Annotated in this window: 58 protein-coding genes (2 of these 58 cut by a window edge); 12 read left to right on the top strand and 46 right to left on the bottom strand. The window is 45.1% G+C overall.

The window, feature by feature from the left end; all coding sequences use genetic code 11:
- From terL to V5T82_RS14060, 39 genes are all read right to left on the bottom strand, one after another.
- Positions 1-1,095: the 5' portion of a phage terminase large subunit gene (gene terL / locus V5T82_RS14250; protein ID WP_332896328.1), read on the bottom strand. Its footprint begins 507 nt before the window's first position; the window shows 1,095 of its 1,602 coding nt (coding positions 1-1,095); its start codon is at positions 1,093-1,095; the stop codon falls past the left edge of the window.
- Positions 1,076-1,567 (bottom strand): hypothetical protein, encoded by a 492-nt coding sequence (locus V5T82_RS14245; protein ID WP_332896327.1) that lies wholly within the window; start codon positions 1,565-1,567, stop codon positions 1,076-1,078. Before V5T82_RS14245 ends, terL begins: the two co-directional genes overlap by 20 nt.
- Positions 1,568-1,591: 24 nt before the next feature.
- Complete coding sequence (locus tag V5T82_RS14240) at positions 1,592-1,909, bottom strand: hypothetical protein (RefSeq protein ID WP_332896326.1); 318 nt, start codon at positions 1,907-1,909, stop codon at positions 1,592-1,594.
- 240 nt (positions 1,910-2,149) lie between these two features.
- On the bottom strand, positions 2,150-6,151 hold the full coding sequence (locus tag V5T82_RS14235) for a DUF7483 domain-containing protein (protein ID WP_332896325.1): 4,002 nt from the start codon (positions 6,149-6,151) through the stop codon (positions 2,150-2,152).
- 4 nt (positions 6,152-6,155) lie between these two features.
- Entirely contained in the window at positions 6,156-8,339 is a 2,184-nt protein-coding gene (locus V5T82_RS14230) for a hypothetical protein (protein WP_332896324.1), read from the bottom strand.
- 35 nt (positions 8,340-8,374) lie between these two features.
- Positions 8,375-10,903, bottom strand: a complete 2,529-nt coding sequence (locus tag V5T82_RS14225; protein WP_332896323.1) for a hypothetical protein — start codon at positions 10,901-10,903, stop codon at positions 8,375-8,377.
- Positions 10,900-12,960: a hypothetical protein gene (locus V5T82_RS14220; RefSeq protein ID WP_332896322.1), complete on the bottom strand. Its 2,061-nt coding sequence runs from the start codon at positions 12,958-12,960 to the stop codon at positions 10,900-10,902. Before V5T82_RS14220 ends, V5T82_RS14225 begins: the two co-directional genes overlap by 4 nt.
- A complete protein-coding gene (locus V5T82_RS14215; protein ID WP_332896321.1) occupies positions 12,960-15,185 on the bottom strand; it encodes a hypothetical protein in 2,226 nt (741 codons plus the stop codon). The genes V5T82_RS14220 and V5T82_RS14215 overlap by 1 nt, the downstream gene beginning before the upstream one ends.
- Positions 15,186-15,194: 9 nt before the next feature.
- The gene (locus tag V5T82_RS14210; protein ID WP_332896320.1) at positions 15,195-15,839 is read right to left on the bottom strand and encodes a hypothetical protein; all 645 of its coding nucleotides are present in this window, start codon (positions 15,837-15,839) and stop codon (positions 15,195-15,197) included.
- Between the two features lie 13 nt (positions 15,840-15,852).
- Complete coding sequence (locus V5T82_RS14205) at positions 15,853-16,299, bottom strand: hypothetical protein (RefSeq protein WP_332896319.1); 447 nt, start codon at positions 16,297-16,299, stop codon at positions 15,853-15,855.
- Positions 16,296-18,245 (bottom strand): phage tail protein, encoded by a 1,950-nt coding sequence (locus V5T82_RS14200; RefSeq protein ID WP_332896318.1) that lies wholly within the window; start codon positions 18,243-18,245, stop codon positions 16,296-16,298. Before V5T82_RS14200 ends, V5T82_RS14205 begins: the two co-directional genes overlap by 4 nt.
- 2 nt (positions 18,246-18,247) lie before the next feature.
- Positions 18,248-18,847, bottom strand: a complete 600-nt coding sequence (locus tag V5T82_RS14195) for a phage connector family protein (protein ID WP_332896317.1) — start codon at positions 18,845-18,847, stop codon at positions 18,248-18,250.
- Positions 18,848-18,933: 86 nt separating this feature from the next.
- On the bottom strand, positions 18,934-19,311 hold the full coding sequence (locus V5T82_RS14190; protein ID WP_332896316.1) for a hypothetical protein: 378 nt from the start codon (positions 19,309-19,311) through the stop codon (positions 18,934-18,936).
- Between the two features lie 15 nt (positions 19,312-19,326).
- A complete protein-coding gene (locus V5T82_RS14185; RefSeq protein WP_332896315.1) occupies positions 19,327-20,142 on the bottom strand; it encodes a phage capsid protein in 816 nt (271 codons plus the stop codon).
- A 263-nt stretch (positions 20,143-20,405) separates the two neighbouring features.
- Positions 20,406-21,122 (bottom strand): hypothetical protein, encoded by a 717-nt coding sequence (locus V5T82_RS14180; protein ID WP_332896314.1) that lies wholly within the window; start codon positions 21,120-21,122, stop codon positions 20,406-20,408.
- The gene (locus V5T82_RS14175; RefSeq protein ID WP_332896313.1) at positions 21,122-21,376 is read right to left on the bottom strand and encodes a hypothetical protein; all 255 of its coding nucleotides are present in this window, start codon (positions 21,374-21,376) and stop codon (positions 21,122-21,124) included. Before V5T82_RS14175 ends, V5T82_RS14180 begins: the two co-directional genes overlap by 1 nt.
- Entirely contained in the window at positions 21,373-21,591 is a 219-nt protein-coding gene (locus V5T82_RS14170; protein ID WP_332896312.1) for a hypothetical protein, read from the bottom strand. Before V5T82_RS14170 ends, V5T82_RS14175 begins: the two co-directional genes overlap by 4 nt.
- Complete coding sequence (locus V5T82_RS14165) at positions 21,591-23,177, bottom strand: portal protein (RefSeq protein ID WP_332896311.1); 1,587 nt, start codon at positions 23,175-23,177, stop codon at positions 21,591-21,593. The genes V5T82_RS14170 and V5T82_RS14165 overlap by 1 nt, the downstream gene beginning before the upstream one ends.
- Positions 23,177-23,383, bottom strand: coding sequence for a hypothetical protein (locus V5T82_RS14160; RefSeq protein ID WP_332896310.1), 207 nt, complete (start codon positions 23,381-23,383; stop codon positions 23,177-23,179). The genes V5T82_RS14165 and V5T82_RS14160 overlap by 1 nt, the downstream gene beginning before the upstream one ends.
- Before the next feature lie 414 nt (positions 23,384-23,797).
- Positions 23,798-24,136, bottom strand: a complete 339-nt coding sequence (locus V5T82_RS14155) for a hypothetical protein (RefSeq protein ID WP_332896309.1) — start codon at positions 24,134-24,136, stop codon at positions 23,798-23,800.
- Positions 24,133-24,588, bottom strand: coding sequence for a hypothetical protein (locus V5T82_RS14150; RefSeq protein ID WP_332896308.1), 456 nt, complete (start codon positions 24,586-24,588; stop codon positions 24,133-24,135). Before V5T82_RS14150 ends, V5T82_RS14155 begins: the two co-directional genes overlap by 4 nt.
- On the bottom strand, positions 24,585-24,935 hold the full coding sequence (locus tag V5T82_RS14145) for a hypothetical protein (RefSeq protein ID WP_332896307.1): 351 nt from the start codon (positions 24,933-24,935) through the stop codon (positions 24,585-24,587). Before V5T82_RS14145 ends, V5T82_RS14150 begins: the two co-directional genes overlap by 4 nt.
- Before the next feature lie 1,129 nt (positions 24,936-26,064).
- The gene (locus tag V5T82_RS14140; RefSeq protein ID WP_332896331.1) at positions 26,065-27,522 is read right to left on the bottom strand and encodes a DUF5906 domain-containing protein; all 1,458 of its coding nucleotides are present in this window, start codon (positions 27,520-27,522) and stop codon (positions 26,065-26,067) included.
- Positions 27,522-28,844, bottom strand: a complete 1,323-nt coding sequence (locus V5T82_RS14135) for a hypothetical protein (protein WP_332896306.1) — start codon at positions 28,842-28,844, stop codon at positions 27,522-27,524. Before V5T82_RS14135 ends, V5T82_RS14140 begins: the two co-directional genes overlap by 1 nt.
- Positions 28,828-29,133, bottom strand: a complete 306-nt coding sequence (locus V5T82_RS14130) for a hypothetical protein (RefSeq protein WP_332896305.1) — start codon at positions 29,131-29,133, stop codon at positions 28,828-28,830. The genes V5T82_RS14135 and V5T82_RS14130 overlap by 17 nt, the downstream gene beginning before the upstream one ends.
- A 464-nt stretch (positions 29,134-29,597) precedes the next feature.
- Complete coding sequence (locus V5T82_RS14125; protein ID WP_332896304.1) at positions 29,598-29,984, bottom strand: hypothetical protein; 387 nt, start codon at positions 29,982-29,984, stop codon at positions 29,598-29,600.
- 48 nt (positions 29,985-30,032) lie between these two features.
- Positions 30,033-30,191 (bottom strand): hypothetical protein, encoded by a 159-nt coding sequence (locus tag V5T82_RS14120; RefSeq protein ID WP_332896303.1) that lies wholly within the window; start codon positions 30,189-30,191, stop codon positions 30,033-30,035.
- A gap of 80 nt (positions 30,192-30,271) precedes the next feature.
- Positions 30,272-30,631 (bottom strand): hypothetical protein, encoded by a 360-nt coding sequence (locus tag V5T82_RS14115; RefSeq protein ID WP_332896302.1) that lies wholly within the window; start codon positions 30,629-30,631, stop codon positions 30,272-30,274.
- Positions 30,628-31,044: a hypothetical protein gene (locus tag V5T82_RS14110; RefSeq protein ID WP_332896301.1), complete on the bottom strand. Its 417-nt coding sequence runs from the start codon at positions 31,042-31,044 to the stop codon at positions 30,628-30,630. Before V5T82_RS14110 ends, V5T82_RS14115 begins: the two co-directional genes overlap by 4 nt.
- A complete protein-coding gene (locus V5T82_RS14105; protein WP_332896300.1) occupies positions 31,032-31,382 on the bottom strand; it encodes a hypothetical protein in 351 nt (116 codons plus the stop codon). The genes V5T82_RS14110 and V5T82_RS14105 overlap by 13 nt, the downstream gene beginning before the upstream one ends.
- 4 nt (positions 31,383-31,386) lie before the next feature.
- A complete protein-coding gene (locus V5T82_RS14100) occupies positions 31,387-31,764 on the bottom strand; it encodes a 3TM-type holin (protein ID WP_332896299.1) in 378 nt (125 codons plus the stop codon).
- Positions 31,765-31,932 carry a hypothetical protein gene (locus V5T82_RS14095; RefSeq protein WP_332896298.1) on the bottom strand — a complete coding sequence of 56 codons (168 nt, stop codon included), beginning with the start codon at positions 31,930-31,932 and terminating at the stop codon, positions 31,765-31,767.
- Positions 31,933-32,379: a hypothetical protein gene (locus V5T82_RS14090; RefSeq protein WP_332896297.1), complete on the bottom strand. Its 447-nt coding sequence runs from the start codon at positions 32,377-32,379 to the stop codon at positions 31,933-31,935. It abuts the gene before it with no gap.
- A 1-nt stretch (position 32,380) separates the two neighbouring features.
- The gene (locus V5T82_RS14085; RefSeq protein WP_332896296.1) at positions 32,381-32,566 is read right to left on the bottom strand and encodes a hypothetical protein; all 186 of its coding nucleotides are present in this window, start codon (positions 32,564-32,566) and stop codon (positions 32,381-32,383) included.
- A complete protein-coding gene (locus V5T82_RS14080) occupies positions 32,554-32,964 on the bottom strand; it encodes a D-Ala-D-Ala carboxypeptidase family metallohydrolase (RefSeq protein ID WP_442917751.1) in 411 nt (136 codons plus the stop codon). Before V5T82_RS14080 ends, V5T82_RS14085 begins: the two co-directional genes overlap by 13 nt.
- Positions 32,964-33,371 carry a hypothetical protein gene (locus V5T82_RS14075; RefSeq protein ID WP_332896294.1) on the bottom strand — a complete coding sequence of 136 codons (408 nt, stop codon included), beginning with the start codon at positions 33,369-33,371 and terminating at the stop codon, positions 32,964-32,966. The genes V5T82_RS14080 and V5T82_RS14075 overlap by 1 nt, the downstream gene beginning before the upstream one ends.
- A gap of 189 nt (positions 33,372-33,560) precedes the next feature.
- Positions 33,561-33,719: a hypothetical protein gene (locus V5T82_RS14070; protein ID WP_332896293.1), complete on the bottom strand. Its 159-nt coding sequence runs from the start codon at positions 33,717-33,719 to the stop codon at positions 33,561-33,563.
- A gap of 76 nt (positions 33,720-33,795) precedes the next feature.
- Positions 33,796-34,107 (bottom strand): hypothetical protein, encoded by a 312-nt coding sequence (locus V5T82_RS14065; RefSeq protein ID WP_332896292.1) that lies wholly within the window; start codon positions 34,105-34,107, stop codon positions 33,796-33,798.
- Complete coding sequence (locus V5T82_RS14060; protein WP_332896291.1) at positions 34,104-35,522, bottom strand: tyrosine-type recombinase/integrase; 1,419 nt, start codon at positions 35,520-35,522, stop codon at positions 34,104-34,106. The genes V5T82_RS14065 and V5T82_RS14060 overlap by 4 nt, the downstream gene beginning before the upstream one ends.
- A 624-nt stretch (positions 35,523-36,146) precedes the next feature.
- Between V5T82_RS14060 and V5T82_RS14055 the strand changes: the two genes are divergently transcribed.
- From V5T82_RS14055 to V5T82_RS14035, 5 genes are all read left to right on the top strand, one after another.
- A complete protein-coding gene (locus tag V5T82_RS14055; RefSeq protein ID WP_332896290.1) occupies positions 36,147-36,410 on the top strand; it encodes a DUF4212 domain-containing protein in 264 nt (87 codons plus the stop codon).
- Between the two features lie 28 nt (positions 36,411-36,438).
- Positions 36,439-38,220, top strand: a complete 1,782-nt coding sequence (locus tag V5T82_RS14050; protein WP_332896289.1) for a sodium:solute symporter family protein — start codon at positions 36,439-36,441, stop codon at positions 38,218-38,220.
- 137 nt (positions 38,221-38,357) lie between these two features.
- Entirely contained in the window at positions 38,358-40,220 is a 1,863-nt protein-coding gene (locus V5T82_RS14045) for a putative nucleotidyltransferase substrate binding domain-containing protein (RefSeq protein WP_332896288.1), read from the top strand.
- An 11-nt stretch (positions 40,221-40,231) separates the two neighbouring features.
- The gene (locus tag V5T82_RS14040; RefSeq protein ID WP_332896287.1) at positions 40,232-40,921 is read left to right on the top strand and encodes an exonuclease domain-containing protein; all 690 of its coding nucleotides are present in this window, start codon (positions 40,232-40,234) and stop codon (positions 40,919-40,921) included.
- 29 nt (positions 40,922-40,950) lie between these two features.
- A complete protein-coding gene (locus V5T82_RS14035; RefSeq protein WP_332896286.1) occupies positions 40,951-41,472 on the top strand; it encodes a hypothetical protein in 522 nt (173 codons plus the stop codon).
- A 3-nt stretch (positions 41,473-41,475) separates the two neighbouring features.
- On the opposite strand, the gene V5T82_RS14030 is transcribed toward V5T82_RS14035, so the two are convergent.
- Entirely contained in the window at positions 41,476-41,697 is a 222-nt protein-coding gene (locus V5T82_RS14030; RefSeq protein WP_332896285.1) for a hypothetical protein, read from the bottom strand.
- Positions 41,698-41,822: 125 nt separating this feature from the next.
- Between V5T82_RS14030 and recQ the strand changes: the two genes are divergently transcribed.
- A complete protein-coding gene (gene recQ, locus V5T82_RS14025) occupies positions 41,823-43,619 on the top strand; it encodes a DNA helicase RecQ (protein ID WP_332896284.1) in 1,797 nt (598 codons plus the stop codon).
- Between the two features lie 9 nt (positions 43,620-43,628).
- Here the strand turns inward: recQ and V5T82_RS14020 are convergent, their stop codons facing one another.
- Complete coding sequence (locus V5T82_RS14020; protein WP_332896283.1) at positions 43,629-44,234, bottom strand: cytochrome c oxidase assembly factor Coa1 family protein; 606 nt, start codon at positions 44,232-44,234, stop codon at positions 43,629-43,631.
- Positions 44,235-44,237: 3 nt separating this feature from the next.
- The gene (locus tag V5T82_RS14015; RefSeq protein WP_332896282.1) at positions 44,238-45,191 is read right to left on the bottom strand and encodes a DUF805 domain-containing protein; all 954 of its coding nucleotides are present in this window, start codon (positions 45,189-45,191) and stop codon (positions 44,238-44,240) included.
- Positions 45,192-45,286: 95 nt separating this feature from the next.
- Here V5T82_RS14015 and V5T82_RS14010 point away from each other — a divergent pair, with 95 nt between their 5' ends.
- Both V5T82_RS14010 and V5T82_RS14005 read left to right on the top strand, forming a co-directional pair.
- Positions 45,287-45,937 (top strand): DUF6134 family protein, encoded by a 651-nt coding sequence (locus tag V5T82_RS14010; RefSeq protein ID WP_332896281.1) that lies wholly within the window; start codon positions 45,287-45,289, stop codon positions 45,935-45,937.
- Between the two features lie 100 nt (positions 45,938-46,037).
- Positions 46,038-48,014, top strand: a complete 1,977-nt coding sequence (locus V5T82_RS14005; RefSeq protein ID WP_332896280.1) for a PhoX family protein — start codon at positions 46,038-46,040, stop codon at positions 48,012-48,014.
- A gap of 104 nt (positions 48,015-48,118) precedes the next feature.
- Here the strand turns inward: V5T82_RS14005 and V5T82_RS14000 are convergent, their stop codons facing one another.
- Together V5T82_RS14000 and V5T82_RS13995 are read right to left on the bottom strand one after the other, a co-directional pair.
- Positions 48,119-49,984 (bottom strand): diguanylate cyclase, encoded by a 1,866-nt coding sequence (locus V5T82_RS14000; RefSeq protein WP_332896279.1) that lies wholly within the window; start codon positions 49,982-49,984, stop codon positions 48,119-48,121.
- Between the two features lie 114 nt (positions 49,985-50,098).
- A complete protein-coding gene (locus tag V5T82_RS13995) occupies positions 50,099-50,314 on the bottom strand; it encodes a rubredoxin (RefSeq protein ID WP_332896278.1) in 216 nt (71 codons plus the stop codon).
- A gap of 242 nt (positions 50,315-50,556) precedes the next feature.
- On the opposite strand from V5T82_RS13995, the gene V5T82_RS13990 reads away from it, so the two are divergent.
- The 4 genes from V5T82_RS13990 (at position 50,557) to V5T82_RS13975 (ending at position 55,880) form a co-directional block, all read left to right on the top strand.
- On the top strand, positions 50,557-50,871 hold the full coding sequence (locus tag V5T82_RS13990) for a hypothetical protein (RefSeq protein WP_332896277.1): 315 nt from the start codon (positions 50,557-50,559) through the stop codon (positions 50,869-50,871).
- Between the two features lie 367 nt (positions 50,872-51,238).
- Positions 51,239-54,175, top strand: a complete 2,937-nt coding sequence (locus V5T82_RS13985; RefSeq protein WP_332896276.1) for a molybdopterin oxidoreductase family protein — start codon at positions 51,239-51,241, stop codon at positions 54,173-54,175.
- A gap of 2 nt (positions 54,176-54,177) precedes the next feature.
- A complete protein-coding gene (locus V5T82_RS13980; RefSeq protein WP_332896275.1) occupies positions 54,178-54,915 on the top strand; it encodes a 4Fe-4S dicluster domain-containing protein in 738 nt (245 codons plus the stop codon).
- Positions 54,916-54,932: 17 nt separating this feature from the next.
- Positions 54,933-55,880, top strand: coding sequence for a dimethyl sulfoxide reductase anchor subunit family protein (locus V5T82_RS13975; RefSeq protein WP_332896274.1), 948 nt, complete (start codon positions 54,933-54,935; stop codon positions 55,878-55,880).
- 34 nt (positions 55,881-55,914) lie between these two features.
- Here V5T82_RS13975 and V5T82_RS13970 read toward each other — a convergent pair whose 3' ends face one another.
- The gene (locus V5T82_RS13970) at positions 55,915-56,904 is read right to left on the bottom strand and encodes a TAXI family TRAP transporter solute-binding subunit (RefSeq protein ID WP_332896273.1); all 990 of its coding nucleotides are present in this window, start codon (positions 56,902-56,904) and stop codon (positions 55,915-55,917) included.
- An 88-nt stretch (positions 56,905-56,992) separates the two neighbouring features.
- Positions 56,993-57,671: the 3' portion of a MurR/RpiR family transcriptional regulator gene (locus V5T82_RS13965; RefSeq protein ID WP_332896272.1), read on the bottom strand. 221 nt of this gene lie beyond the right edge of the window; 679 of the gene's 900 nt are visible here — the last part of the coding sequence; its start codon lies off the right edge, out of view — the gene reads right to left on this strand; its stop codon occupies positions 56,993-56,995.

Here is a 57,671-nt window from a genome sequence, read left to right as displayed (position 1 = left end):
ATCATATGTATTAGCTAGAACAGCAAGCACACTTTCATCGCCCCCTTCTTTACCATAAGCAGGGTCCCATGCAATAACCATTTGTTTGATACGTTCTTCCTTAATGTAATAATGAATTACGTCTCCGTTTTCAAAATCAATAATGTCGTCTTCAACTACTATGTCTTCTGTAAACGTTTTGTTCGCTACTAAGTCGTCAACATCTATAAGTGTTTTACTAAACTTAACATTCTTTAGTTGATACTGTGACTCAAACTCACCAAACGTATAGCACTCAAACAACTGCATACGTGCCCATTCTAAGTCATGATCCATTTCAGGTGCGTTTGTTTCACCACTTATAATTTTACCATCTTCAATTACATAACCCGCCTTTAATAATGGGAACTTTTTAATTTCATAGTGCTTTGTTATATCCAAATAATCATAAATGCTGTCTTCATGATGTGGAGTACCAATCATTAAATGGCATTGTGATATTTTAGACATTTCTGCTACACGCTTTTTAATGTCTTCTCTTGACTTAAGCGTTACAACATTTTCAGGTAACTCAATGTCGTCTGCTATGATCATGTCAGCGTGGTTGCCTGTAATTCGTCCTTCCGTACTTTTCATAATACATGATGGATTAGACTTTGGACTTGAACGCTTAACAGTAAACTTTCTTAACTGCCATCCTTCATCACCATCTAACAAATGCTGTGTTAATGGGTTTACTTCAATAATTGCTCTAATTGTTTCAACGTTACGTTCTGCAACGCCTGATGCTGCTGATATAACCATAACAGTCCAATTAGGGTCCATCATTAAACGCCATATAATGTATAGCTGTGTGAAGTATGATTTACCTAAGTGCCTATAACCCATAAGCACACGCTTAGAACGCTTTATGTTTTTATCGTATTCAATCCAGTTTGCTATTTCAGTATGTGCTTTAGGAGTTGATCTGCTACGCCCAATCTTTCCAGTTAAATATGCTGCTACTTTTTCTTTATCGTATTCAAATGTTGCATTGTAAAAATCAACAAATTCCCTAAAGGGCATATAGTTTGGTAGGTCTTCAAATGGACTTTTTTTATATTGCTGTTCTTCCATGTCTCTTTATGTCTGTATCCCTTTTGCTCATTTTACGTTGTTCTTCTTCTGCTTTCTTTGTGTTCTTTTCTTTAAGTGCTTTTGAAATACGTCTGCCACGTTCTTCTTTTTCAGCAACGTTGTTTGCTTTAATCTCTTCATCAATGTTAATGCCATCTTGATTTAAACGTTGTTTGACTAATTCCAAGACGTTTGCTGTGTCTGCTTTCTTTGAGTCACTTCTATTACCTGTTTCCTCAACGTCTGCTGTAATGCCTCTTGCACATTCTTTAACAACATTCATTTGTGTACGCATTGCATTGCCTCTAAATGTTACGTCTTTAAAGAAATCTTTTTCATCTGGCTTAGGTAATGGTTGGCTTGCAATCATGTGTATTACATCTACTTCTTGATTGAAGTAATTTAGATACAATTCACGTAACTGCTTTACTATTTTTGGGTCTACTAATGATCTACTTCCAACTGTTGACATTGTGTTTTTTCCTTTTTCTGTTTGTTAGTTTGTAAGTTTAGCAAGTGCAATTTTGATAGTGGTTATATCGTCGCGTAATGCAGCCTCTATTGTTTCCTCATGCTTCATATGCTCTTTCAATTCCTTGCTTAAGTCTTCAAGCAAAGCATGCCCATTAGCACGTTGCTCTTTTGCTAGAATTAATTCTTTTTCTATTGTGTCCATGCGCTTTTCCATTTCTACGTATTTGTTTTCAAGTGTAAGTATGCGTTCCCTGTAGGACGTATATAGACGCGCTACTAACCCAGAAACCAAAACGGATAGCCCGCCTGCTACATACTTCAATGTCTCTACATCCATCATTCCTTTCGCTCCTCAAGTTTTGCATAATTGCTTTCAAGTGTTTCTATGCGTCTACATATACGCCCTACAAAGCCAGCAACTAGAAAGACAAGCACAACAACAACCCATTTGATTGTCTCTACATCCATCATTCCTTTCGCTCCGTTAGTTTGATCTTTTGTATTGGGCACCAATTCAACATTCTGCACATTCCGCACGACTGCTCGTTACACACTTTGAACAAATATTTTATGTACTTTATCAACGTGCGTTTACCTCGTTTGCTGTGTTTGGTTGAACGAACGCTAGGTAGATATATTTGTGTGAACCTGTGCCGTAGTTCATTGCTCCGTTAGCACTTGATTGCTGGAACGAAATACCGTTAGCCGTAAAGTCATGAGACAACGTTGTTGATGTTGTTTCTGCTGCACTACTATGTGCTTCCAACTTTGTGTTAACTGGATTGTATGTATTGCGTTGTTCATCAAACACAAGCCACTCTTGCCCTGCATTAGTGTGCGACTTGCTCAACCACCATACTGGACGACCACCTAAATTAATGAAGCCTGTTTTGTCGTCACTGTTACCAGCGTATGTTCCAATCTTACAAAAGTCTGTTTCCCAAAAAGCGTGTATTACGTATGTACGAGCAGAACCGTTTGTGTCTGCCGCAGAGCCAACAGTAACAACAGAACTTGTTGGTGCTGTGCTGTTCCATATAGTTGAAGCAGAACTTTCAGCAGCCGTGGAATCTAGTTCTAATCTGTATGTCGCACTAGTTAAGTCTTTATGGTAAACCTGCCAGCCACCAGTGTTTGAACGACATTTACAAAGCAACATAGAAGGCGCTTTACCGTTTATTGTTGGCAAGCCTAATGTTGCACCCGCTGTTCCATTACCTGTGTAAACACCTGTAGCCATACCTAACGTGCTGTTGTATTTCCACGTTGTAGATATTGTTCCAGATGTGTTTACTTCATCGCTTGGAAGGCTTGCACACCAGTCTACATAAGTCACGCCAGTAGCATTTGTGTTTGTTGAATTGCCTGTTGTGTAACTGTCTGTTCCAAATGCCGTTACACTATTAGTATCTGTTGCTTCTGCGTTTGTGCTATTTGAACTTAAATATTTTGTTGTTCCACGCACACTATCAAAAATAAAATGATTGCCAGCACCAGCCGTGCGGTTTTTCGTCCATATAAAATCAGTTGACGTTAATCCTGTAGCAACAGTTCCTGCCGTTTGATTACCTGAACGCAACACAGTCTTGAAATGGTTATCAATGTTGTCGTTAACGGCTGTGATGTTATCTGTTGTTAATGCATTAAAGCCTGTTGGTGGTGTGTATGAAAAATCACTTTCATCAAAACGTGCGGTAATAGAGCCGCCAAGTGTATCAACAAAGTAAAAGCCTGGAACAACACCTTCGCTTGGCATTGTGAAACTTATAACGCCTTGTGAAACGTTGTTCTTATAGAATGTGATTTGATCGCTGTCATAATCAACCGCTACACCAATTACATCGCCTGTTGTAAAGGATGATCCGTAAGTTGTGTTTGATCCATTAACGCGGTAATCGCCATTTGATGCAATGTAGCGAATAGAAGTAGTGTCGCCGCCTAACTGAAATGCTGTTGTGTGTGTGTTTGGTTGAGGTTTAGTTATACCAAATCCAACTGTTGATGATGTGCCTACTGCATCTACATAGCCCTCCCAATAATACTTACCTGACTTGATAAGAAGAGAACCTTGTGCAGTGCTGTTACTGCCTGCAAATTGAGAGGCGTCTGTGTATGTTCTATTCCCATTTGTTAATGTCTGCGGACAATTCAAAGCGTTAATTGTAGCAGCCGGATTTGATGGATTTGAACTAACCTGTTCAACACCACCATTTGTTTGATAGTTCGCACCCTTCAAGGCTGCACGTTTGGTAGGTTCACCAATGTTGATATAGACGTGTGTGTGACCAGAACCATTGCTTGTTTCATGTGAAGCAACAATTTTTGTTCCATAAGGTGTGTAATCACGTCCCCATATTGAAACACCATTTTGTTCTGCTGTTGATGTATCCGCTTCAAGCACATCATCACTTGAATTATATGGACTTCTGATAGTGTCTATTATGTTCCATGAACGTGCTGCGTTTGTATTTTTAACCATGGACCAAACAGGGTCTACACTGTTCACAAACGGTCCATCTGTTGAACCGTTACCAGTGTAAGAACCAATGTCTATGAAATCACTTTTCCAAAAAACAATTACAACATATGTCTCACTTGATCCGTTTACATCTGCATCATTACCTAATGTAATTACTGATGATGTTGGAGCCGTATCATTCCACATAGATGTTTGAGCAGCGGAGGCATCTGGGTAATTCAAGAAAACACGATGAGTGCCGCCAAGAGTTTTGTGGTACGTAGGCCAGCCTGCTACACCGCTTGTCTTCTTAACGGTAAACATCCCTGGTGCAGTGCCGTTAATTGTTGGCAAGCCTAGCGTATCACCAGCCGTACCAGAGCCCGTATACGTTCCAACAGCCATTCCTAATGTGGCGTTGTATTTCCACGTTACGGAAATATCACCAGAGGTATTTGTTTCATCACTTGGTAATGATGCACACCATGCGACATACGTGTCAGAGGCTGTGTTTACTGCTGTATCATTACCAACGGTAAAACCATCTGTGTCAAAACTTGCTAAACCTTCAGCTTGATATTGGTCTGCGCTTGTAAGGTCAGTGTTCAGACGATAACCAACACCGCGCAAACTATCGTAAACTTTGTGGTTTTGAACTCCGCTACGTTCTTTAATCCAAACAAAATCAGGTTGGAAACCAACACCCGTTACAGCGTTACCGCCACTACCAATAACTGTTCCATTGCCTTCATACAGAACAGTCTTAAAGTGTTCATCTACTGTTGTTGTATCAACGGCTGGTAAGTTGTTTGTTGATAATGTGCTAAAGCCTGTTGGTATAGGTCTAACAAGATCATTATCATTTATATTAACTGTAATATCTTGGCTGTTTTGACTAGCAACACCCCAACTAATGCCACTTAAATCTGTTCCTGATATTGTTGGGTTAGTGCCTAAGCCCGGTTCATCTGTAGAACGTGCTGTGCCGCTACTATCGTACCAGTTTTGTGTAGATGTGCTGTCGTCATACCATCCAAACCAAATCTCATCATTGTCCATGTCTATAGCCATTTGAACGGTATCACCCGTTGCAAAACTCATAGTTTGAACAAATGTAGAAAAGTCATAAACATTCAACGCGGTTGTTCTATGCCAACCCGCTACATCTGTATTACTTGGAAACCCGCTAGTAGGTCCGTTTGAAACAAGGAAGGACCAACCGTTCGCTGCATTTGCGGTTGCTTCCAAATACCACTTACCTGTTCGTGGCATGAGTGATGAATAAACATGTAATTGGGCTGATGCTGATGAGGCGTTGTAAGTGCGATTACCATTTGTAAATGTATTGGCACTTGCACCCGCTGTTGATGGATTAAGCGTTGCATAAACATTTGTTGCACGGTCTTGTGAAGCACCTAAATCATTTGCATCTGCATGTTTTTGAACAAAGCCGTTTAAGCCTAAATCAATGCTGCTATCTAATTGCTTTGCTTGCCATTGTCCTGTCTTTGTATTTGTTTCACCAAAGTTATCAGGTGTTAGTGCTTGTCCATCAATAAGTGTTGTGTCTGCAAAATAACCATTCATGTAAGCACTTACTGAACCATACTTACCGATATAATGATCTACAGTGTTGTTGATTGCTAAATCTTGATTAAGGCTTAGTGTTGAAGAACCAGCAGACCCAACAGTTGTTTTAGTTATTAGTCTGTTGTTGACATAAAGTTTTGCCCTATCTGCTTCAACTGCTTCTGTTGTGTCCAGCACAAGAACAATGTGATACCAGCCGCTAAAGTCTCTAAACTTTTCGTTTGATCCGTAGTAACGATAGTCTGAACCTGTAGTTTCAAAATAGAGCCGTAACTCGCCGTCATTTCCGCCTGAAAAGAATAGGCGTATATGTTGCCCTGCACCGCCACTTGATGCTTCGAACAGTGTTTCTTGATCGCCGTTGTATCCATTTAAGTGTACCCATGTTGAGTACGTTGCAATTCTACGATCACCAGTAATGGCAGGCTTATAAGTTAGGTGTCCTGATGTGCCATCAAACAACGCTGCATTTTCCAAATTAAATTCAGAAAATATTGAAAACAGTTCTTGTGGAGTAAGCATGTATGGAGCCATTTAATTACGCTCCATAAAAGTTAGGACTGCGATTAACAGTAACTTCCCTATCTGTTTGGTAATGCATGTCCACCATGAACGCGAACGCATCACCTGTATAAGTGTCGTTAGCGTGCGAAGCATCGCGGAACATTCTCGCAATGACCAACGTGTCAGGCTCTAGGTTAGCCATTGAAACGCCCGTTGCGTGTTCTGCTACTTGGTGTTGATACGCTGTGCCTGTTGCGGCTTGTTCAATGTAAACAGTTGTTGGTGTGCTAAAGGCATCTTGTGAATGTCCTCTAGCAATGCTGTATTCAATACCCCACCTAACTGTTCCAGTGTTGGTGTCTTCTGGTGCCCAATGAACGTGTGGAAAGAAATCACTTCCCGGTTTAATATCGTGGTCAAAGTGGAATACTAAAAAGACTTCTTCCGCTGTATTTGGATCAAACGCATACGCATACAAACCGCCTTGGAAAACCTTAAAGTTTGGATCATTAACACCACCCAACTTTGCAGCGTTCAATGGTGCTGTTAAATCATTCCAACCCGTTTGGTGGGTGAATATGTTTGTGTCGTTAATGCAAAAGACTTGTGTGCCATTTGCGCTAATACAAACTTCACCACTTCCGCCGCTGTATATTCCTGTGTCACTGTCGCCTGTGAAATACAGTGCGGGTGCTGATACTGTCCCTTGTGGAATGTATACAGGTGCGTCGCCGCTTGGTGCTGCCGCTGATGATAAGTGTCCCTTAATGGAAAACTGTACGCCACTACCCGCTGTAGAACTGCCAACTTGCAACACTTCAAATGTAAGCCTATCGCCTGCACTTGCTGTTGCTGTGCCTATTACGTGGTTGCCATCATCTGCATTTGATCCCGCGTCTATTTCAGGAACAGTGCTAAAGATTGAAACGCCGTTCTTCTTAATATCAAATTGTAAGTTAGCGCCCGCTGGTGCTGTATCGGCGTATGCTTCAACACCATCAAATGTCATATCCCTTGTTAGGATAACGTGCCCGTACTCTTGTACTGCTACATCTGTTTCTAGGCCCGCTCCGTCATAACCACATTTAAATGCTATATCACTTGGAATGTACTCAACGTCTAATGACATTGTTGAGCCAGTCTTTGTAAGACCAGTTCCCGCGCTTGTTTGACTTAGTGTGATGTACACCCAATTATCAGGGCTGTTGTCGTCTGCAACAATAAGTGCTGTTTCACTATTGCTATCAATTGTCCATGTGCCTAAGCCATTAACTGTGTCTGTTCCGTCTGGTGTAATTGTAAGGCTGTTAGATGCACCATTGCGCAATATGCCAAAGCGATAGCCCTCGCCTAGTGTTGCAATGCTAGATAAATCAAACTCTACATTGCCGTCCATTGTGACAATGTACAAAGCACCATTTTCTGTTGCTGTTGGGACAATAGGACTGTCTGCACTTGCAACGTTTAGAACTTGGCTAGCCCAATTAGAACTTGCCGCCGCTGCCGCCGCCGTAGCACTTGCGCTTGCATTAGATGCATACTCGCTTGCTTTGGCTGAAAAGTGTAATGCTGAATAGTCGTCTACATTGTCGCCGCCTGCTGCAACGCTAACTAAACTGTCTTCTGCTTTGTTAGCCCATTCCTCTGCATAACCTTTTTCAAGTGCTGCATTGTTTTTATGTGTTTCTGCTGTATCTGCAAAACCACTTGCATTATTTGCGTATGTTTGTGCATTTGATATTTCACTTATAGTAGTAGATGCTTCTATAGCAGTTGCATCACTATTATATGATAATACTGTGTTTGCTGTAGGGGTTGGTAATGTTAGGTCTGTTAACTCTTCGCCTCGCTCAAAGCGTGGTGCTCTATTAATTAGTTCATCTGATTCTTGAACTATTGATATTGTTTTATCTAGTGCATAGTTAACGTCAACTGCTTTATATGCGCCTGCTGTTGCAAAGTCTGTTGTTCTGCTAATTGCAGTGCTTCGCTCAAGCACAACGCTTTCGCCGCCTGTTAGTGGTGTGGTTAAAACAATTGTTCCACCACCTTCGTTGCCTACACCTGTTATTGTGTAATCAACTGTTTTAGTCTTAAGCGTTCCATCTATTGTTACTAAGATATAGTCTTCTTCTAATATCTTAAAATTATAAGTAAATGTATCTTGTAATGCTGTTGCTGTATATGTGTCGTATGTAGAAACTAATGGTACTGTCATTCATTCCAACCTCCTATGTATATGTATTTATTATTTTAGGATGGTTTGGCTTGCCCTGGTTTCCACCAAAACTTGCGTCCCTCTTTCCTGTTGCGCTTAACTGTTTTGCTGTGTCGTCTGCTTGCATTTGGATTGAAAAACATTTCCAACTGCTCAGTGATCAGCCTTCTAAACAATAATTTTGTGTAGAATGCACTTGATAAAAATGGCGTATTGCGCCCTGCAAAGTTAGTTATATTGCCTGCTAATTGGCCTGCTTTGTTGTCCTTGTCGCTGAATGCGGGTGCAAATAAGCTTCTGCCAAGTTCAACGGGTTGGGATACCATTGGACCAAGTACAAAACTCATAATGTCCGCACTATCAAGTGTACGTCTGCCGTTGTGCACTTTGCCTATAGCATCTGCGACAATGCCCATAGCGCCGCCACGTACAGCCCCTTTCATCAATAAGTTACTATCCCACTCTACGGGCTCACGTCCGTTCGCAATATGGTTTAATTGCTCAGCAACCATTCCATTCAAAGTTAATGCAACTGCAAATACACCCAAGTAGGATGAACGCTTTTTCCAGTTGATTTGGTTGCTTGCAACGTAACGCGCTAAGTGTGTGTGAATGACTGTTATTGGGAAACGTTTGAACATAGCGAAACTTCGGCGGCCTTCACCGTGAACGCTACCAGCACTACTTTCACCAAGTAATCTTGCTTCTGTTCGTGGACTGGACGTAATTGTTCCAAATGATCGTTCCGTAACTATGCCCTGCTCAAGTGCAATTGCAATGTCGTATAGGCTGTCATCATTGTTATTTCTGGCTGCATCAATAAGGCTTTTGCTGTTGAACATTTTACGTCCGTGGTAATCAGCAATTCCATGAGTACGAACTTTGTCCCATGCGTCACTGTCAAGCCCGTAACGTTCCAAGAATGATCTTGTAGCACTGTCCAAGTCTGCAAAATTAAGCTTAGCTTTGTTACCAAGGTTTAAATGTATTGCTGCCGCTGTTGTTGTTCGCCCTGCTTCTGTAACTAAACTTAGGCCTGTTGCACGTAACGATGCATCACCCAACATAGCAACACTATTTGAATCCATTATTTGATCAGCCATACGTAAAGCAGCTAAGTTACTTCCACTAAACATATCGCCAAGCAAACCCATATCCGCAGCATCTTCCATAGCATCTTCACTTTTTGCTATGTACTCAACATACTGCTTAAGTTGCTTTGTAATTGGTGCACCATTGAAATGTGCAGTCATTGTGTTTGTAAGCAAGTCACCGCCTACGGCTGGAATAACAGCACTACCCAACCAAGCACTTGTAATTAACTGCCTCCATGTACTTGCACCTTTTGCTATTGTTGAGTTAGTTGGAATGCTACCCATGCCTGTTGCATGTGCATGGAATGCATCTAAGTATTTTAAATTATCAACTTTTGCATTAACTGTTTTGTTGTCACTTGATTGCTTAATAAAATGTTCTGCTACATCTTTGCTATGTCTAAAGCCTGCTTCAATATCTGGCCCTAGTATTTCCATCAAAGCAATATCATTTGCAATGTTTCTCAAATGTAATTGCATGCTTGTGAAAATGTCATGCTGTCCAAACTTATTATTTACGTTTACCCACTCACCCTCTTTGAAGTGCAAGAAGCGTGTTGTGTCGTATTTGTTTGCAAACTTTGTTTTAGTTTTATATGCACCAAAATCTCGGTGCTTGTTTAGACCATGTGTATCAATGCTGTTTTTTACTTCCTCAAGAAACACTCTTATTTCTTTATCAAAGTCCAGTACAGCACTACCCTTTCCATGCTCCATAATGCTTTTCATTTTTGCATCATCTAGCTTAGGTCGAACAGTGTTATAAAAATCATCAAAGCTTGATTGTCTTACACGTTCATTATCCCAAACGTGTGGTAAGTCCCAATCTTTCATATTTGGAAGTGCACCGCCCGCTTTTCTATAAAGCCTGTTAGCCTCTTCAACAGCATCGCGCCAACTGCTTACAACAGCGTGTGCCGCCTCGTTGTCAGTCTTTCCATACAATGCATCTGCAATATCTTTTTCTTCTGCTAAAGGTGTGCCTGTAACTTTACGCTTTGCCTGTTTTAATGTTCTTACTAATGAAGGCGCGTATTGTGCAATGTTTGCATCAAAATGACTGTGCAAATATTTATGCACAGCCTCACTTCTATAAGTTACGTTGTTTTGTGGAGCAGCATCAAATACGTCTCTGTCGTATAGTGCTTCAACTGCTCTAATATATTTGTTGCGTGATGCTAAAAATACAGGTGCAGATGTTTCTCTTGCTGTACCAATGTCAGGTGCATTCTTTATACGTTCGTATCTTGCAATGTTAGTTTCAATTTGTTTTAGTTTTTGATATTTCTTAATATCTTTGTTTTCGCGTATGCGCTGAAAAACTATGTCTGCTGCTTCTTGAACATCAAGCGCACTATTGCCTGCACGTGATTTAACTTCGTCAGTTATTAACTGTTCTACTTCTACAGCCTTGTCTTTAGATATAACTCCATCATCACTTAATTTTCTAATACAATCAATTACGCTCATTTAATTCCACATTTAGTTATCTGCTCAATAGCATTATCTTCCTCGTCCAGTTCATCCAAAACTTCTGCTACTGTTTTTGCTTGTGGGTTTCCATCCGCATCTGTTTCTACAAAATGCTGGCTACCATTTTCTTCTGCAATGTTACGTAATGTTTTCTCAACTTTAGGATCAGTAACATCAACATCCTTACCCTTAATATTTATGCTTTCTGCAACGGGTTCTAAGTTATATTCATTCTTAATTTTATCTATTGCTTGTTTAATCTTTACATCACCAGTTTGCTCATACAAGCTTTCAAGCACTGATAAACGTTGCCCTACACGTTCAAGCACTTGTCTTTCACCCTGCACTATTGCGGCATACTCCATAATTGATTCGCCTATTGTTGGCTGATCAACTTTAGGTGCATACTTACCTTCATGCATTTCTCTAAACTTATTCAACAATGCATAACTTTTTTGCACGCCTTCTTTAATGGCTGCTTCTGTCTCTTTAATGTTTACATCATCTGTTAGTTTGTCTAATCCAAGCTCAATGCCCTTACTTCGTGCTTCACTTACTTCTTCTATAAACTTTGCACGCACTTGCTTATCAGTTGGCAATCTATCAGCACTACGCTTTTCTAGAATAGCCAAATAAAGTGCATCTGCTTCCTGTAGCAATTCACGTTTAGTTTTTGCTGGTAACTTATCATATTTCTTAGATATGTTTTCTCCAAATGCTATGCGTATTGCACGCTTATAGAAGTTACCATATTCATCAAACTTTGTTGCTGTGCTGTGCTTTCCAGTTGGGTGTGCTTTGCTTGCTTTGGTGCTTGCATCATTAATTGTTTTAGCAATTGCTTGCACTTCAAGCGCCTGCTGTGTAGCCGCTTCTTTCTTTAACTGTGCTTTAGATTTTGTGCCATCATCAACATGTTCTGCAACATTGTACTTAGGCAAGCCTTTCTTAGCACGTAATGCAGCATTGTTGTTCTTGGCGGCTTCCAAGTTATCAAGCCTGCTTTTCAGTTCTGCAATCTCAGCCTTAGTTAGATCAAGTCCAAGTCCTTCAAGCTCGTCTTGTGTAAGGCCAGCTTTTGCAATTGCTTTGGTCGTAGGTTTATCAAATTCAAAACGCGGCATGTCTACCAACTCAAGTTTTGCATTTTTGTCTAGGGCTGTAGCAACTCGGTCCAAGTTATACGCATGCGTGACTGTGCTAGCCTGGTTTTTTACGCTGTAGGGCGCGTCCTGTGCCATCTCAGCTACTTCGCGTAGCAAATCTACTGCTTGCTTCTGTGCGGGCGTTAAATCGTTCCTCAGCGCAAGTTTGTCCAAAGTTGTAATTGCTTTGGAATTGCCACCGATAATATCAGCTGTAAATTTATTGGCTAGCCTTTTCGTGTACAGCCCTTTGCCAAAGTCCACGCTTTTTCCAGCACCGCGCACCATACCCGCAAAAGCCGCCGCGCCTACAGTTGCACCCGCAACGCTTTGCGCGTTGTAATCATCAATTTCATCCTCAGTAAAGCCAAGCTCGCGCAGATCGTCGCGTAAGCCGTACTGGATAACAGTTTCAGTTGCGCCGCCAATAGCCGCCTCGCTCAGCAAAAATAATCCAAGGCCTTTGACAGCAAGCGGTGCTGAAGCAACCATTACAGAAGCATTTACGGGATCTACCATACTTCCGCCTGCACTACCCCAAAACTCACCCCAGTTAAAGCCTTCAACTCTTGCTTGTATGTTTTTGTTTTTACCAAGCGTGTCTAACTGTTCTGTTCGTACTTCCGTTTCTATGTCCGCAATGCTTTGCAATCCATGTTCTTTAAATTGCTCGTCTAGTCTTTCATAGCGATTGCGTACACGTCCATGTGGTAATGCTTTTGTCTTTGTAATTTCTTCAAGTTGTTTTTGTTGATCACGCACACGCTCACCAACAGCACTATCAAAACTGTTACTGTTGAACACATCACGCTGTGTTACATATGATGCTGCAAAACGATCATAGAAGTCTAGTGTGCTAATGCCTTGCTTACGTTGTACGCTTCGTACTGATTGCTTACTTAATCCCATTACTTAACATCACCATAATTGAAAATAGCACTACCCATTGTCTCACCATTTATTGTTTCACTTAATGCAAACATGCCTCCATTAGCATCTTCCATTAGAATTATAAAATCACCATTGTCATTTATTGGATATGGAATACCATCAACACGTATTTTAGACGGGTGCATTTTCATGCCTGTACCGTCTGTAATAGTTGACTTGCCTAGTGCTTCTTTAAACGCTGAATTAGTCCAACTGCTAAACTTGTCTTCCCACTCTTCCGCATCTACACCATGCATAATAGGCGGTGTTTGCTGTCCATTAAATTCTGGCATTTCATCAACACCATAATATTCTATATATGCTTCTTCTACTTCATCATCTGTTACATCACTATCTAAACTAATTTCTTTTTCAGCGTTTAGCCTATTTGATAAGATAATGGCAGCAATGCTTTCTTGTACTTCTTGTGCATACTGTCCATCTTCATCAATGCTTACTCCATCGTTCAGTGTAGGCAAGATTGTAATCAACTTGTCTTGTATTTTTCTTTCAACAGTTGCGTTACCTTTAAGTGCTTTGTGCTCTGCTTGCTTAGCACCTTGCATAATCTTTTTAGCAAGTAAGTAATCATTGCTGTCTGCATCTTCTGTGCTCATTAAAGACATTGCCTTACGCTCTGCAACTGATTTAATTTTGAGTTTGTCAAAAGCATCATCTAATGCATATTCATCCTCGCCAAATGCTTCAGCAAGTTTGTTTATATTCTTTGCAATGCTTAATCGTTCATCAATGCTTGCATTGTCGTAAGTAGCTACAATGTGCTGTCTTACAATGCTGCTTGTAAATGGATTTAAACTTGTATTTGGATCAGTGCTAACAGAACCGTCTTCATTCTCAATCTTAGTACCCATAACGTTCTGTGCGGCTTCAACGTTTTGAATTAAGTGCTCTATGCTATTTGTGTCTGCAATATTAAAATCATTTGGTAATTCAAATGCTCCAACGTTGCTTGCATAATCAAGTGCATTACCTTTACTGATTGCTTTTTGCTGTCTTACAATTTCTTTCTTGTAATAGTCTAGCAATGGTGAAAGTGTTTCTTGTTCTTCAAGCGTTGCTGTCTTTAATTGTTCGTCTAATTCCTCAAGCTTTTTGGCTTTGTCTTCAAATCCAAGTGTAGCAAATTGTTTGGCTTTGGATTGCACTTTTTGTGCATTCTCAATTATAGCCATATGCTCAGGTGCATACGTATTCACAATACCTAATATTTCTTCGCTGTCGCTTGGAGTGCGTCCTTCAAGGATTTGATCAGCAAGGGATTTAGCAAGGCGTTTCGCTTTGGATATTGATGCTGTGTCTTTTGCATCAAGGCCGCTAAAGAACTGCTTTGCTTTTGCTTGTATTGCCTCACGCTCTTCTCGCGTAAGTTTATTAAGCTTATTGTGTTTTACATTTGGACTATCAAGATCAAGAATAAACTTTTTAAGATTACCCCCGCTTTGGCGTATGCGTTCACCCTCTGCAACAATATCATAAAAGATAAAAGTTTGTTTATCTGCTTCAATAATCTTGTTGTAATCATCTTCTGTAATTAACTTTGCTTCTTTCAAAGACAACAGTTTATCAATTCGCTTTACCTGTAGTTCATCAAGTTGTGCACGATAGTTTGGGTCTTGCGGATTAGCGCCATGTTGTTCGATTAGTAATTTGATTTGATCAAGATCATTATCAGCACTTGCACTAATGTCTGCTAGTTGCTGTTTTCTGTCAGCATTAAACTTGTCTATATCAATGCTTCTGTAAACACTATTTCCCAAATTGTTAATTTGATTTGTATATGTTGGCTGTAGATCAACAGGAACATCATCAAGATATTCTTGTTTAAACTCTTCAAGGCTTTCTTTAAAACCTTCTGGGTCTAGCACATGCTTCTTTGATAGCTCATGAACTTTGGCTTTTGCTTGCTCGTCTTTTTGAACTTTGAATTGTGCTTCAGCACCTTTGTTGCGTGCTTTAGTGCTTAGTCCTTTGTATCCAAAGAAACCATCACTGCGTTGTAATCCATCTGTACCAGCGTCCTTTTGTTGTTGAACACCTTCTTCATATGCTTTCTCAACAGCATGTTCATCTGCTTTTTGATTTACAACGTCTGAAAGCTTGCCCCATGTATCTCCTAAGTTATCAGGAATATAAAATCTTCCATGCGATGCTCTTGCACCTACTTTTCTATTATATCTTTCCATACTATCCCCTTATGCAAAACGATCAGTTGTCTTGATTGCATAATCAAATAAGTTATTTTGTGTATTTGCTTTTGATTCTTGTTTTAATGATTCTTGTGAGTAATTAAGACCGTCTATTGTGCCTTGTGTATTAAAACTATCTGTAAAGTTGTCTCTTGCTACTTCCGCCGCTGTATCGGAAAACAAATCATTGAAGTCTGTAATTTCAAAGCCACTTGCACCCGCATCAACACGCTGTTGTGCTAAGAAGTGTTTAAGTTCATTTTCTCTATCATATCTACGTAATGCAAGCGCTGTGGCTTCACGTTGCGCATTGTAAGCCATACTATTAGCTTGTGCTTTCATCATAGCGTTTTGTGATTTGTTTTGCATATATGCGCCAAGACCACTTAAAGCCATTGATGCAATTTCAAATGCTCCAAACGAACTTGCCGCGCCTGTAGCCGCTGTAGTTGCTGCCGCTGTTGATCCAAATCCAGCACCCGTTATTAGCGCTGTTGATCCAGCTAAAGTAGGTGCGCCTGCTGCCGCTGCTGAAATAGCCGCTGTGCTTGCTGCTGATGCTGCCGCTGTCGCTGCCGCTGTCCCTGCTGTTGCTGCGGCTGTACCGCCTACTGCCCCTGCCGCTACTGGTGCGGCTGCTACCCAACACATTTAATCCTTTCTCCTACTTATCGTAAATAAGCACTAACTGGTTAGATGGAAGCATAGCAATCTTTTTGCCATCCCACTTAAACCCAAGTGCTTTTATAAATCTTTGGCTATCTAGGTATTCACTCCATACGTGAACACTAAGTTTTTTTCCAAAGTATTTTATCTCTATGTATTTTATGTATTCTTTTGCATACATAACAATTTGCTTTAAGTATTTATTAAACTTGTCTGTCGCAAAGAACGCCAAAACAACAGTGTTCCCATAATCAAGCACACCATTAAAACAAAGCGGCTTATCGTTTACGTATGTTATATATGCTTCTTCTGCACTTAACGTAATTTCATAGTTTGTGTCATCAATTCCAAAATGTAACAACTCTTCCTTGTCACGCTTTCTTACATCTTTCCATAGTTCATCTAATCTTTCTTTTGTTGCTTCTTTAATCTCAATTTTAATCATACTGCTATTGTAACTGTATACCCTCTTACCTTTGCTTCTGTTGGGTCTGTTACACTAATTGATATTGTTGGATCAGTGCTAAACCCACCTAACTTAAACTTAGTTGTTCCCGTAAATGCTGTTAGTGCTTGATCTAACAAATTATCACCGTGGTATCTAAACGTTTTGTTTTTACCCTGCACATTAATTGAATATGTGTCTTCTATATTTAGTTCAACTTCTACAACTCTTATACGTCTTCCTCTCAACAATTGCCCTTGTACAATTGGTGATAATGGAAGGCTTTCAAATTCACGTGTTATTGTGTAGCCAACTTGTATATCTGTTACTTCCTCATTAAGCGTGATGTTTCCGCTTCCATCTGCTGTAACAACACCATGCACAAGAGGTGTTCCTAATTCACCTGTTACTACTTGCACTTCTTCATTTGCAAGTGGTGCATATGCACCCCATGTATCTGTTGCAGTGCCGTTTGTGTCTTCGTAATAGCAATCTAAAAATACTTCATCTTCTGTTAAGTGCTCTAAGTACACTCCGTTTGTTCTGCTTACAATTGCGTATAGTGTGTCTTTCTTTCCGTTTCCATGATCAGCATTACAAACTTTAAATGAATTAAATGTTCCGTTTGTTGTTATATCGCTCCAACCTAAAATGTCTTTTTCAACGTTGATCATGCACACGGTTGCTGTGCCATCATCGTTAAGCACAAACACATAGTTTGCTTGTGCATCAAGGTAATTGCGTAGGTAAGCAAGCGAAGTTGGATTTGTTACTTTGTCATGGATCAGCGTGTAGTTTTTACCTGTGAAGCTTTCTGTGTTTGCGTTGTAAACAAAGCCCCTCAACTCTTTACCATTTGCAGTTGTAAACAGTATTTCATTATCAACCACAACGGCAGGCAAATCGTTGATGCCATAACTTGTGCGATGCGAGACTTGTCGATCTGTGTAGGAAATGGCTGCGCCGTTGTTGTGTATTTCGTGCTCACCGCTGTCTGTGAACACCATCAAGTTTCCAGCACTTTTCATGTCCTTGATCACTTCCACACTACCCGCAAGTGCAGATGTAAATGGATCGGATGCTGTAGTGTCCGCTGTGGAGAACGTGTATAAATTATCAGCTTCGCTTGCGAATGTGCGTTGTGGTTCCGCTGATACGCCTGCAAAGTACAAACGTCCGTCATGTTGTTCGCAAACTGTGAAATAGCCCCTGTGTGGGCTGTACGCTATCTCTTTCCAGCTATCATCTGTGCCAGTACCCGTTAGGTCCTCAACAATGTCATATGCGGCTGTAGTGGACGCTGTAGCCGTAAGTGTTCCGTCATTGATTATAATAATTCCGTCGCCGCGTGATGTGCTGAAACGTATTTCCTTACCATCCCAGTCATCTGTAAAGATTGCTGTGGACGCTGTGACAGTTCCGCTTGTTGTGTTGTTGTTTGGGTTGAGTGTAATTAGGTTATTGCTTCCATCAAACTTAGTATCAATGTATCTGTGGAATGGGTTTGTATCCCAAGCAAAATCATCAAATAGCCAATCTACATGGCTTCCATCACGTATAAGCGTTTTTGTTGGGTAGCTTGAATGCATGATGATTAGCGTGTCACCCATTGACTTAACTTTGATAGTGCTTAAGTCGTCATACAAGTATGGTACGCCTGTTGTAACTGTTGCTTTCAATTCATCATCATAAAACACTTTGATTTGCTGGTTGCCAAAAACAAGTAAGTATTCTTGTGTGTCGTTGAACTTATACGTAAACAGTTTTTCACGTTCATCTGTAAGCGTTGCTGTCCACTTCAAACCACGTCTACTTGTAAACGGTCCTTGCGGTGTTGGAATAAAGTTAGTTAGGCTTTTGCACGCTGTTTTGAATATTTCCTTGTCTGCTCTTGCATCAATTTGATTTGTTGCACCTGTGGCAAAGGAAAACTGTGAATATCTCATTCTTACAAGCTCCTTGCTCGTAAGTATGAACTTGTATCATCTGCTATGAATGTGTCCGCTGGTGTTGTATTTGAATCTGCTAGTTTTGCGTCATACAGTGCTTGTCTGTAATCTTCATCAAACTGTTGTTTTAAATTAATATCTGTAGTTAGTGCATATGCTGATTCTTTGCATAAACGTGCTATTAGCAATTCAACGAAATACGGTGGCATTTCGCTTTCATCAATGTCTGCGTGATATTCGCATATAACACCAGTATCTACATTACAAAGTATCTCGCCGCGTCTTAGTTCATAACTTATTTCTGTGCCTGTAAGCTTGTCTGTTACTGCAATTAGATCAAGGCTTGGAGAAGGTAGTGAATACTTTGTGCTCCAATCTACATCAATTGGCGCTGTTGGTAATTGCGATGCTTCTATCTGCTCTCTGTTAAAGTTCCACTCTTTGTTAGACAATTCATTAATCTTGATTGTTTCATACAAGTTAACCAATACAGTAACTTCATACGGGTCGCTTTCTGTACCTGTAAGTGATTCAGATTGAATTGTGTCTCCGCCTAATTTTAATGATGTGTTTGTTAGTATGTCTAGTTTGCTCGCCATATACCTTTCTCCATAAGTATATGTATTTATAAAAAAAGCCCTGTTCGTTAGAACAAGGCTTCTTTCACTGTGTGAGCAGTCCGTTATTAGTAAGTGCGAACGATTGTTGCCATTACTGTTATTGAACCTGTTACAGCCGCTGTTTCAACTGTAACGTCAATTGTGTCGTCTGCGGTGTACTCTTTACCAACTGCATAAGCACCATTCTGTTTAACGGTTTCTGCTGTGTTAGCATTTGTAGATGTAATGTAACCATTTGGATCAGTTCCATCACCTACGATAAGTGTACCAGTACCGCCCAAAGCTGCTTGTGTAATAGATACTTCTAGTACACGTGTGCCGTTTTGAACGTTTAGCATTTGAATTACATCGCCTGCTGCGGTTGCTGAGAAATCATATGTTTGAGAAATAAATTCTACGTTGTATCCGATTTCTGCGCCTTCTGTGTTATTTACTGTAGCCATTGTTTATACCTCCTGTTATCCAATGTCTGCCCAAAAGACAGCACCAGGAATAAGTAGACCAGCGTTAGCGGATAATTTACCCATAACTTGGTCCATGTCTTCTTTAGGAAGTCTGTCTACTTTGATTGTTAAATCTTGAGCCATTGCTAAGCCAACTGCGTTTTTCCAGTATGCAAAAACTTTGCGTCCTGTTGTTGCTTCTGGTAGCAATGTTTCGTCTTCCATATATACAATATCAAAGCCTAACACGTTTTCTGCTTTACCTGTTTTAAGCAAGCTTTGCTCAACGAAATCACGGCTAGTTAATGTAGTGTCGTTTAATATGTCATCTAGGCCTTCTGCACCAATTACAAGTGAACGGTCACTCATTGGTACTTTTGCTTGGTTCATTGCTTTACCTAGTGCTTGTATACCAGCTTTATTAAGTGTGTTTGATACACTTACTTCGTTGGTTGAGTTAGCTAATCCATTGTCAATAGTTAGTGAGTCTAGACCACGGTTTAGTGTAGCAACGATAGAAGTTGTATATTCACCTTGGTAATCAATGTTAGTTTTTAAAGTATCAACACTATCAATCCATTCTGTTGCATAGATGTCAGTTAATGTAATTGATTTATCAGTGTGCTCTAAGTTCATTGGTTTTAGCTGCGAGTGGCGTGCTTTACCAATTGTAGGTGTTCCAGCACCTAATTGTGGGAAATGCGCAATATTAGAATCTTTAGTGCGCTTGTTACGTACTGTAGAACGTAAGTTGCTTTCTGTTTGTTGTAGCTCATGTTGGCAAGATGCTTCCCATTCTTGCGTAAAAGCCACATTTGCTGTATTCGACATTTATAATGTCCTCCATAAATATGTCTTGTATGTATTGAATGTTTCGCTTGGATTGCCTCTGCACACCACGTAGTCTTAACGTCCATGCTTTGGGTCTGTGCTAGCCTATTACTTGGCTAAAGTGTGCATCCCGCACAGTAGGCCCTCTGCATAATGTGCAGTGCTAGGGTTGCTACTAATTCGCTATATCTATTTATATTTTTGGAGTTGGCACAAAAAAACCCGCTGTAATTAGCGGGTTTGTTTTTTGGTTTGTATAATACTTACTTTTTGTTTGCGTATTCAAATTGCTGTCTTACATGTGCCCTGTACTCTTCACCTGCTGGGTCGCCTGCGGGTAGTTTATACCTTGGGTCTTTTACAAGCTCGTACAGTGATCCTTTTGTAACTGGCTGCTTAGATGGCTGCTCTGTACTGTCTATTGGGTTATGCCCTCTGTTTTGCTCTAACTGCTCATATAACCACTTAACTGTGTCTGTATTGGTTTGCATGTGCTTCCACACTGGTTCTGGATAATTTGCCATTGCATATTTTGCAGTTGCTGTAAGTTTTTTATCAAACTCGTCTCCCCAATCGTATTGCAATTCACCAAGTACATTTTTTTCTTTTGTTTCTTGTGCTGGTGCTACAAGTGCAAGTGTTTCTTGTTGCTTTTTAATCAACCAATCCATTGTGTCTTGTGTAATACGATGTTCTTTAGCTTCTTCAAAAAATGTTTTTAAACCATCTTCATCTAAAATATCTAGAGATGCTTCCTTAATGCTGTTTTCATATTTGTATTCTTCTGGAACACCTTTATTAAACTCTTCACGTAACTTATCATAACTTTCTTTTGTTGTTTCGTATTCACTTTTGTAATCAATGTCAGTGTCTGTGTCTTCGGTGGTTGGTGTTGGTGTTTCGTCTTGCGTAGAAACTTCAACGCTTTCAAATGTATTGTTAGTTGGTTCTTCTATTTGTGTCTCGCTTTCATTTTCCATTATAGTTTAATTCCTTGGTTATTAAGTGTTGTGTGTACAGTTTGCCATATGTCATTACGAACTTTCTTTAAATGCTCTCCGCATTCAATATATTCGTCTTCTGCTTTATTGCGTGCCACTAGTGACTTTTCATAAGCGTCTACAGCATTTTCAAGCAATTCTTTTTTATTTATAACTTCATCAAATGGATGTTCCTTTTGTGTTTGTGTTTGTGTTTGTGTTTGTGTTTTTGTCGTTTTCTTTCTTGTTGTCATAACTGCTTGTATTCCTCCAATTTGTTTTTAATTGTTAGTAGAAGTGCCTCTTGTGCACATCTATATACTGCTTGATGCGGGTTTGGATCATTTGCATCAATGCCATTACGTTTAGTAATGTATTCTAAATATTCTAGAACTGTGTCGCCGTATTCATGGTCAAAACACTCGCCTATAGCTGCTATAAGCTTGTCGTAATCTTTTTGATCTTTCATTATTGATTTAAAGCAAAGTTACTCGCGTCAATTTGTGATAAGCTATTAAGTATATCGCTGCCCTGTTGTGCTGCGTTAAGTGCTTGCTCAGCTTGTGCGCCTTGCTCTTCCCTTTCTGTTTGTTGTTGTATTTCTTCTTCGCTTTTGAATAAGTCCACGCTAAATCCAGTGTTAAGTAAGAACTTGCGAGACGCTTTGTCTAGATCAACGTTCTTAGCAATAACTTGTGGTGTGAACGCTTGTATTGCCTGCGTAAGAACACTTAAGTCATTCATAGCTTCGCTGATCTTCATGGATTTATCTGCTGCACTTTCAACTTTGCTTTCTATGTCATGCTCAATACCCTTAAGCATTTCCAAATCGCCACTATCAACCATGCGTAGAACAACTTGTTCAAACACAGGCTCCAGCAATTCTTTTTGAAAACGTAGTGCAGGCTTGCCGACTACACGTAAGAACTTTTCGTGCCTTACGCTTGTCTCGTATGCTGTCATATACGAGTTGTCGCCTTGTGCTAGTTGTGGCAGATCATTATCAAATAGCAATTCGCGTATTTGCATTCTGTGATCTTGTAATGTTTGTGCACCGACTCTTATATCGCCTGGAAACTGCATTGCTTCCAGTTTGCTTTCTGGACTGATAACTTTACCGGGTCCAACTTGGTTTCTTAAAGTTTTTGGATTATAGCCACCTTGGTTTGTATCTTGCCAGAGGCCATTAGCTGCGTATTCTGTTGCTATAAGAACATCTTTCATGATCTCATTTGCAGTTACAATGTGCGGTAGAGCTTGTTTTACTTGACTGTCACCCCAAACCGTTCCAGGCATTCTAGTCCATCTATAAACAATAAATGGATTATGCTTTTGTTTTTGATATACAAGTTTGTGCCACTCACCGCCTTTGGTAATACCCATATAGTTACCTTCTGTGCTTGTTGTTAACCAAACACCATATTCTGTTATACGGTTATTGGTTATTGCACTTTCAATGACGCTATATTTCTTTTGTGGTGTTTCCTTTACGGCTTCTTGTACGTAGGATGGGATGTTACTGTAGTGCTCAGCTATTTGTTCCGCTGTTAGTTCGTGCGTGCGAAATACAGTGTTAATCACGCCTCTGGCATTAGATAATATATATAACTCACCTATTGGAATTGCTTCGTAGCTTATACCTTCATCGTCTTCACGTATTGCTATGCAGCCTGTGCCTGTAATGACACAATCCAATATGCTTTCATATGTTGCTAAATAAAAATTTGAATCTTTAAAGTGTTCATGAATGACTGCGTTGGCCTTCATTAAACGATTGCGCTTTTCAAGCGTTGATGTAGTTGCTTCACGCAAAGCCAACTCACCCCACATAACATTTTGTGGTAACAAGTTGCTTTCAATGTTTGTAGCTAGATTGTTTACAGATGATGTTGCTGTTCCATCGTAGATTTGTGTTCTGTCTTGTTCCTTTCCAACATTACTCATACTCTGCTTAGCTGGTAATGTGTACTTGTATGCGTAGAACGTTTCTTTCTCAATTTCTCTACGTAACGTAACAGCACTGTTAAATCTTTTTTGTATACGTGCTGCTTCCATTAAAATGTTTCGCCTTTTATATCTTCATCCTTAACGCCTAAGAATCCAGTTTTCTTATTAACCATACTTGAAACGCCTTTGCGCTTCATGTTCTTGGTATTCTGTTCTATCTTATTTTCTTTCTCTTCCTTCTCTCTACGTGCCTTAGCTTCTTCCGGTGTTTCTACTTTAGGCATTGGAGGAGGAGGTGCTGATCCAAAACACATGCTGTAACTCCATAAATTTATGTGCATGTATTTATATTTTTGCTATTGGCAAAAGAAAAAAGCCCACTGTTTCCAGTGAGCTTTTTAGTGCTAAAATAATATAGGAGCCTTAATATGATATTTGCTTCTACAGTTATTTATACCTGTGTAGTTATTTATGTTTAAATTTTTTTATCTTTTTTGTCTTTTTTATCTTTGTCTTTGTTTTTTAATTAATTGTGTTGTGGTCGCCTGGGAACGCTTGGATAAGTGCTTGGTACGCTGTCAACATGCTTTTCCAAACAAGGTAGCCTTCTGGGTCTTTATATTCCAACTCTTCAAGTCGCTCATATATACGTGCAAGCGCTTGCTCTGGACCCTTTGCTTTAATCAACTCATTAGTCGCTGTATATATGTCTCTGTTTGTAACCATTGTTAGAGCACCATCTTTAACCGCATTAGAAACTGTTTAAAATCAAGATCGCTGTACACTTTGAAGTGTTCAATGTTTGGTTCGCCTTCAATCACTACCAAAACAATGCTTCCATTATAATCTTCATCTTCACTTAAGCTACACCACGCTTCATGTCTCCATACCCGTGGCACATTGCCAACATCAAGACATTCGTACTCAAATGCTATTGTAGATGTTTCCATGCTGTATGTGGATCGCTCTACATTATCATCCATTAATGTATCAAACTCTTTGCCCTTGATAGCAAGTATCAAGTTCATAATTTCTTTGGCGGCTTGTTCTTGCTCATTATCAATCATTGTGAGTGCACCTTACAGTCTGCTAAAGCTAACATGTCTTCATAGGTTTCAAGCTTGCGTTCTGTTGTGTTATCTGGAACTTCAAACAGCTTGTTTGTATCAATGGTGTTTTGTGTTTGTGGTGTTGGCTTAGCGCGCTTATATGCTTTGCTATTATCTTTAAACCATTTCCAGTTGTTTAGGACTAATAACACTGCTTTGTCTGGATTGAGTTCAACTATGAAATCAAATTTATGTGTTTCCTTTAATCTAAACAACATTAGTTCATCTAACGTGCCAGCCCATGCGTGCAAATGGTAAGCTGAATTAAAGTGGTTAGTTGGTAGATTTAAACCCATTGCTGCAAAGTATCTCTGCAACTCTGAGCTTTGTGCATAGGGCATCATTGCATTACTGTTGATTAAGTGCTTTGCATGTAGATGCTGTTTGTTTTGTATTGATAAGAAGATCATATCACTTTCAACTTTACATTCATCAACATGTCATTCCACTGTTGTTCATTGCCCTTAATAATTGTTATAGAGGGACTGCTATCTAATGTTGTTAATTCATGTGGCTGATGTAACTGTTGTGATAATAATGTTGCTGCACACTGTGTCTTATCTGGTAAAGAACCTATAAACATCATTGAGACTACTGTATGATTAACAAATACTGCACCTTCGCATATAATTGTATAATCACCTTCCTCTAACTTGTGCTCGTGTACTGTACCATCACGTTCTATTTGCACATCATCCATTGCGTTGAACATATGCTTAATTGTTTCTCCTGCTGCTTCCATTATGTTTATGGTCATGTGCAAAACCCTTAATGCTGAAAACTTTGAAAAATGATGTGGACTTAAATTAACCCAGCCTAGCAAAGCATTTTTTTGGGGTACAGTCCTATATTTACTTGGTTTTTACTTCCCTCGCTACCAAATCATGTCTACTTTTTCTAACAGTCTTTTTACAACTGACCATTGTAAAGTGATTTAATGATCAGTCCCCACCCTGCTAAGTCATTGTAATTAAAGGATACTGAGTAGACGATAATATGTATTATGTAAAATTGGGCTGGATTATGCCCTGTTTTCAGTACCTTACAGCATGTGATGTGGAATTGTAATATAAACAGTATTAATGCATAACTGTTCAGTACAATATAAAGTAATGTTACAATATATTTAAATAATGATCTGCTTGTTGCTCTGTGAAATATAGTAAAACTTTGACTTAATAATAGCTAATACTGTTGAAATACTTGGGATTTTTATAGTAGGATGATATAAATTATGCAACACAAAGGCCATGCCCTACCCTAAAATTGCCTGTAAGCCGGTTTTAAAGCCCGTACAGAGCCAACTCACTCAAAGCAGCACATAGGGTACCCAAAACACAATATTATTAAAATAAAGTTAAATATAAGCTTTTTTGAATGTACAGCAAACAGCCCTGGCCTGTAAGCCCCTACATTGCCCGTACAGGCTCATCTTCTACTTTGTGCTGATAATGTGTTCTGTGTCTGCTTCTGGCTCTGTGTGTGGCGTTAATAGCAACTGCCTTATGTGTTAATTGCAATAGCTCTATGTGTTAATAGCAACTGCCTTATGTGGAACTATTAACTGCTTTATTAACTAGTGCACAAATCAGTGTAGATAACCCTGTTTCCCTATATATATATATATATAATAAAAAATAATAATAATAAAATAGGTACACTACACACACACCATGGATAAACCCTTCTAATTACTCTCTTTTCTTCGGTTTCCTCTCAATGTAGGTGTGTAGCTCTATTCCAACACCACTACTTTTCAAAAAACCACGATGTACATACAAGCAACAATTTATGTACTGTAAAAACCACAAAAAACTCATAAAAAACTCATAAAAAAAAGCAGCTTTATGCTGCTTTTCTTTCTACTTTTCTTTCTACTTTTCTTTCTACTTTTTATATTTATCCTTCTGTTTGTCTCTCAGTTTCTGTTGTGCTTCTGTAAACACAACTACATTACTACCCCTGCAATATTTTTTATCAATGTAGTATTCTTGTCCAGCTTTAGACCTACGCTTCTTAATCAGCCCTCTATTAACCAGTTTTGTCATTACAGCACCAAAGCTATTCAATGTTTTTATAAAGCTTGTCTTTGCGTACATGTCACGCCACAACTCATAGTCTCCAAACAAGTCTTTAGAACTTGTCCATTGATCAGCAAATTGCTCATTAACTTCTCTGTTGTCCAGCAACCATTGTTCAACAGCATTACTATTTGCCATACGTGCCTCAGCCCTAAGTTTAGTTTCAAATGCACGTGCAATAAACGCCTTATCTACTTTAATGCTTGCTAAAATTGCAGCAAAACCTTTTGCAACATCACTTAAGCAATCGTCTAGTTCAACGTTTAAATCAAGTGCGTATTTGCCCCATTTTCCACTGTCACTTGTTGTTTGTATAAACACATTACGTCTATCACCATCCTCAATAAAAATAGGGTTTTCTTCGTTTGTTGTAAAAATCCAATTTGTTATATTTGGTACTGTGTAAGGTGTTGCTCTACGTTTATTAATGCTTACAACAGGATTAGTTGTTTCTTTCTTTAGCCAACTGTTAAAGTCTATTTTGTCAGTAGCTTTAAACTCGTCTGCTTCCATAATAATTGTGCCTTCAACAAAGTCGTTCCATCCACGTTCAATATCATTTTGTGAAGCCTTGCCATAGCTGCGCCCCCAAATGTACGCAAGCACTCTCATAAGCGTGCCTTTACCAATGCCTTTTGCATTGCCTATAAGCCACAAGTTTGTTTGTTGGTTAATGCCTGGATTTTGATAAATGTCAGCAAGCCAATGCATCAAAAATTTAAATTCATCTTTGATTGCACCATCACCGTACAGTTCATCACTTAGTATTTGTTCCAGTGTTTTGCTGTCTTCACACGCACATAAACTTTCACGGATCAGTATCAATAATTTTTCACATGAATTTATGCATGTTTCGTCATAGCGTGTAATTGTATCTGTCCAAACGTTGATACGTTTTTCATTATTAAACACAGCATGTCTATCATACAAAGGCAATTGCACTGTACCCGTTACAGTAGGACAAAATGTGTTCAAATATTGGGTTATAACTTCATTTGTAATTGTCACCACACTACCGTCTGTAAGTTTGTGTGTGCCGCACCATTCATTGCTTAGTTTAATCTTTGCAAATTTATTGTTTTGCAATATCACTGTGCCGCCTGTGTGTTTATCTTTAACTAAGTAGCTGCCATCTGCACTACCAACACAAACACCAGTTAGCCAATCCATATCAGCCCTGTACGTCACACTGCTTTTATCAATCCAATGTAAATCTTCAAATTTATATTTTCTAACTAAGTTTTTATCTATTCCACTTTTCATCAAGTTGTTACTCCTATGTATTTAAGTGCATTAACTGCCTCTTTGTTATATTTATCATTATCATAAAATGGACCTCCACTGTCCGCACAATCAATCTCACGTGCAATGCCTGCAAGTTCTGTAGCTGTCAGTGCATAGCCAATACCTTTTGCACGTCCAGCAATCCTACACAGCACCTTATAAAATCCAACGTGCCAACTGCCATCATCATTGTTGTAATAGTCAGTTAAATATTCTGCTTTAACAATGTCACTGTTATAAATGCTTTCATGCTTTGCGTTCTTATATTTTTTGCTAACCACCCCTGCATGTTGCTTTGCAATTAGCATTTCACGCAATTCACTCATTTTGTCTTCACGCTCTTCACGTTGTTTTCTTTCAAAGTGTGCGTCACGCCATATGTCTAATTCCAACATCACATTAGTTTCATTATAGTATGATACCGCGTTTCCAATGTTTTCTTTTGCACAGCTAGGTGTGAAAAAAGCACGTGCAATATTAAGCGTTGTTTGATCAACAGCGTGCGAAGTAAATTTGCGTGTTTTTGGATCGTATGTGCTGCCCAACCATTCCAGTATTTCTACTTTATGGTCTACAAACACATCCACAGGAATTGCATGCCAAAATGGAAGAACAACACGAAACGCATCCTTTCCACCTTTGCTTTCAGTTTTGTGTCCCCAGCTTGTATAAAGCCAGTAGTCATAGTCTTCAAAACGTAGCTTAGCTTGCTCAATGCTCATTTCACCGTCATAGTCTAAAACAAGTGCTGTAATAGATTTAACGTTTGCCGCAACGCGCTTTACATGCTTTCCATCTTTTGTATAAACAATGTCTTTATCCATGCCATCAGTTTTAAATATGCAAAAGTTAAACATCGGCACTTTATCTTTAGCCGTTGCAATTTCATGACCATAAATTGTTGGTAAGTAGCCCACGTAATTAGTACCGTCACGCTCGTCTACTGCAACGTCTCTTAAATTATCAAAGTTATTAATTGCCATATATCCAGCATGCTTATCAAATATATCATAAGCATCTATTTTAATTGCTTCTTTGTATTGATTTAGCTGTCTCTTATAATCAACATAATCACTGTATGTGTTAACTGTATGCTTTTCTAATGATTTGCTATATTTGTAATATGTTGTTTGCAACTCGTTGCTTAGATGATAACTGTGTAAATATAAACTCAAAACTTTGTACTGCTCATATATCTCTTCGTCTAATAATTTTTTCCAACGTTGTTCATATAACCACTGCCACTTGTTCTTACCTATTTTCAGTCTCATCATAATTAAAAAATCATTTAATTGCTTCATTCGCTTCTCCTATAATTATTTCTGCGTATCGTAATTTTAGCTCCATTGCCTTGTTTCTACTGCAACCCCACACATTCATTACATTCGTTTGATATATTTTACCCATAACTACTGCACTTTCACGTGTCCATTCATTCACAATGTTGTTGCTTAGTGTCTTGTCTACACAAATAAATTCAATCACGTAAAAGTCCCAACCATCAAACATATCTTTGTTGTTTCTGTGTGCTGCCCTTGCTGCTCTTTTAAATTGTTTATGCAAAATATCTTTTAATTCGTCGTGTTTCATTACAGTCCACCTCCGTGCCATTCGCCACGTAGTTTCGCACGCATAATCCATTCGTTTATGTCGTGTGTTGTCTTCAGTCCATACTTCTTGCTGCACCAAAGTCTAAATGTTTTTTTGTTAGTTGTTGTGTCGCGTTCGTACACATAGTTAAGCCACGAATAATTCATGTTTATTCTCCTTAATAAATTTCAGCATTCATATTTATGTTGCCGCCCTCAAATCTATTTAGTTTTTTTTCCAATTCTACGGTCCCTACTGCCTAAAGCATTGTAATCACACAAAACTTTTGTCAAAATAATTTCCAGCAAGCCAAAAAAATAGCCCGCACAAGGCACAGCCAACCCAAGGCCAGCACACAGCCAGCCAAAAATCGAACACGCGCCTGTACAGGCCTTAAAACCGGGTTACAGCCACAAAAAAAGGCTGTGTAAGAACACAGCCTAATTTTGATTTGATGTTAGTGCTTACTTGCGTGCTGCGCGTGCCGCCGCCATTTCTTTTTGCACTGCTTCGATGGTGTCGTCGTGCTTGCCCTTTTGCACGTCGCTAATTGCCATTTGGATTGCTTCAGGCACTTCGCTCAGTTCGTCCATTGTAATGCTTGCAATTCCGCGAATGCCGTAGTGCACATTGAAAACAAACTTGCCGCCTGCTTCAAACCAACGTGGCGTAACTTTTACAGTTTTGGAACCACGCATTGTAAACGCTTCCGTTTTGCCCTCAACAACAAGCGTTTGATAGGCTTTTGCTTGTTCTTCAAGCCCTTCAACAATGCTTTCTTTCGGGTCTTTTTTCTTGGCGTAAGACTTTGTGGGCTTTTTGATAACTGTAGATGAACGTTTGATAGCCATGTTATTTCTCCTTTGTCTAATAACTGCTATCTAAAACTGTAGCCCTAACTATTTTGTCTTGCAACCCTCTTTGATCATCTCGTAAAGGCTGTCTGCTAATTCAAGGTGTAATGCTTCAATTTCATCACTGATTTTTTTCAGTTTTTTTACGGCTGTCGTCGCTCTGTACTTGCTTATCGTGTTTGGTTTTATCTCTTTTGTTCCCATTATGTTCCTCCAAGATTGCTTTACAGTATTTAGCAAACTCAGCCCATTTACGGTCCCCTGCTTCCATACACTTGATCTTGTTAAACAGTCGATTTCGTTTGGTAATTGCTATAGCTGGTGTACTCCCTAAACATTGCATATATCTCATTTTCACTATCAGTTAACACATCATACAGCCGATCTAAATCACCACACACTTTAAGCTTAGCAATAACCCGCCATTGCTCATTCTGTAATACACGTGTTGTATGATCACTCATAAAGCTAGTTTGATGCGACACTTTTACAAAGTATTCCACAAGCTCTTCTATTGTGTTAGGCAATTCATGATACAACTTAAGCCTTTTCTTAATAGAGCAATCTACACACTTACCAGTTTTCTTATATTTGTATGTTGACCCACACACAATGCACTTGTTGTTATCTTTGTATGTAATCACATAAACTCCTTTGGAATATATTTAGTTGCTGCTATTTGATTGTTATAAAATGCTCTACTGCCATCTTCTAGCTGTGCTGTAAGCACGTCTAGCTTATGCTGTATGTTTGCTTCAACATAAGACAAACCGCCTTTAGTTTTAGCCTGCCATAATATTTCAAATGTAAAATTGTCTTTACCGTATTCTTTTATATCGTCGTTAACGTGTTCACTTGAGCTTGTATATGATGCCCAATTGCTTTCTTGTTTACGCTTACGTGGACGTTTTAATTTACGTGCCGCTACACGTGTGTCAGTCCTTACAGTGTGGTAATTCTTCTTACCTATGTAGCGCTGACCTGTAATGTTATTTGTTATTATGTATACAAAGCCTAAGTATTCTTCTGGCTTTGGTGTTATCCCTATCCAGTGCATTTATGCCTTTCTCTTAATTTGCTTGCTAATAATTTAACATTCTTATATCTCATAATGTAATGGTGATGCTTTGTTCCAAATTCATGCCAATGTTTTGATTCATCCCTTTCTACATAGTATTTCCATACTGCCAACAGCATTACAGTGCATGTAAACATAAATTCGCTTGGATAATCTCTGTACGCTTCATAAAAGTCATCAAATGCTTTTGTTGCATCTTCTCTAAAATCATTTGGATAATAAAGTATGTCAACTTTAGGCCTAACAAATTTGTAATGCTTACCTTCAAACTCATATTCGCTTTCATGCTCTGTTGTTTCTTGTACAAATGTATTCACAACATTATTCCTTATATGTTTTGATTGCTTTCTCAGCACTACGCCCAACTATGTAACCGCCAATGCCTATCTTAAGCAGTGCAAACACTTCCATAAGGACAGTTTCAGGTGCATGTACACCACCAAACCCAAGCCAGTAACTAAGCAACATGCCTAAGAATGTAAGCATGGCTATAGGACGCCAATTACGTTGTAACCAGCTTTCGCCTTTGGCCTCCGCTACAACTACGTCCCGCGCTGCTTTAGCTAGTTCTGTGTCTTTGTTGATTGCTTGTGATGCAAGCTGAGCCTTAAATGCGTTCAACTTGTCTTTGTCTTCTATAAATTCGCTGGCTACGTTCCCAGCTATATTAAGTAGTGGTGCTAATAGTGCTTGTATCATCTAATCCTTTTCTCCTAACTCTTTTGCTTTTTTGCTTAACGCTTGTTCTGCATTAGCAAGGCGTCTTATCAAATCAGTAGTTAAATCTGGTTTGGTTTTGTCTTCGCCTTTAACGTAATGCTGGCATAATTCGTGCCTTGCTTCTTGCCAATCAATTGCTTCTATCATCTAATCATTAACTCCTAAGTGTTTGCGTATACCTTTCATTCCACGCTGAATTGATTTATCTTTTGCAACTTCTCGGTTGTTGTTAAATTTAATTACATAAGCATTACAAAACTCTACTTCTTTATTTGTAAATGCAGACGTATCATCAAGCATATAGTTACAAGCGCGATAAACACTTGTTATATTCACATCAATTATATCACTAAATTTAAATGGGTCGCGCTCAACTACTGGTTCTGGTTCTGTTATACGTTCATATGCTACTTTAGAAAAAAATGCCCCTGCTGTAAAACCTGTACATACTAATGTTATATAAATCATAACTGCTGTTGTACTTGCAAAAAAGTCGTTGTCATCTATATTCATTGCGCTTGTTAATATCATAATAACAAATGAACATATTGCTACTACACCAACTATTAAATTAATTGTTATTAATGTTTCCATCTTATTCCTTTCCTCTTAACTCTATAATTATTTCTTTCTTGTTATCCACACTTAGCGTTATGTAATATTCATCACTTAACGTGTCTTCTTTCAATTTGTTGAATGCGTCTGTTACGTTTATACGTATCTCAACATCGTCTTTAAATTCCATCCATTCTAATAGTGTTCTTGCTTTCATTCCTTCCATGTTCCTTTATCAAAGTCTAGTTTGAATGGTGTTTTATTAGTTCTGTAATCCCATTCTACAATACGTCCATCTCTATCATCTAAGTGTATAAACGTGTCGTAATAGCCAAAGCCTGTCCAGCCTTCCCTAAATGCAAGTTCTCTAATTTCTTCTAATGTAAAATCACCAGTGCGTAGCGATATATCAAAAGCAATGCCTTCTAAGTGCTTTGATCCGTCTACACCCCCTACGTTCTTGTTATGCACAGCACATCTATATGAACTGTTGATACGTAATGGCTTGCCTATTCTATCGCGTAGTAACTGTAATTTTTCTCTAGCACAATAGGCTTCAGGTGTAGTCAATATTGTTAAACAATGTGGGCACTCCAATTCAGCCCTTGTAAAGTTCTTTAGCATTATGTGTATATATCTTCTACACAAGTTACTTCATCACAAATAAATGATAATTTGAATCGCATAATCTTATCATCACTTACTGATAGCCCTACGCATAGTTTATCATCAGGATCATAGACACTATAATCATCATAACTAACTTTGTTATTCATAATCCAATTATGCACGTCTCTTAGTTCTGCGTGCACAACATAAGTTACCTTGTGTTTTTCAATATTATTCTCATATGCGCTCTTTTGCATTTCTTCAATTGCGCATACTAAACTATCATCAAGCATAGTCTCTAGTTGTTTATCTTCTCTAATTTGCATGATTTTATGACTTATTATAGATACAAGCGCTACACTTACACCACCAAGCACTCCTCCATAAAAACCATTTATCAACACATCACTTAATTCTAACATTATCATTTCACCTTATAAATTTACTAGTTTGTATAAACGCATTGCTGCCTGCTTACGTGCTTCCAAATGAAACAGCCTGTTGTATATAATTAGCTGTAGCAATTTTCTTTCGTTCATATATTTATTTATACCTAAGACAAAAAAAAGGGTTCCAAACGGAACCCTTTTTCTTAATAAATGTAATGTTTATCAGTTAATACGCTTGCCGTACTCCTCGTGCACTTCTGCGTATTCCCCCAACACAACACTGTAAAAGCCTATACGTTCGTAAACGCCGTACCGTTCATCAAACATCGTCATAACACTGCTAAATGCAAGTGCTTCTGCACGATCAGTAAACTTGTACATATATGCTTACTCCTACTTACAGTTAAACACTGCAAGCACGTTACGCCTCTATTTGTGCTAGGTCTACCGACTAAGACTACCATTCTTGCCTTTTTGCTATTTCCAGTATTTGTAACAATGCACCATACTTGTTAAGTGCTATCTGCTTGTTATGTGTTAAGCAATCGTACTCATGCTTTACATACTCATGCACTGCATCATGTGCCGTTACGCTTTCTAGCTTGCTTGTGTCTATATGTTCTACGTCCGCACCTAGCAATGTAATTAACCTACGTATATCTGTATCAAGCATAAGCTCGTTATATAACTCAAGTGCATTTGGAACACGATTATGCTCTTTTGAAGCTTTCACCCTAACTCTATTGTGCATTACTTCTAACGTGCTCATAACTTGCTATCCCAATCCTTTTCAAGTTGTGCTGCATAGTCCACTGGCTTGTCGTGTCCGTACCACTTTTCAACCATCTTAGTGTCACTGTGTCCCATGTTACTTGCAACACTGCGAATGTTCTCACCCATTTGCAGACTGTGTGTACAGTATGTGTGCCTGAACGAATACAACACGAACTTATCATTCCATCTGTGATCCTTGCTGTTCTCGCCTCGCAGTTCTTCCATTAACGTACGAAACGACTTGTCCATACTTTGTATTTGTTTGCCTTTAAGATTGCTGAATATGTAGTCTTCATCCTCTGTGTACTTGCTTTCGCCTTCCCAGCGCTCAAGTATTTTCCATAACTTTAGCTTTGGAATAACTTCACGTACACGGTATTCGTTTTTACCACCACCAACAGCAACTTGAATAACTTGCTGCTTGTGCCCCCATGCATCCTTTGTTGTGGCTCTGACGTGTTTCCATTTTAGGTTAAATGCTTCTTTGCCTGGAACAATGCCAGTGAAGTAAACCATTTTAATAAGCACACTTAACGTTCGCTTTGCATGCAATAAACGCATGTCGTCTGTTGGCATACCCGGTGTCTCATTTAGGCGCATAAAATACTGCGCATCGTACAAGGCCAGTTTTGAAATAATGGCATCCATTTGATCCCAACTAAACGATAACCTTGATTTGTTGCGCTTGCTGTCCAAACGCTTTGGTACTGTAATGCCCGGTATACGATCTCGTGTTGTGTATCCCTTCTTGCGGGCATACTCAAATATCATTCCCAATACCATAGCATCACGCTTTAACGCGCCTTGGCTGGGTAATGATTTGATTGCACGAACTGTCTTTTTGCCTTTGTCTGGAACTGTCACAACATACTTAATGTCGTTGCCTTCTGCGTCTCTTATGCGGGCATGAGTTAAGTTATTATTGTCAGTGCATATTTCTGTCTTTGTTTTCACACTGCGATAAAAGTAGTCAACTTGCTCAATTGCATGTTCACTCCAATACTCGTCACGCCACGTCCAGTAATTTTCTATATGCGTGTCCGTAATAGCGTCTATTTGATACTTTCCAAGTGACGGAACTAGATATCTGTTTACTACTGGCGGATAATCAATTGCTGTAGTTGCGCCTCTCAATCCACGCTTAACTAAACTAGGCAACTCTTTTATCCATTGCTCTGCTATTGTCTTAAATGTAATTCCATTTACACGTACACCAAGTTCTTCTTTTATTGGTGCCTGTGCCCAAAACTCAATAGCTTTAAGCTTTGCTTCATTCCGGTCTGCTGTACCCGCTGTCTTAGTGCTGTACTGTTTCATACCCGGTCGTTTGTATATGATTTGCAAATTCTTTGTATTAGGATGCTTGCGTAAACCAAACTGGCCTTCTACAATCCAATCAATCTTTGCCATAACTTACAATCCTTACAACAATATACTAAACACTTACAACGTCCAGTGTATTGTAAAATCTGTACAAAAACAATCGGTTATGGAAAATAGAAAATTCTTTGTAATCAGGGGGTCCCGGGTTCAAATCCTGGTGGCGGCACCATTTTCCCCTCCCCCAACAGCATTGAAACTTCACTCACGCCCAGGCCGCAAGCAGCTACCCAAAAGTGTGCCCTTTTGCAGTGCAGCACGTCGCCCCTCAGAAGTCGATTGCAGAGCTTTGCCATCTATTGCGAGAGATTCGCAAACCCTGCCATTTCTGTTAGTCGCTCTGGGTTGAGGGCTGACAAAACTTAGACCCATGCACAAATTGTATGCAAGCGGTTGAAATGATTATTTCTTAATCTCTCTATACGCAAAGCAATGAATTTAAGTGTAAATATTTCACATGCAAAACATGTAGTTAATGCTTTTTCTCCACATCACCACGTCACATTTGAAGTTTATCAAAAATTTAACTACCCAAATTGATGGGATTGTGAATAATCTTCGCAGCCGCAAAAAATAATAATGGCACATAAAGGTGGTGCCAAAACAAGGCTTCCTAGTGGGGGAGCGCACAAAAAAACAAGGAAAGGTATTGTCATGTCAGATAATACGGAATCGGGTATTGCCTATTGGAAGGCAAACCTGCGTCTGATCGCTATTCTGTTAGCCATCTGGGCATTTGTTTCTTACGGCCTGGGAATCTTGTTGCGTCCGATGCTGTCGAGCATCGAAATCGGCGGAACGGATCTGGGCTTTTGGTTTGCCCAACAAGGCTCCATCTACGTCTTTTTGATCTTGACGTTTTACTACGCCAAAAAGATGAACGACTTAGACAAAGAATTCGACGTCCACGAAGATTGATCGAAGAGTTTAAAAGGACCTCCTAACAATGGAACTTCAAACACTTACGTATATCGTTGTGGGCATTACGTTTACGCTCTACATCGGTATTGCTATTTGGGCTCGCGCTGGTTCGACCGGCGAGTTCTATGCTGCTGGCCGCGGCATTCACCCTGTTGCCAACGGTATGGCAACGGCTGCTGACTGGATGTCTGCTGCATCCTTTATCTCCATGGCCGGCCTTATCGCTTTTAAAGGTTACGACGCCTCCATCTTCTTGATGGGTTGGACCGGTGGCTACGTGCTGCTGGCGATGCTGTTGGCACCGTACCTGCGCAAATTCGGCAAATTCACGGTTCCGGAATTCATCGGTGACCGTTTTTACAGCCAAACCGCTCGTACTGTTGCTGTGATCTGCTTGATCGTTGCTTCGCTGACCTACGTTATCGGTCAGATGAAAGGCATCGGCGTTGCGTTCTCCCGCTTCTTGGAGCTGGATTACGAAACAGGTCTGTTCTCCGGTATGGCCATCGTGTTCTTCTACGCTGTCTTGGGCGGCATGAAGGGCATCACGTACACCCAGATCGCGCAGTACTGCGTTTTGATCTTGGCTTACACCATCCCGGCGATCTTCATCTCGCTTCAGTTGACCGGCGTTCCGCTGCCGCAAATCGGCATGTTCTCCGAACTGTCCGGCGAAGGCGTAACCTTGCTGGGTAAACTGGACATGATCCTGACGGACTTGGGCTTCAACGAATATACAGCGCAGAAAACCAATACGCTGAATATGACGCTCTACACGTTGTCTCTGATGATCGGTACCGCTGGTTTGCCGCACGTGATCGTGCGCTTCTTCACGGTTCCGAAAGTTCGTGACGCACGTATGTCTGCGGGTTGGGCACTGGTGTTTATCGCCATCTTGTACACCACGGCTCCGGCTGTTGGTTCCATGGCGTTCTACAACCTGTCCAACACGGTTCAAACGGGTGAAGTCGGCGTTCAAGCCAACAACCTGAAATATGACGAACGTCCGCAATGGTTCAAGAACTGGGAGACCACCGGTCTTCTCAAGTTCGAAGACAAAAACGGTGACGGTCGCATTCAATACTACAACGCAAAATCCGACACCTTTGCGACCAAAGCAGCGGCGAACGGTTGGGCTGTTAACGGCTCTGAGTTGAAGGTTGACCGCGACATCATGGTTTTGGCGAACCCGGAAATCGCACAACTGCCGAACTGGGTGATCGCCTTGGTCGCAGCTGGTGGTTTGGCTGCGGCTCTGTCGACGGCTGCTGGTTTGTTGATGGCCATTTCTTCGGCGGTGTCGCACGACATCATCAAGAGCATGGTCAACCCCGACATCTCTGAGAAGAACGAACTGCTTGCTGCACGTATTTCGATGGCCGGTGCCATCGCCGTCGCAGGCTACTTCGGTCTGCACCCGCCGGGCTTTGCCGCTCAGGTGGTGGCATTGGCCTTCGGCCTGGCCGCATCCTCGATCTTCCCGGCTCTGATGATGGGTATCTTCTCCAAGAAGATGAACAACTCCGGCGCCATTGCAGGTATGATCTCGGGTCTGGGTATCACCCTGCTCTACATCTTCACCTACAAAGGCTGGTTCTTCATCCCGGGCACGAACATGCTCGACAACACCACGGCGAACCACTTCTTGGGCATTTCGCCTGAAGCGTTCGGTGCTGTTGGTGCGATGGTGAACTTCGCGGTTGCCTTCGTCGTTTCCAAAATGACGGCAGAACCGCCGGAGCACATCCAACACTTGGTCGAAGACGTTCGCGTCCCGTCGGGTGCTGGCGAAGCGACCGGCCACTAAGGCTCAAGTTTTGTTGACTTAAGTCTGTAGACACTTTTATGAGCGAACTCTGTTAATCAGGGTTCGCTCATTTCTTTTTTGCGCTAAGCTGAGGCGCTGGACAGCCGTTTATTTAAGAAGCATTGAGGATCTCCCCCATGGATGTTGAACTGCTCGAAATTCGCGATTTTCTGATCCAACACCACCCTTTCGACCTTCTGCCCGAAGACGCCATTGAACACATTTTGGATAAGATTGAATCGTCCTACACCCGGCGCGATCAATCGGTCCTGGAAATCGGTGCACCGTGCGAACACCTCTATATCGTGCGCACCGGATCGGTCGAAACCCGCACCCAGGAGGACGAAATCCTGGCACGCCTGAGCGAAGGCGAATGCTTTGGTGTGCACGCCATGCTCAACCCTGACCGTGTTGTCGTGAACCGCGCGATGGCCTTGGAAGACAGCCTGTTTTACATGCTGCCCGCCGATGAATTCGAGTACCTACGCAATCACTACAAACAGTTTGCTTACTTCTTTGCGCCGTTAGGGGCCGAGCGCCTGCGCGGTGCCAACACACATGGCAGCTCCACCGACGACGCCCAATTGGGCTTTATTTCGACCAAGATCGGCGAGCTGCTCCAACGCGACCCCATCACCATCGAACTGGATTGCGACGTGCGCACGGCCGCCCTGGTGATGCGTGACATGAACGTCTCCAGCCTTTTGGTCTGCGACGACAACGGCTTGGCCGGGATCGTGACCGAACGTGATTTGCGCAACCGTGTGGTCGCCGAAGCCCTGCCGGTCGATAGCCCCATCGAAAAAATCATGACGCCCAATCCCATCACACTGGATGCCAAAGCCATGGCGTTTGACGCGATGATGATTATGTCGAAAAACAACATCCGCCACCTGCCTATCGTCAAAGATGGCGACAATGTTGTCGGTGTGATCACCAATTCCAGTCTGGTACAGCACCAATCCACGTCCGCCGTTTACATGGTCGGCGACATTCACAAGCGCGACACCTTCGACGGTATTGCCGAAGTCGTGGGCCGTGTGCCACAACTGTTGTGTTCCTTGGTCGAAGCCGGAGCAACCGCACATACCGTGGGCCATGTCATCAGCTCAATCGCAGACGCAGCCACCACGCGCTTGTTGAAAATGGGCGAAGACAAATTCGGCCCGCCGCCGGTGCCATACCTGTGGTGTGCGTCCGGGTCTCAAGCACGCTTTGAACAAACCTGTGTGGGTGATCAAGACAACTGCATGGTCATCTCCGACGACTTTGACGAAGACAAGCACGGTGGGTATTTCAAGATGCTGGCCAATTACGTCAACGAAGGTCTCAACGCCGCAAACTATGTGTATTGCCCCGGCGACATCATGGCCAAAACCGACGAATGGCGTCAGCCTGTCTCGGTGTGGAAATCCTACTTCACCAAATGGATTGAAATGCCAGAGCCTAAAGCTTTGATGCTGTCGTCGATCTTTTTCGATCTGCGTGGAATTTGGGGGGACATAAGCTTAATCGAGCCCTTGCAAGACATCATAACTGAAAAGGCCCCAAAACACCGGTTGTTCATCGGCCACATGGTTGGCAACGCATTGAGCCACACGCCGCCGCTCGGCTTTTTCAAGAACTTTGTGCTGATCCACGACGGCGAGCACGATGACACGTTCGATATGAAACACAACGGCGTGGTGCCCATTGTCGACATCGCGCGCATCGTGGCATTGGAAGGTAAGATAACCACGTCGAACACCTTTGATCGTTTGGAAACCGAGACCCAGGGCAAGGTCCTCAGCCCTTCCGGTAAGCGCGATTTGGTGGATGCGTATGAATTCATTGCCACCGCGCGCCTAGAACACCAGGTCAAACAAATCCGCCGGGGCGATGCACCTGACAACTTTATGAAACCGGAAGAGCTGTCCCACTTCGAACGCAACCACTTGCGCGATGCCTTTTCCGTCATCAAGACCATCCAAAGTGCGATGGCCAACGCGCACGGGGGCTAAGGGGTTAGGCTATGCTGAGCGTTTTGAAAGGTTCATCGCTGAGACGTCGCTTGCTGTCGCACAAGGCCGCCGGCACGCCGATGGAAGCGTTTTACAACGCCTCTTGGCCCAAGCGCGCCACGCCACTGGAACATCTGGAGTTCATTGCGGTCGATTTGGAAACCACGGGCCTTTCGCCCAACCAACACGAAATTGTGTCCATTGGCTGGTGCGTCATTCGGGGCATGACAATCTTGTATGGCGATCGCGGCCATGTGTTGTGCAAGCCGGAAAAAGAAGTCTCCGAAGAATCTGCCGTTATCCATACCCTGACCGACGACATGCTCGCGGATGCTCCGCCACTTTGCGAAAGCCTCGAAGCCTTTTTGCCGCACGCCGCCGGACGGGTGTTGATTGCACATCACTGTAAAATCGAAACCGGGTTCTTGGACAAGGCCTGTAAAAAGTGCTTTGGTCTACCCTTTGAGATGCCGACCATTGACACCATGGGGCTGGAAATCCGCACCCTGATGCGCCGCAACGAAGCCGTCGAACCCGGCATGCTGCGCCTGGACGCCTTGCGGTCACGCTATAACCTACCCCGCTACAAATCTCACAACGCTATGATCGACGCCATTGCGGCAGGTGAGCTGTTTTTGGCCCAAGCTGCACATCGCAGCGGTAAAGACGGAAAGATTGAGCTTCGCGACGTCTGCGTGTAAGACGAGGATAGGCTTTTAAGGATACGGATATGCTGTTTAATCTTCTCGCCACGTTTTTTGTCGGCGCTTCGGTCTGGATCTTAATCTGGGCCGGGTTTCGCACGTTTAAACGCAAGGCTCCCGGCGTCCTGATCCCCTTTGCCGTGGGTATGTCCATGTTGGGCTACACCATTTGGAATGAATATTCGTGGTTTGAGCGCACCATGGGTGCCATGCCGCCTGAAGTTCAGTTGGTGAAGACCTACACCGAAAGCCGTGCGTGGGCGCCGTGGACCTACATCGTCCCGCGCACCAATCGCTTTGTGGCTGTCGATTTAGGCAAAGCGCGCACCAATCCGAAATTCCCCGACATGGTGTTGGTGGAAACGTTACTGGTTAAACGCGACGAAGGTCCTGCGAAGGTTCAGCAGATGATGCATTGCGGACTGGGCCAATTTGCCGACCTGCCCGCCAACCCTGAGTTTGGCGTAGACGGTCTGCCCGTCGGTGTTCGATGGACACCGGCCGGCGATTTCCCGGAGTTGATGGATGCGGTGTGTCAAAACCGCTAAGGATCAGTCGGACTCGCCGACGGTTTCTTCGACGAACTCATCGACGAATTCCCCCGCCAGTTCTTTTTCCAAAGCGACCAAGTCTTCGGGCAAGGGCATACCAAACGCGCGCATTTGATCCAAGGTCTGACGTAAGCGTTCGTGGATTTCATGGCGCTCCAAATCGCCCGATTCCAGCTGCTGCATCATATCTTGGGCAATGATTTCTAGGTCTTGTTTTTCCATGATGCTGCCTCCCACTGGAATAAAAGGTATGTCTTTCCAATATAGTAGCGCGTTTTCGCGTTTCAATCCATGACTTCGCCAAAACCCCCAGTTTCATTACGGTTCGGGCGCGTTATAGTTGCCCCATGCCGCTTCAGATTCTCAAAGATGTGTTTGGTTACGACAGTTTCCGCCCCGGACAAGCCGAGGTGGTGGAGACCCTGTTGGCCGGTGAGCACGCCTTGGCCGTTATGCCGACAGGGTCCGGCAAATCGCTCTGCTTTCAAATCCCAGCCTTGCTCAAAGGCGGGCTCACCATCGTCGTTTCGCCCTTGGTGGCGTTGATGGAAGACCAAGTGGCGGCGCTCAAGCTGGCAGGCGTGGCGGCGGAGACCATCAATTCTTCGCGTGATCGCGAAACCAACGTGGTGGCGTGGCGCAAAGTGGCCGCAGGTGAGGTGCGGTTGCTATATCTCGCCCCGGAACGTTTGATGACGGATCGTATGTTGGCCGCCTTGGACAAGTTGCCCATCAGCCTCATCGCCATTGACGAAGCCCACTGTCTGTCGCGCTGGGGGCCGTCGTTTCGGCCTGAATATGAAGCGCTACAGCACCTCAAAGACCGCTTCCCCGGTGTGCCCATCGCTGCGCTCACCGCCACGGCGGACACGGCGACGCAACAAGACATTGCGGGCAAGCTGTTCGATGGGATGGGGCGCACGTTTGTGTCTGGCTTTGACCGGCCTAACATTCAGCTCAATGTCTCTACCCGCGAAAACGCCAATCGGCAGTTGTTGGACATCGTCGGTGCGCATCCGGGCGAAAGCGGCATTGTCTATTGCCTGTCCCGCGCTAAGACCGAAAAAACGGCAAAGTTCTTATTGGACAACGGCGTCAAGGCCCTGCCCTATCACGCGGGCATGGGGCCGCAAGACCGCGCGCGTCACCAAGAAACCTTTATGATGGAGCCCGGTATCGTCATCGTCGCCACCATCGCGTTCGGTATGGGCATCGACAAACCGGACGTGCGCTTTGTCTGTCACACTGACATGCCCGGCAATGTGGAAGCCTACTACCAAGAAATCGGCCGCGCAGGCCGCGACGGCAAACCAGCTGTGGCGCACATGCTCTATGGCCTAGACGATTTGCGCATGCGCCGCATGTTTATCGAACAAGAAGACAGCTCTGTTGACCACAAACGGCGCGAGCACAAACGCTTGGATGCGCTGATCTCGTATTGCGAAGCGCCGAGCTGTCGCCGCCAAACGCTGTTGGCGTATTTCAACGACCACTGCGAGCCCTGCGGCAATTGCGATATGTGCCTAACCCCGCCCGAAATGATTGACGGCACCCAAACCGTGCAAGCGCTGTTGCAAGCCTGTGTCAGTACGGGCCAGATGTATGGCCAAGTGCATTTGATCGATATCGTGCGCGGGTCTGAGAACGAAAAAATCCGCTCCACCCGCCACGATCAATTGCCGGTTTACGCAACAGGGGCAGATTTAAGCAAAAAAGCCTGGCAGTCCATCGTGCGCCAATTGGTTGCCGCAGGTCACATGAAAATCGATGTGACCGGACACGGGGGCCTGAGCCTGACGCAGAGCGGTCAAGCCTTGCTCAAGGGTGAAACTACCTTTGACTATCGCAAAGACTTGCTCACCAAAGCCGACAAGAAAACCAAAAAGACCAAGCGCGCCGAACCGCCTGCCGACTTGACGCAAGACGAAGCGTTGTTGTTGGAGCATTTGAAAAACCTGCGCACCGAACTGGCCCTGGAACGAAACGTCCCCGCCTATATGATCTTCGCCGACAAGTCGCTGGAAGACATGGCGCGCAAAAAACCCACCGACGAAGACGCGTTCGGGGACATCCACGGTGTGGGCGCGGCGAAGTTGAAAGAATTCTCCGCAGTCTTCACACAGCTGATCCAAGAACAAAGCTGATCGAACCTGCTATTCCACCAACTCGATGTCTTCACCGTATTCAGTCACTACGCGGGCTTCTTTGATGCGCCACACATCGTCTGACAGCTCCAGATAGAGCGCAGCGTCACCACTGCCGCGGGGGCCTTTCACCGCAAACTCAAGGTCCGCCCAACCCGTCGAATTTTGGATGTTGATGTTGCCCAGGGTCAGCCAGCCCGCGGGTTCCACCGGGTGGCCCAAAGACTTTTCCAACGCTGGATGAAACCGCAATTCGTCTTGGGCGGTTTGATACGCGTCGGACGAATTGATGATTGAGATAACGCCCCAAAAGACCAAGCCAAAAAACGCCGGAATACCGATGGCCGCACCCACGCCAACACGCGCCCAAATGCGTTGATGGCGTTTGAAGTCTTCGACACTTTCCCACGTGTTGTTTTCCCACGCCCATTGATTGCCCTTGGCCCCCAGCACAAACGGCATGACCAAATTCACACCGGGTACAAACATCAAAAGCGCAATCCAGGTGTTGTGCGCAAGACCCCAAACCCAGTTGAGAAGAAACGCACCCCAGTTCCAGCCGCGAAGCTCATCGGGCAACGGCTTGGGACGGGTGACAGGATTGTCGCTGGACATGAGTTAGCTCTCAGAAGGGCGTCCACCGCCGCCTTTGCGTTTGATGGGACGCATGATGTCGTCGCCTAAGCGGCGCTTGATGATGTCGAGGTTGGCGTCACCGCCGGGTAAGTCTTCCGGCTCGAATGCGGGCTCTTGAGGCGTGCCAGGTTCTGGTTCTTTGGGCTCAAAGCCAAACTTGCGTGCGCCGAAACCTTGGGGCTCCGCTGGGACTTCGGGTTCGCGGGGCTTGGGTTGCGAAACAGCATCGCCGTCTGAGTCATTAGCTTCATATACATCGCCGCCGCCGGTCATCTCTTCGATGAAGGCGTCGATCTCATCAATGGGATCGGGGCCGTAATCGTTTGCGCCGGGCGTGCCGCGAAAGAACATAAGCTTGATGCCGAGCCACAGGTTGTAGAACGGAATGAAGAAGCCCAAAATCCACCACGCCGACGATCCCAAATCGTGAAAGCGCTTCGCCGTAATCGCCAACCCGACCCACAGCGAAAAAATCATAAATGGCAACATGACGATCAGCGCGGTGATGCCACCCAACACAGCGCCGCCTGCACCTGCGCCCGCAACCAACACAAAAGACAGCAAGCTCAGAAAAATCTGCACCCCGAAGTTGATCAGCATCATCGGCACTTGGCCTTTGAGCCAATAGGCTTTGCGGTTTAATCGTCCTTGAAAAGAAAACCACACCCACTTGATCGGCTGGTTCCAGCCCCGCATGTCGCGCTTGGCCATCAACAACACCGCACCCAGGACGATCATGAAAACCACCATGAAGCCCATCTGCAGCATGAGGGCGAAGGTTTCCATTTCTTCACCGCTGGCAGACATCATCCGTTCAAGCTGTTGTGGCGTCGGGTTCATACCGTCTTGGTTCTGCGCCCAAACAGAGGTAGAGAACGCCAAGCTCATTGCCTGAGCGATCGTTCCCAAAAAGAAGTTCTTTACATTGCGAAACATAGGCAAGCTTACCCCGACCTTCCGTCTTCATGTCTGCTGACGCTATTTTGCCGAAAAATGCTAGAAAAGCGAAGGCTTTAGGTTAAGCTTTATTCATGAAACGCACTTTTTTGTCGATTTTTGCCCTGCTTGCGGCCCTTCTGCCCCAGCTCGCATCCGCTCAAAGCACGCCGGAAACCCTCAACTACGCCATTTCTCGCGATGGGGAAATCATCGGCAGCCACCGCGTCACCGTGTCGCAAATCAAGCATCAAATCCGTGTGGATGTGCACACGGAAATCAAGATTGAAGGCTTCTTCACCACCAAATACGCCTTTGACCACAGCGCCCAAGAAACCTGGGCGGGGGGTGTTTTGTATGAAATGACGGCGATTACGGAATCGGATGGCAAAACCGTTAGCGTGCAAGCCTATGAACAAAATGGCCGCTTGATTGTCGACAGCCTCGACGTGGGCATGGACCGTCGCCAGATTTTACCGCTGGGCCTTCAACCTTCGAGCCTCTGGAACGCCGACACAGTCAACCAGACGCAACTGCTCAACGCCCACAACGGTAAAGTGCTGTCCATTAAAGTCGAAGACCTCGGCCCAAAGACCGTCACCGTCCAAGGCATCGAAACACCCGTCCACCACTACGCCCTATCCGGTGAGTTGACCCGGGAGCTCTGGTACGATGAGAACGGCCGTCTGGTGCGCTTAAAATTCCCGGACAACAGTACAATTCCAGTGACTTACACCATAAAGTAAATCCATTCACAAAATCGTCAAGCAACCGCCACATCACCTTCACTTCACGGGTCTATCCAGACATATTCCAAATTTGTTGAGATTCTTGATGGAGTGTCAGATGACCGTTTCCGATCAAAACGACTTACTTAATATCGAAGGTGCCGACGACGACTATTCGTCCAACCCCAGCACCACCGAAAGCTTTACCGACGTTGCCGAACGCGCCGTATCACGCCGCAGCTTTTTGCGTGGCGGCACCGCGTTGACCGCCATGGGCGCCATTGGCGCGACCGCAGGTGCGTCCACATTTGCCAAAGACGCCTTGGCCGCCACCAGCGCCGACCCGTCCACGCTGACGTTCGACGCCCTGCCCCACGCTTACGACGAAAACCACCACGTCGCCAACGGCTATGACGCCGATGTGCTGATCAAATGGGGCGATGCTGTCGAAGCTGGCTCTCCGGCGTTCGATCCCATGAACCAAACCGCAGCCGCACAACGCAAACAGTTCGGCTACAACTGCGATTTCCTCGGTTTCGCGCCGATCCCGCGCGGCTCCAACGCCGCCGACCACGCGTTGCTGTGTGTGAACCACGAATACGTCAACCGCAAACTGATGTTCCCGGGCGACGCTGGCAAAGACCAAAACGCGCAGTCCGAAGAACAAGCCAACATCGAAATGGCCGCTTGCGGCCACTCGGTCGTGGAAGTCAAACGCGACGCAGCAGGCAACTGGGCCGTTGTCAACGGCTCCAAACTGAACCGCCGCATCCACACAGATACGCCCATGGAAATCTCCGGCCCGGCGGCTGGCGATGACCGTTTGAAAACCAAAGCCGACCCGACCGGCAAAATGGTTTTGGGCACCGTCAACAACTGCGCAGGCTCCATCACCCCGTGGGGCACCGTGTTGATCGCGGAAGAAAACTTCCACGGTTACTTCGCGGGAGACCCGGCCAAAACCAACGAAGAGCGCAACTATCAGCGTTACGGCATGAAGGGCAAACCGCGTTACGGTTGGCACCGCTTCCATGACCGCTTCGACATCGAAAAAGAACCCAACGAACCGAACCGCTTCGGTTGGATGGTTGAGCTGGACCCGTACGATCCGACCTCGACCCCGATCAAGCGCACCGCCTTGGGCCGCTTCAAGCACGAAGGCGCGCACGCCATGGTCAACAAAGACGGCCGCGTTGTGGTGTATTCGGGTGACGACCAGCGTTTCGATTATCTCTATCGCTTCGTATCCAAAAACAAAGTCGACACGATGAACGCTGCGGCCAACCGCAACATCTTGGACGAAGGCACACTCTATGTGGCCAAGTTCAACGCCGACCAGACCTTGGAATGGATGGCATTGGAATTTGGCAAAGGTCCGTTGATCCCGGCCAACGGCTTCACCAGCCAAGCCGACGTCATGATCGAGACGCGCCGCGCCGCCGACTTGATGTGGGCAACGCCGATGGATCGTCCCGAAGACGTTGAGCCGAACCTGGTGAACGGCAAGGTCTACATGATGTTGACCAACAACACCAAGCGCAAATCCGGCGACGAAAACGCCGCCAACCCGCGCGCCAAAAACAAGCACGGTCACGTCATCGAAATGACGCCTCCGGGTGGCTCCAAAGGGTCCGACAAAGACCACGCGGCGCTGAAGTACACCTGGGACTTCTTCTTGTTAGCAGGTAACCCGGCCAACGCCGACGACAAAGCCGTCTACCACGCACGCACGGGCGAAGGCCAATGGCTGTCATGCCCCGACAACTGTGCGTTCGACACCAAAGGCCGCATCTGGATCGCCACCGACGGCGCGCCGAAATCCGGCATCGCCGACGGTGTGTGGGCAGCCGATACCGAAGGCGACGGCAAAGCATATGTGAAGCTGTTCTTCTCCACCCCGTTGGGTGCTGAACACTGTGGCCCGTCGTTCAACACGGACGACACGGCTTACTTCGCCGCTGTGCAACACCCGGGCGACACCAAAGGCTCCACGTTCGAAGCCCCGTCGACCCGCTGGCCGGAATTCAAAGCCGATCAACCGGTGAAACCCAGCGTGATGGTCATCACCAAAGTGGGCGGCGGCCAAATCGGCTAACGTCCTTCCCAACCTTGGGTGAGACTTATAAAAAGGGAAAGCAGCATCAACATGCCGTTGATGCTGCTTTTCCTATGAGATCTAAAGTGAACACTTAAGACGCGTCAGTATGCAACATCGTCCGTCCACATCCCCTCTTCAAAGCGAATCACACGATTACGTCCTTGATCTTTAGCTTTGTAAAGTGCCACATCAGCAAACTTGAGGGTTTGCCAGAACGTGTCTGCGTTCTTGGGATATTCCGCCATACCGATTGAGATCGTCTTTTTGATTTTGGTCCCAGCTGTGGTGATCTCCATGTTTTCGATGGTTGTGCGTATCTTTTCGGCAACCTCTGAAGCAGGTTCACCGACGGAATCGACCAAAACCACCAGGAATTCTTCCCCACCGAAACGAATCACCATGTCAGACGCCCGGACGCTTTGGCGTAACGCCTTGGCCAGGGCTTTGATCACATCGTCACCAGCATCATGACCGTATGTGTCGTTGACCATTTTGAAGTGGTCGAGATCCAACATCATGATGGTCAGGCCGATCTGACGACGGTCGGCATTGGCAACAAGCGTGTCTATGTATTCTTCAAGGAAGCGGCGATTGTTCAGGCCTGTCATCGGATCGCGCAGGCTGGATTCTTTGAGCGTCGCCATCAGGCGTTTCGTTTCCAACACTGGTGCGGCTTCGCGCAGATAAACTTGAATGAAGGGAACTTGTTCCAGAATATCATCACCCGTTCCGGGTTTGGAAATCAGCTGAACCACGTTGCCGACGGAGCCAGCTTGGATCACCGGAATACAGAGATAACGGTGATCTTCATGGCCTTCGGGCGGACGGAACGAATAACAAATATCGGGAGCAGAAATGCCGTCGATCACATGCCCTGTGCGTCGTGCACGGCATGCGTCGTTTCGCACAAGGATTTGCTGATCGCACCAGCGGCAAGCCCCTTGCAAATCACCATCCACAATGGTTGTGGTCATATGATTCTTTTTCTGCTGGTCAATTTCATAAATCGAATATGCGGTGATGCCGTATTCTTTTGAAATGACCTGGGCCAATCGCTGCAGAATCTCGTCTTTTGTTTCATCCTCTTCGATCGCTTGCTTAAAGATGGATGCGCGGGTCAGGCCGTCCACCATATCGGTGGTGGCATCCAAAAGATTTTCGCCAGGCTGAGGTGCGCGGTTGGTCAACTTCATCACATTCGCACCGATGTCGTTGAGGCCTTCATCCAAGAACGATAACAAGCGGTTCATATCCAAAGCAATCTCACCCATCTCATCGTTGGTGAGCTTTTTCACGTTTGTCGTGAAATCGCCTTCGACAGCGTTGTGCACCGCCTCTTTGACATTATCTGCGGTAAGCGTGAGGGGTTTAATCATGCGGCGGACGAAAAACATCGCCAAAATGGAAAAGCCACCCACAGTGCCGATGATTCCCGCAACCGTGAACAGAGCCTTGTACTTCAGGCTACCAATGGACATGGATATGGTCACCACGCCCAATACGTCGCCTTCTTTGACCTCGTGACATTCGAGGCAGTTGGGGGAGCCGCTGGCCGTTGCTGTGAAGGGGATAGTGCCGCGAAAAAGGGTATCGCCGTTATCTTCGACAACTTCGTAGCGGGCTTGGCCGTCATTCATAACCTTGTTTTCGATATCATCCGTTTGGGTTTCCGAGCCAATGCCGTCGCCAAATTGTTTAATGACATGGTTCGAACGCATCACACGCGCCGACGAAAGCCCCTGCACTTCCTTAAGGCGGTTGAGAAAACCTTCACGTTCATCAATGACGCCATTGATCATGCTTTCGGTCAGTCCGACACGTACAATTTCAGCAGCCGTGCGAATGTGCTCGGTCGATGATGCGATCGAGAAAGTGCGAAACGCAAAAAGGTTAATCGCAACAAGAATAACAATCAGCGCTAACGACATTAGCGCAAAAGAAACGGTCACTTTGGTATTGAGTTTCATGCCTGCAGATGGCCAGAAAAGCCACTCCCCCCTTTCTTCTTCACGCCCCAAAGCATCTTAAACGGTGATCAGACGACCGCACAACAGGATATTCCGCAAATATCTTGCCCGCAGTTATTGGCGGGGGCGTTCATCCGTCTCTTCAAAATAGCTGACAGGCGAACCGCAAACCGGGCAGAGCCAGCCTTCGGGCAAGTCTGCAAACGGGGTTCCAGGCGGGATGGGGTAATCGCCCGCGACGTTGTCAGGGTCGCCCAACACCGGGTCGTAGATGTACGGATCGCATTCGTTGTACGTGCAGATGAAGCGCTGAGTGCCTGAAGCCGCCATCACACTCCAGGGAAAAAACAAATATACGCTCAGTATATTAAGGAACTTTCGTCGGCCAAGACGCATATTCAGCCTTTTGCAAACAGTAATTTTGTCTGAAGCATACCTAAGCAAGGTATCTGTTTTGTGACCGCGTCAATTGTTCAAGACAAGTGTTCAGAATGCGTTCAGACTGGTCATACTAAACTTGTATTTGTGCCACACATTTTGGGCAAATATCATCTTTCTGAGAAGGAACTGTCATGAAAACCGTACTCACCCGCCGCTCCTTGATCCAAGGTTTAGTTGGCTTGCCCATTGTTGCAGCCGCAGCTTTGACGGCGCCAAATGCATTCGCAGATGACGATGATGATAAAGACAAGGACAAGCGCGAGCGCGAAGAAGACGAACGCGAACAGCGCAAGGATGAAGAAGAGCACGAACGCGAACGCGAAAAAGATGAACGAGAAGCCGAGCGTGAACGCGATAAGGATGAACGCGAGCGCGAAAAAGAAGACCGTAAGCGTGAAAAAGAGCGCGAAAAGGAAGAGCGCAAAAAGAACAAAAAGAAAAAATAACCAAGCGTTCGGATCATCAAACGCCAAAACGGGTGCCTGTGGCTTATGCCCAGGCATCTTTTTTGTGCGTGAGCGATTCTCCCTACCCGAAAGGCCAGGGGCGCGCCTACTATGGGGGTAGTTGAGAGGTGGAATGATCCCAAAAAGGGCCGAAAACTGTGAAAAATGGGCCCCAAAACGTTTTTTAGCTTTCCCTTATATAACGATTTTATTATATAATGGTGGTTCATGCTCCGCGCGGGCTCCAGCCGCGGATCGGTGCACAAAAAGACGCGCAATATTCCTGCGTCACACAAAAAGAATGAACCCCGACCCGGGACTTGGCTTTGCTTGAGGCCGAATTTCAAGGCCTTGCGGAGACGTCGATATGAACGAAGTAAATAACGCATCCACCCCTGTGGATGATCCCCACGCCGCCGACGACAACGTCGATCTGTCCCCAATTTTGGGGGACGATATCAAATACACCACGTGCTACATGTGCGCGTGCCGTTGCGGCATTAAGGTCTATTTGCACGACGGCAAGGTCCGCTACATCCAGGGCAACCGCAACCACCCGGTCAACGGTGGTGTGCTGTGCGGCAAGGGCTCTTCGGGCATCATGCAGCACTACTCCCCCGCCCGTTTGCACAAGCCGTTAAAGCGCGTCGGTCCGCGCGGCTCCAATGAATTTGAAGAGATCGAATGGGAAGAAGCCCTGCAAATCGCGTCCGAGCGTTTGGGCAAAATCCGCGAAACCGATCCCAAAAAGCTTGCGTTCTTTACCGGGCGCGATCAATCCCAAGCCCTCACCGGCTGGTGGGCCAGTCAATTCGGCACACCCAACTACGCCGCCCACGGGGGCTTTTGTTCGGTCAACATGGCGGCTGGTGGTCTGTACACCATCGGCGGCGCGTTCTGGGAATTTGCCGAGCCCGACTGGCACCACAGCAAATACTTCATGATGTTCGGCGTCGCGGAAGACCACGATTCCAACCCCATCAAAAAGGGTTTGGGCTTGTTGAAAAAACGCGGTGCGAAGTTCGTTGCCGTGAACCCGGTGCGCACAGGCTACGGTGCCATTGCCGACGAATGGGTCGGCATCCGTCCCGGCACCGACGGCTTGTTCGTTATGGCCTTGGTGCACGAACTGCTGAAATCCGGCAACGTGGATGTGGACTATCTGATCCGCTACACCAACTCCGGCTGGCTGGTCATTCAAGACGAAGGCGCGCCTGACCACGGTCTGTTTGCCCGTGACAAAGACGGCAACCCGCTGTGCTGGGACTTAGACGTTGACGAACTGGTCAACGCCAAGTTGGGCATTGAGCGTATGGCGCTTAAAGGTGAGTTCACGCTCCCCGATGGCCGTAAAGCCGTGCCGAGTTTCGAAATTTTGGCACGCCGCTACATGGATCAAAAGTATGCGCCAGAGCAAGTCGCACACGTTTGCGGGCTTGAGGTTGCGCAGATCAAACGCATCGCTGCCGAGCTGGCCCACGTGGCCTTTAAAGAAACCATTGAGATCGACCAAGAATGGGTCGATTGGACCGGCAAACCGCACGACAAGATGATCGGGCGCCCCGTATCGTTCCACGCCATGCGCGGGATTTCGGCGCACTCCAACGGTTTTCACACGTGCCGCATGCTGCACATTTTGCAAGTCTTGTTGGGCTCGGTTGAAGTTCCGGGTGGCTTTCGCGTCAAAGCTCCGTACCCCAAACACATCCCGCCTGGGGTCAAACCCACCGGCAAGCCGGACCAAGTCCACCCCAACACGCCCCTGCCGGGCGCACCGCTGGGCTTCCCCACGGGGCCCGAAGATTTGTTGTTGGAAGACGACGGCAGCCCGCGCCGCATTGATAAGGCTTACAGTTGGGAACACCCGATTTCCAGCCACGGCATGATGCACATGGTGATCCACAACGCGTGGAAAGGGGATCCGTACAAAATCGACACCTTGATGATGTTCATGGCGAATATGAGCTGGAACAGCTCCATGAACACGGCGGGCACCATTGAGATGCTCACCGACAAGGACGAAAACGGCGACTACAAAATCCCCTACATTATCTACGCCGACGCCTATGCGTCGGAGATGACGCACTATGCAGACTTGGTTTTGCCCGACACCACGTATCTGGAACGCCACGACTGTATTTCGTTGCTGGACCGACCGATCTCCAACGCGGACGCTTGCGCCGACGCCATCCGCTATCCGGTGGTCGAGCCCGACCGCGACGTGCGCGGCTTCCAAAGCGTGCTGATCGATTTGGGCCACCGCATTGGCTTACCGGGTCTCACCAACGACGACGGTACGGCGAAATATCCGGGCGGCTTGGCGGACTACATGGTCAACCACGAACGCGCACCCGGCATCGGCATGCTGGGCGGTTGGCGCGGCGAAGACGGCGACAAGCCGTTGCGCGGTGAAAAGAACCCGAAGCAGCTGGACAAGTACATCGAAAACCAAAGTTTCTGGCAGCACGAATTTGCGCCCAACCAGCGCTACTTCAAAATGGCCAACAAGAACTACTTGGACTGGGCGGCCGACAAAGGCTTGCTGCCTAATGGTGAGCCCATCATCTTCCAACTGTATTCAGAGGTGTTCCAGAAATTCCGCTTGGCTGCCGAAGGCCATACGGAACAAACACCGCCCAAAGCAGACGCGGAACGGATCTTGAAGTACTTCGACCCGCTGCCCATTTGGTATCAGCCGTTCGAAGAAACCATGGTCGACACCAAAGAGTTCAACCTGCACGCACTCACACAGCGACCGATGCACATGTATCACTCGTGGGGATCACAAAACGCGTGGCTGCGTCAAATCACGGGTAAGAACCGTTTGTTCGTGCACCAAACCGTGGCCGACAAAATGAACGCGGTGGACGACGATTGGGTGTGGGTGTCGTCCCACCACGCGCGCATTCGCTGCCAGATCAAAATTGTGGACGGCGTGAACCCCAACACGGTGTGGACCTGGAACGCCATCGGCAAACGCCGGGGTGCGTGGAACTTGGACAAGGATGCCATCGAGTCCAAAGAAGGCTTCTTGTTGAACCACTTGATTTCGGAATTGTTGCCTGAACAAGACGACGGGTATCGCTATTCCAACTCCGACCCCATTACGGGTCAGGCCGCATGGTTCGACTTGCGCGTTAAAATCGAAAAAGCCGAGCCATCCCAATTTGGCGAAAGCTGGCCGCAATTCCCGGTCATCGAGAAATTCGACCAGCTGCCGGACACACCCAAAGTGTCCCGCTATGGCGCAGAGTTCAAAAAACTGCGCAAAGCCGAAAACAAAAAAATCCGGGAGGGCAAATAATCATGACCACCCTTCCCGCCTCAACCAACAAGAAGCTTGGCTTGGTTATCGATTTGGACACCTGTGTGGGCTGTCATGCGTGTGCCACCAACTGCAAAGAATGGAACACCGGCGGTCATTCAGCCGCCCTGCCCGACTATAACCCCTACGGCGACAAGCCTGACGGCGTGTGGTTTAACCGTGTGCATTCGTTCGAAGTCAAACGTGGCGACCGCCCGAACCTGACCATCAACTTCCCAAGATCGTGCCTGCACTGCGACAATGCCGCCTGCGTCACCGTGTGCCCCACGGGTGCATCTTACAAACGCAGTGAAGACGGCATCGTTTTGGTCAACACCGACAAATGCATCGGCTGCAAGCTGTGCAGCTGGGCCTGCCCCTATGGTGCGCGTGAGTTTGACGAAGACCAAGGTGTGATGAAAAAGTGCACCCTGTGCATTGACCGCATCTACAACGAAAACTTAGAGCCCGAAGACCGCCAACCTGCATGCGTTCTGACGTGTCCGGCGGGGGCGCGCCACTTCGGTGATTTGAACGATCCGGAATCCAATGTCTCGCAGCTGACCGCAGCCCGACATGGCCGCGACTTGATGCCGGAGCTGGGCTACAAGCCCACCAACAAATACTTGCCGCCACGCGCGCGCAAAGTCGACAGCGCCGACGTCGGTGCACCTGAAGAGCTGGAAGCCATAGAAACGGATGGTTTCTTGGGCTGGCTCGACAAAGTTCTGTCGGCGTAAGGGAAGGAGATAAAGATATGCATCCCGCGTTTTCCGTTATTTTCTTCACCACATGTTCCGGCGCAGGCTATGGCTTACTGGCCATGATGGGCATCTTGGGCGCCGCCGGATTGTTGCCGGCTGACCGTTGGGTTGGCTTGTCCGGCCTATTCTTTGCGCTGGCTTTGGTGACCGTTGGCTTATTGGCCTCGACCTTCCACTTAGGTCGTCCCGAACGCGCTTGGCGCGCCATGACGCAGTGGAAGTCCAGCTGGCTCGCACGCGAAGGCGTGATGGCGGTGCTGACCTACGTGCCCGCTTTGGCGTTTGGCGTTGGCTGGGTTTGGTTTGAAACCACCGGCGGGCTTTGGGCCGTTGCCGGAGTTTTGTCGGCTGTACTAGCCTGGCTCACCGTGATTTGCACGGCGATGATCTATAAGTCGCTGCGCACCATTCACCAATGGCACAACGACTGGACCGTTCCGTCTTATCTGTTGCTGTCAGTGATGAGCGGTGCCGTGCTGATGAGCGTCTTGATGCACATCTTCGGCGCCATCAACCCTTACGTCCAAGGCCTAACCGTCGTGACACTTGCGCTGGGTTGGGGATTGAAGACCCTGTATTGGAGCTTTAACAAACGCTCCAAAGGCTTGCCCACCGTCAACTCCGCCATCGGCATCGATGCCGCAGGCGATGTGTCCGTGCTGGAACTGCCGCATACGTCGGAAAACTACTTGATGAAAGAAATGGGCTACCGCGTTGCGCAAAAGCACGCCGACACCCTGCGGCGCATTTCTCACCTATCGGGCTTTGCCCTGCCGCTGGCTTTGTCTTTGTTGGCGATGTTCTTGGATGGCTACGTGGCTTTGGCTGCCGTTGTTTTGGCCTGGGCGTTTTGTTCGCTGGGCATCATCGTGGAACGTTGGCTGTTCTTCGCAGAAGCCAAGCACACCGTGAACCTCTATTACGGGGCCACAAGCGTTTAAGAAAAAAGCCGCCCTATTCAGAGGGCGGCTTTTTTTAGGGCAATAGACCGACTTCTTTAAAGTATGCCTCCGCCCCAGGATGGAGCGGCGCGGACAGACCCTGTGACGTCATTTGCTTGGGGTCGAGATGCTTAAAAGCCGGGTGCAGGAGGCGGAAGTCCTCGATTTTCTCAAACACTGATTTCACCAGCTCATAAACGATGTAATCGGGCGTGGTGGAACTGGTCACCACCGTCGCGCCCACACCGAAGGTCCGAGTATCCTTCTGCGTCCCACGATACATACCGCCGGGAATGGTCGCGGCAAACAAGTAAGGATGCTTTTCGGTGATTTTGGTCACATCACCCTTGGCAAGATTCACCAAGTTGGTATCGCAAGAAATCGTCGCTTCCTTAATCGAAGCGTTGGGATGTCCGACGGTAAACACCATGGCGTCGATGTGATTGTCACACAAGGCCTTGGATTGTTCTGACGAGGCCAGTTCGGCTGTCTTAGAAAAGTCAGAGACACTCCACCCCTTCTCACCCATCACCATTTCCATGGTCGAGCGCTGGCCTGAACCGGGATTCCCGATGTTCACCCGCTTACCCTTCAGCTCATCAAGGGTCGTAATGTTAGCATCAGAGCGCGAAACAATGGTGAAGGGTTCGGCGTGTAAGGCCAGGACCGAACGCAAGGTGCCCATAGGGCCTGCATCCGTAAAATGCCCTTGCCCTTGAACGGCATTGTAGTGCACGTCAGATTGCACAATGCCAAAGTCAAAAATACCGTTGCGGATCTCATCGACATTGAAGGCCGAACCTTGCGTACTTTCGACCGAACAGCGGATACCGTGATTTCGCCGCCCCTTGTTGAGTAAGCGGCAAATCCCGCCGCCTGCGGGATAATACACCCCCGTCACACCACCTGTGCCGATGCTGATATAGCGCGAGGGGCTCTGTGCCGACGAAAATGTCACCGGGATCACAACCAGCGCCACAACCCAGGGGGTCCACATCAAGGCCGATTTCAGAATTCTGTTCACGTGTCTCCCCCGCTCATTACATGCAACCGTCATGTCAATCCGTGTTGCACAAGAAAGGTTAAGGTAAGACCCGACGTTGTGTCAAAGCTCAACGGCGAAATCTGCCCTTTTTCTCCATCCAGTAGGCATCGAAGCCGTTGAGTTGTTCTTCACTATCTTCCAAGGCTTTCAACACATCTTCTCCACCGCGTGCGATCATGACCATAACCAAGGCTTCAATCACCGTCATCGCCGGAACGATGGAATGGAATAAAGACGGACTTTCATTGCCAACAATGATCTTGAGGGTGTCTTCGCCGCGCGCTATGGGTGAAACCGTGCTGTCCGTTACGGCGATAATCTTTGCGCCGCGTTCTTTTGCATAATCCACAGCACGCACCGTGTGACGGCTGTACGGCATAAAACTCGTCGCGAGGACAACATCGCCCTGACCGATGCCACGCAAATGGTCAGCAAAAGTACCGCCATGACCGCTGACCAGGTGCACATTGTTGGTGAACATCCGGCAGGCATAATGAAAATAAAACACAGCCGGAAAGACAGAACGCACACCAACGGCAAAAATGTTACGGGCATTGCACATCTCGTCAGCCGCCTCAACGATTTGCAGAGGCAGGCCATTTTCATCCATGTGCTGAAAGGTGGCGCATTCGACCCGGAACAGGTCTTCGACCAATGTGACCAATCCGGTCTTGTCGCTGTGCTGTTGTAAATCCCGCGCTTCACCGACGTAGGTGACCTTCGGTTTGGAGCGCAGGCGTTCTTGA

The organism is Magnetovibrio sp. PR-2 (assembly GCF_036689815.1).
Classification (GTDB): domain Bacteria; phylum Pseudomonadota; class Alphaproteobacteria; order Rhodospirillales; family Magnetovibrionaceae; genus Magnetovibrio.
The sequence above is the reverse complement of the archived record's forward strand: the minus strand, read 5'-3'. Positions and strand labels throughout refer to the sequence as shown.

Coding starts and splice junctions, on each gene's coding strand:
- V5T82_RS14050 (WP_332896289.1), top strand. CDS start 36,439: ATGGAACTTCAAACACTTACGTATATCGTTGTGGGCATTACGTTTACG.
- V5T82_RS14215 (WP_332896321.1), bottom strand. CDS start 15,185: ATGGAAAGATATAATAGAAAAGTAGGTGCAAGAGCATCGCATGGAAGA.
- V5T82_RS14030 (WP_332896285.1), bottom strand. CDS start 41,697: ATGGAAAAACAAGACCTAGAAATCATTGCCCAAGATATGATGCAGCAG.
- V5T82_RS14210 (WP_332896320.1), bottom strand. CDS start 15,839: ATGTGTTGGGTAGCAGCCGCACCAGTAGCGGCAGGGGCAGTAGGCGGT.
- V5T82_RS14220 (WP_332896322.1), bottom strand. CDS start 12,960: ATGGGATTAAGTAAGCAATCAGTACGAAGCGTACAACGTAAGCAAGGC.
- V5T82_RS14245 (WP_332896327.1), bottom strand. CDS start 1,567: ATGTCAACAGTTGGAAGTAGATCATTAGTAGACCCAAAAATAGTAAAG.
- V5T82_RS14200 (WP_332896318.1), bottom strand. CDS start 18,245: ATGAGATATTCACAGTTTTCCTTTGCCACAGGTGCAACAAATCAAATT.
- V5T82_RS13975 (WP_332896274.1), top strand. CDS start 54,933: ATGCATCCCGCGTTTTCCGTTATTTTCTTCACCACATGTTCCGGCGCA.
- V5T82_RS14085 (WP_332896296.1), bottom strand. CDS start 32,566: ATGGAAGGAATGAAAGCAAGAACACTATTAGAATGGATGGAATTTAAA.
- V5T82_RS14180 (WP_332896314.1), bottom strand. CDS start 21,122: ATGGAAAATGAAAGCGAGACACAAATAGAAGAACCAACTAACAATACA.
- V5T82_RS14035 (WP_332896286.1), top strand. CDS start 40,951: ATGCTGTTTAATCTTCTCGCCACGTTTTTTGTCGGCGCTTCGGTCTGG.
- V5T82_RS14120 (WP_332896303.1), bottom strand. CDS start 30,191: ATGGGAACAAAAGAGATAAAACCAAACACGATAAGCAAGTACAGAGCG.
- V5T82_RS14155 (WP_332896309.1), bottom strand. CDS start 24,136: ATGATTGATAATGAGCAAGAACAAGCCGCCAAAGAAATTATGAACTTG.
- V5T82_RS14055 (WP_332896290.1), top strand. CDS start 36,147: ATGTCAGATAATACGGAATCGGGTATTGCCTATTGGAAGGCAAACCTG.
- V5T82_RS14010 (WP_332896281.1), top strand. CDS start 45,287: ATGAAACGCACTTTTTTGTCGATTTTTGCCCTGCTTGCGGCCCTTCTG.
- V5T82_RS14065 (WP_332896292.1), bottom strand. CDS start 34,107: ATGAGCACGTTAGAAGTAATGCACAATAGAGTTAGGGTGAAAGCTTCA.
- V5T82_RS13980 (WP_332896275.1), top strand. CDS start 54,178: ATGACCACCCTTCCCGCCTCAACCAACAAGAAGCTTGGCTTGGTTATC.
- V5T82_RS14145 (WP_332896307.1), bottom strand. CDS start 24,935: ATGACCATAAACATAATGGAAGCAGCAGGAGAAACAATTAAGCATATG.
- V5T82_RS14000 (WP_332896279.1), bottom strand. CDS start 49,984: ATGAAACTCAATACCAAAGTGACCGTTTCTTTTGCGCTAATGTCGTTA.
- V5T82_RS13995 (WP_332896278.1), bottom strand. CDS start 50,314: ATGGCGGCTTCAGGCACTCAGCGCTTCATCTGCACGTACAACGAATGC.
- V5T82_RS14095 (WP_332896298.1), bottom strand. CDS start 31,932: ATGATAGAAGCAATTGATTGGCAAGAAGCAAGGCACGAATTATGCCAG.
- V5T82_RS14230 (WP_332896324.1), bottom strand. CDS start 8,339: ATGACAGTACCATTAGTTTCTACATACGACACATATACAGCAACAGCA.
- V5T82_RS13990 (WP_332896277.1), top strand. CDS start 50,557: ATGAAAACCGTACTCACCCGCCGCTCCTTGATCCAAGGTTTAGTTGGC.
- V5T82_RS14235 (WP_332896325.1), bottom strand. CDS start 6,151: ATGGCTCCATACATGCTTACTCCACAAGAACTGTTTTCAATATTTTCT.
- V5T82_RS14135 (WP_332896306.1), bottom strand. CDS start 28,844: ATGAAGCAATTAAATGATTTTTTAATTATGATGAGACTGAAAATAGGT.
- V5T82_RS14195 (WP_332896317.1), bottom strand. CDS start 18,847: ATGGCGAGCAAACTAGACATACTAACAAACACATCATTAAAATTAGGC.
- V5T82_RS14190 (WP_332896316.1), bottom strand. CDS start 19,311: ATGGCTACAGTAAATAACACAGAAGGCGCAGAAATCGGATACAACGTA.
- V5T82_RS14130 (WP_332896305.1), bottom strand. CDS start 29,133: ATGAAACACGACGAATTAAAAGATATTTTGCATAAACAATTTAAAAGA.
- V5T82_RS14240 (WP_332896326.1), bottom strand. CDS start 1,909: ATGATGGATGTAGAGACATTGAAGTATGTAGCAGGCGGGCTATCCGTT.
- V5T82_RS14020 (WP_332896283.1), bottom strand. CDS start 44,234: ATGTCCAGCGACAATCCTGTCACCCGTCCCAAGCCGTTGCCCGATGAG.
- V5T82_RS14075 (WP_332896294.1), bottom strand. CDS start 33,371: ATGTTAGAATTAAGTGATGTGTTGATAAATGGTTTTTATGGAGGAGTG.
- V5T82_RS14175 (WP_332896313.1), bottom strand. CDS start 21,376: ATGACAACAAGAAAGAAAACGACAAAAACACAAACACAAACACAAACA.
- V5T82_RS14225 (WP_332896323.1), bottom strand. CDS start 10,903: ATGAGCGTAATTGATTGTATTAGAAAATTAAGTGATGATGGAGTTATA.
- V5T82_RS14170 (WP_332896312.1), bottom strand. CDS start 21,591: ATGAAAGATCAAAAAGATTACGACAAGCTTATAGCAGCTATAGGCGAG.
- V5T82_RS13985 (WP_332896276.1), top strand. CDS start 51,239: ATGAACGAAGTAAATAACGCATCCACCCCTGTGGATGATCCCCACGCC.
- V5T82_RS14150 (WP_332896308.1), bottom strand. CDS start 24,588: ATGATCTTCTTATCAATACAAAACAAACAGCATCTACATGCAAAGCAC.
- V5T82_RS14185 (WP_332896315.1), bottom strand. CDS start 20,142: ATGTCGAATACAGCAAATGTGGCTTTTACGCAAGAATGGGAAGCATCT.
- V5T82_RS14070 (WP_332896293.1), bottom strand. CDS start 33,719: ATGTACAAGTTTACTGATCGTGCAGAAGCACTTGCATTTAGCAGTGTT.
- V5T82_RS14100 (WP_332896299.1), bottom strand. CDS start 31,764: ATGATACAAGCACTATTAGCACCACTACTTAATATAGCTGGGAACGTA.
- V5T82_RS14040 (WP_332896287.1), top strand. CDS start 40,232: ATGCTGAGCGTTTTGAAAGGTTCATCGCTGAGACGTCGCTTGCTGTCG.
- V5T82_RS14140 (WP_332896331.1), bottom strand. CDS start 27,522: ATGAAAAGTGGAATAGATAAAAACTTAGTTAGAAAATATAAATTTGAA.
- V5T82_RS14160 (WP_332896310.1), bottom strand. CDS start 23,383: ATGTGTTTTGGATCAGCACCTCCTCCTCCAATGCCTAAAGTAGAAACA.
- V5T82_RS14045 (WP_332896288.1), top strand. CDS start 38,358: ATGGATGTTGAACTGCTCGAAATTCGCGATTTTCTGATCCAACACCAC.
- V5T82_RS14060 (WP_332896291.1), bottom strand. CDS start 35,522: ATGGCAAAGATTGATTGGATTGTAGAAGGCCAGTTTGGTTTACGCAAG.
- V5T82_RS14005 (WP_332896280.1), top strand. CDS start 46,038: ATGACCGTTTCCGATCAAAACGACTTACTTAATATCGAAGGTGCCGAC.
- recQ (WP_332896284.1), top strand. CDS start 41,823: ATGCCGCTTCAGATTCTCAAAGATGTGTTTGGTTACGACAGTTTCCGC.
- V5T82_RS14110 (WP_332896301.1), bottom strand. CDS start 31,044: ATGCACTGGATAGGGATAACACCAAAGCCAGAAGAATACTTAGGCTTT.
- V5T82_RS14090 (WP_332896297.1), bottom strand. CDS start 32,379: ATGGAAACATTAATAACAATTAATTTAATAGTTGGTGTAGTAGCAATA.
- V5T82_RS14205 (WP_332896319.1), bottom strand. CDS start 16,299: ATGATTAAAATTGAGATTAAAGAAGCAACAAAAGAAAGATTAGATGAA.
- V5T82_RS14080 (WP_442917751.1), bottom strand. CDS start 32,964: ATGCTAAAGAACTTTACAAGGGCTGAATTGGAGTGCCCACATTGTTTA.
- V5T82_RS14125 (WP_332896304.1), bottom strand. CDS start 29,984: ATGGCTATCAAACGTTCATCTACAGTTATCAAAAAGCCCACAAAGTCT.
- V5T82_RS14015 (WP_332896282.1), bottom strand. CDS start 45,191: ATGTTTCGCAATGTAAAGAACTTCTTTTTGGGAACGATCGCTCAGGCA.
- V5T82_RS14165 (WP_332896311.1), bottom strand. CDS start 23,177: ATGGAAGCAGCACGTATACAAAAAAGATTTAACAGTGCTGTTACGTTA.